Consider the following 57671-nt stretch of genomic DNA (forward strand, 5'->3'; position numbering starts at 1 on the left):
GACCGTTTGGATGATGTGAGGTTTTACCCCGGGGTAAAAGGAGATTTTCAAATCCGTTGCTTGAATAACACATACAGGTCTGAGAGGACCACGACTCGTTGAGGTTGAAGTTGAATCGGAATCAGATTCCAATTTGACAGGTACGATATTTAGTTTTTCAATTGCCAAACAAAAACACCTCCTCTGTAATCGATAACTCTATCTTACAGGGAGGTGCGATTGGTTGAAATGCGTCGTTTGAATTCGGGTTTACTATGAAGGAAATGAATTATTGGCTTTTCTCATTTATAAAACAACTAACGCATGAGAGCCTAATTGTTCATAAGAACGGAAAAATGTGTTTTCATCAATTTTTTCGATGCCTTTTAAAGGATTCATAATCGTTACTTTTCCATTTTCATAACCTGTCATCACAACGGCATGTAAATTTTTATAAATGTTATGTTTGTTCTTCGTTCCATCTATTATCCAATACCCCAATGTTGTTGGTTTCTTCCAATCAATCGTAACTAGCGTTAAAACCGGGACGCCAGATTTTACATAATTGATCAGTTCTTCTTTTGTTGCTTTCGTTATATCCATTGCACGAAAATCTGCATTATTTTCCGCTAAAATTTGGTTTGCCGCTTCCACAAGTGGCGGTGCATAAACATAATACCCGCCATCTTTCTTTTTCGGATTACCGGCATAAGCCTTATTTGGATCTGGTCCGTACATAACCCCATTTTTTGTATACACTTTGGATTTTGGCAAATAGTCATTGACTTTCATTTTATCGATTTTAATGCCGTAGTAATTTAAGATGGCGGTCAGGGAAGTTACTTCACATCCATTTGGGAATTCAGGGTTTTGCAACACGACCGGAACTTTTAACCCTTCTTTCGGAGAAGTATTGAACGTCTGAATTTGCACAACAGGCTTTTTCGGATTAAATACAATTGTTTCCTGGGATTGCTCCATCCATTCGCCGCTGTCCAAAATACGGTAAATGACAATATCATAAGGCTGTTCCGGAATCACTTGTTCAAAATGCACCATTCCTTTTTTATCGGCAATCCCTCGTTCAATCTCTTGCTTTGTTTCAAAATCAAGCAATACAACTCCTAAATTAGCGATACCTTCTTGGCTTGAGTATTCTACCGTTTGAACGGTTAAAACTTGAGATGATTCTTCGGAAAGATTTAATGCGCTATATTGCTGTTTACCGGATGTATTCAATTGTTGACTTTCTACCGCTGAATTACAGCCTGTCAGCAAAATAAAGGACATACCAACGAACAAAAGGGGATGTTTTTTCATTTCATAATGCAACTCCTAATCCTTTTTCAAAAACCGTATTTATGCTTATTTTTACCTACAGAATTTATAATGAAATACTCCTAAAAAGTTTGTTTTAGTGTTTGTTTTATCTATAAAAAAATACTATCCATTTTTTACTTTTCAAAAATTCTCATATTAGGAAGTAACTAATTTTATAAAAATCGGTAAGCAACGCGGCTCATTTTACATTACAAATAATTAACAAACGAAGAAACTATATATAATTATACAATAGAAAACTAAAAAGGATGGATTATATGAAAGAAGAAAACATAATGGGAATGGTCGGAAAATTAAAAATTCTTTCTTCCATTATTGAAAAAAATTCATATATAAGAGACACGTCCAACAAATTAAAACAGCTTCTGGAAGATGCTGAGTCGTCTTATCGAATTTTATTTATCGGCAGCGAAAGTGAAGAAAAAAATTCCCTTATTAATGCACTAATCGGTCGAAAGTTATTGACTGAAAAGAATGATGCGTACGTTCACATTTTTATTCGGTACGGAGAAAAAGAATTTATACGGGCAGTATTTGTGGATGGAACGGTAGCAGACTTCGAAATGAGGCATTTATATTTTTTCACAGAAAAAAATACTTATATTGGGGAAATTTTGAAAACCTACATAAATCACATAGAAATATATTTATCATGTGATTTATTAAAAAATGCAATATTGATGAATGCGATTTCTTTGGAAAATGTTACAAAATCATTCATTCAACGGGCGGATGAAGTTTTTTGGGTATCAAGCAGCGGTAGTATCGGCAATGATGAATTAAAAGTGATGAAGGGAATTTATCATTATGGAATCAAACCATATATGATTATTAATATGATGGAATATAATGAGGACCAACTTTTGCAATCCATTAAAAGGGGAAAAGAAAGGTACGGACAATTTGTGGAAGAGTTTATCGGCGTTTCCTCAAAGCAGGCGCTGCAATCGAAAAATTCCCATCGAATGCAGCTTTATATTGACAGCCATATGCATGATTTAACCAATAAAATCAATCAATTGTGCATTGGAAAAAATAATAGAGAAAAAAATATGGCAGTCCGAATAAAACAATGGTTAGAACTCCTTGAAGGGGAAGTGAAGCAAATTCCGGAGCGGGAACCTTTTAGATCCGCCCAAAACCGATTGAAAGAATATGCTGATTTTGAACATTCCATTGGACGTTCACTGTTGGAGAAAAATGTGAAGATTTTATTAGCGTATGAAAAAGAATATGCCCATGTAAGCCAAATGTTAAAAGATGTAAAAACTCTTTATCAATTATTGAAAGTCATTGAACTTGAACCATATTTACAAGATGAAAATGTGGATTTATTTGTCGCTCTTACATTAAAGTATCTTGAAAAAGTGAGAGAATATAGAACTCTCTACACGGAATATGTCATGGAACAACAACAATTCGAAAAATGGAAGAAAAAATTGCTTCGCAATAAATTGGACCATGTAAAGGCCGAAGAATTATTGCTAAACAAAGCGGAGCTATTGAATCAAATGCAAAGAAATTGTAAAGAAACTTATAATGCCATAAAACGCATTGAATTGGATTTATTGAATGATTTATGTACCATTCAACGCATCATTAATGAATCAACGAAGCAACAACTAGAGAAAATTTTGAAAAAGGCTCTTTATTTAAAATATATACATAACAAAGAGTTAAAAAATATTGAAAACTATGTCCAAAAAATAAGGGAATTTGAATGTATTTTTGAAATGCAGGAGTTTCTCCAAAAAGAACTAAAGGAAATTTTCGAAGAGGCGTCATCCGCTTTTTCTGAAGATGAAAGAATACAGATTTTAGCAATAATTGACCATATTTCACAAGTTCAGTTATTAGGGGAAGGATTTTTATCAACTCTTTCCCTTGAATCGTTGAGACAAAATTTTTCCATTAAGGTTGATTTTAAAGAAAAATATCGTTTTGAAACGTTACATTTAACGGAAACGGATATTATTTCTGATATTCCTCCAATACCTTTACCGATTGATATACAGCATATATTGGATATTGAAAAACCATAAGGGAGCGTCTGAAAAGAAATTTTTGGACGCCTCCTTTGCGGCTGTCGCACACGTTTAGCTGCAGATAAATTGCGACGAGGAGGCGCGTTTAATGTGACCATTTCAGGAGCAAAGAATTTTCAAAGAATTTTACTATTAGAAATGGGGCTGCCCAGAAAGTTTTACACTTTCTGGACAGCCCCTAATGTTTATTTCAAGGCAGAGCCGCTAGTAAAGGTAGCATTAGGATAGTACATATTTTTTACAAGTACGTTTGGTCCTAAGCATTTTACAGCTGGGCAATGGCAATTTAAGGATTTGGCTAAATCGGACTCCAGCCATCGATCAAATACATCTATCAATGAATCTGTTTGAATATTTCCGAGTGGAGGAGTGTCACCAAAATCTGTCACGATCACATCGCCGGTAAAAATATTGACATTTAAGCGGGAACGGCCATCGGGATCGTTTCGAACCGTCACATTTTTGGCCTCTCTTAATCGTTTTAACAATGCCAAATCTTCTTCCTTCTGACTGCAAGGGTAAAAAGGAAGGGTTCCAAAGAGCATCCATGTATTTTCATCCCTAATATCAAGCAAATGATGAATCGCTTCCCGAATTTCATCTAGTGAAAGGCTCGTTAAAGAACTTGCGAAGTCTGATGGGTACATAGGGTGCACCTCATGTCGCTTGCATTTCATCTCATGTACGACTTGATGATGGATTTGTTCGAGATAAGGAATCGTTTTTTTGTTCAACATTGTTTCCGCAGAGACCATTACGCCATGTTCGCTTAATGCTCTGGCATTTTCAATCATTCGTTCAAATAATTTTGCCCGTTGTTCGTAGGTTGGTTTTCGTTCCATCATGGCAAAACCGGTTTCCACAAACTCATCGATCGTTCCCCAGTTATGGGAAATATGAAGAACATCGAGGTATGGCGCAATTTCTAAATATCGTTCTAAATCAAGGGTTAAATTCGAATTGATTTGCGTGCGGATGCCCCGATTGTGGGCATATTGCAAAATAGGCTTTACATACTGTTGGACGGATTTTTTGCTCAACATCGGTTCTCCGCCAGTTATGCTTAAAGACCTTAACGTTGGAATTTCATCCAATCGTTTTAACAATAATTCAAGGGGCAATGCATCCGGATCTTTTGTTTGCAGCGTGTAGCCGACTGCACAATGGGCACACCGCATATTGCATAAATAAGTTGTTGTAAATTCTATATTGGACAATACCAACTTTCCATATTGCTCAACATCTAAATAACTTTCCCATGGATCATAATTTGGCGTAATTTTTTCTAATGTTGTCATAGCTTTCGAATCTCTTCCTTTCCAACTCCCTATTCTCTCATAGATTATCAATTTCGAAAACTAAAAATGCTTTAAATAGAACATTTTTCATAAATGACGACAAGATCTTCTTCTTTCTACAAAAAAATTCCATCAATAATCGGAATTATTGATGGAACTGTTGTTTTCGCTGTAATAGACATCGCCGTATTTATTTTCAACAATCGTATTTACAATTTCGATGATGGAATTGTTTAATGCCTGCACATTATAGCGATACTGATCATTTCGTATAATGCTATTTTCCACATAGACTTTTGACAGGTTTTGTGCATGCAGGTCGGAATGTTTTCCATCGGTCAGCTGCACACTTAAAAGTTCCAGAGAGGACTTTTGTTCAACCCAAATTTGAGCTTGCGAATGTTTAGAAATAAAACTTTCTTGAATATGCACTTCACTATGATTTTGAATAAATAACCCATTCCTTTTTCCTTTGTATAGTTCCGAGTTATTTAAAATGACCGAACTGTCGTTTACTACAATCTGTGCAAGATCGTGTTCGTATATCTGACTATGATAGAAAAATAAATGAGAGTTTTTGATTACCTTGATTCCATAAGATTTTCCATTATAAATTTGGCAATGTTCAAATTGGGCGGTTGAGTGCTCGGTAATTTCAATTTGTACATTCATGCTGTCATGGAATTTGGAGTGTTGTGCCAGTAATTCACACCGGTGCAATAGATAAAGGCTTTTGCCGGAATGGAAGTCCGAATGGCTAATATAGATTTTTACTTTTGATTTGCTCGCTATATGAGGCATATGGTTCCCCTTAAATAGGCAGCTGTCCACTTCCACTTTCGAATGGGTGATAGCAAGGATTCCGTTCCCATTGTTTTCAGAAATTTCACAGCGGTATACTTTCAAGGCGGCTCGGTCTACATTGAAGGCAGAATTGTTGTTTTGATTAATATGGCAAGCCATAAGCATACATTCCGATTTTTTTTCTACACATACTCCTACATGCCTGCCGTTTGTAATGAAGCTATCTTTCATGGAACAAATGGATTTTTCCGTTATGATGACTTGAGTAGATAAATGGTCTTTAATAAGTGTTTCACAGCAATTGACAATGGATTCTTTGCTGGCAATTAAACCACTTTCGTTGCCTGAATGAATTTGGCAATGTTCAACGTGTAATAGAGATTTTTTTGCTACCACATTGTTGTTTGGATGATTGGAAATTTCGCAATAGGATAAAAACCCTTCGCCTTCCTGCAAAATGAAACCACATTCATGTCCATATTGGATGGTGCAATGTTTTCCATTCACTCTGCTGTTGTCAATGAACAGCTGAGTGGAAGCATGAGAAAACAGCTTTGTTGAATGCAAATTTATATCTGAATCATTTTTTGCAATGATGCCAAATTTTTCGCCGCGTTCCATTGAACTTTGAAAATCAAAGTAAGTGGAGTGTTCTACGAAAATTTGTGATTCGGAATGTTGAAAAAAATGACATTTTTTTGTTTGGGTGAAGCTTCGATCGGCAATCCATAGACCTTTTATTGCATAGGAATATTTGCATTCCTCTAAAAAAGCTTTTGAGTTTTTTATAAGAAGATGGGTTTTTTTATTATGATGAAAGTTGCATTGAATAAAAACGCCGCTAGCATTATTTAATAATGCAATGGCAGCTTCTTTCGCTTTTTTATATTCACTGTCAACCCCTTTTACATAGCCGCCATTGACATTCATTAATACATCTATATTTCCCTTTATGGTGCATTGCTCGAAAAGGGCTTCTCCTTCAATGTATAATGGAGCGGTCGCAGTGATCGTCACATTGCGAAAAGTTACCCGTATGTTTTTTGGAATGATGAACATTCCTTCAAGTATTGTTTGCCCGTTCTTATCCCCAATGATTGTGACATCTTTATTGATTTGAATGGATTCTTTATATTTTTTTCCTTGCAGTTGTATCTCTTCACCTTGATTTGCTTGAACTAAAGCATTTTTTAAAGTTTTCCATTTTGAAAATATCATGTTGTAGATTGAACGAATCATCCTACCCCTCCTCAACGCTTTTCGTACATCTATTCTCACTAAAAAAATGGAATTCTATTCCTTTTTTTGATGAAATGGAGTAAAAAATAATGTAGTGGATAGGGGATTTCGCTAAAATGGTATGTAATTGAGCTTATAGTTGGGGAAATTGAGGGGGCATTTTGCATCGTTTTATAATGAAGAAATCGTTGGGGCATAATGCTGGCTTGGAACTGTTGAATATGTTTCATTTTATGAAAAGGCAAAAATTTATATTAAAGTTTTTCCTTAAATATAGAAGGAAAGGAGGGGGAATATTGAAGAAAAAAAGTTTGACACGAATCATACTTTTTGCAGCAGTGGTGATTCTTTTAGCTTTTCTATTCCAACAATTCGTCATTCATTTTTCAGGAGACGGATTTGATAAGCCGGAAGAAGCGCTGCCAAAAGATGGGGATTATGAATGGATTGAAGGGCCAAAAAGCGAAAAAGAACAACGGTATTTCTTTTTATCCAATGGGAATGAATTTGGCACAGTGGTTGTGAAGAAAAACTTTAAAGGCTGGACGAGGGGAGAATTTATTTCTGCCAAATTGCCCGATTCTTTAGAGGAAAATAAAATTGCTTCAGCTTATTCAGATGAAAAGATTCTTTTTGGATTGATGAATCGAAAAGGGAAAGCCGAAGTGGAGGTAAATGGCAAAAAGGTGGTTTTTATAGAACTTTCCTCATTGCCGACAAACACCCTTGAATTATATGGCGTGGTTGGATATTCCATTTGGTATGTAAATTTGGAAGAATTTGAAGAGACAGAGCATTTTCATATAAAAGTGATGGATGAAAAAGGTGAAATCACGAGCGAATTATCTTTTTAATAATTTATACTAAAAAGGGAATAATGATTCATAAAAAGTGTCTTTAAATTTTTAAGTCTTAAGTATAAACTATAATTAAGGGTAACCAAAATATTCATTTTTCACAACATGATTGAAATGTTGAATCTTTTGGAATAAAATTGTATTGGTCATCAAGTTCAATAAAAATCTCTAATGACAAAACATAATTTTAATGTAATTTACTTATGAAGATAAGTAAGTTATGATTGGTCATGGAGAAAAGAACTAGGAAGCCTTTTCAAAATTAATATAGGGGGATTACATATGACAAAGAGCAACTTACACAACAGCCGTGCTTCTTTTGAACTGAACGGTAAAACTTACTACTATTACCGTTTAGAAGCATTAAAAGAAGCAGGCATCGCAGACGTATCACGCCTACCTTATTCCATCAAAGTTTTATTAGAATCCGTTTTACGTCAATATGATAACTATGTAATCAAAGAAGAACACGTAAACAACTTAGCAAAATGGGCAGAAGGAGCAGATCCAGAAGGTGAAGTTCCATTCAAACCTTCTCGTGTCGTTCTACAAGACTTCACAGGTGTTCCTGTAGTTGTAGACTTAGCTTCTTTACGTTCTGCCATGAAAGAACTTGGTGGAGACCCATCAAAAATCAATCCAGAAATTCCGGTTGACCTTGTAATCGACCACTCTGTACAAGTAGACAAATACGGTACTCCAGACGCTCTACAAGCAAACATGGATTTAGAATTTGAACGCAACGCTGAACGTTACAAATTCTTAAAATGGGCTCAAACTGCATTCGATAACTTCCGTGCAGTTCCACCTGCAACAGGTATCGTACACCAAGTAAACTTGGAATACTTAGCTCCAGTTATTCACGTTAAACAAAACGAAGACGGTTCTTTCGAAGCTTATCCAGATTCTGTAGTTGGTACGGACTCCCATACAACAATGATCAACGGTCTTGGCGTACTTGGTTGGGGTGTTGGTGGTATCGAAGCAGAAGCTGGTATGCTTGGACAACCATCTTACTTCACAATTCCAGAGGTTATCGGTGTTAAATTAACTGGTAAACTTCCAAACGGCGCGACTGCAACTGACTTAGCGTTGAAAGTAACTCAAGTATTGCGTAAACGCGGCGTAGTTGGTAAATTCGTTGAATTCTTCGGCCCTGGCGTAGCTACATTGCCACTTGCAGACCGTGCAACAATTTCCAACATGGCTCCAGAATACGGTGCAACTTGCGGTTACTTCGCAATTGACAACGAAACACTTAACTACTTGCGCTTAACTGGCCGTGATGAAGAACATGTACAATTAATCGAAAAATACTTAAAAGAAAACAATATGTTCTTCGATCCAAACTTCGAACCAGTTTACACTGACGTATTAGAAATTAAATTAGACGAAATCGAACCAAACCTTTCTGGTCCAAAACGTCCACAAGACTTAATTCCACTTTCAGAAATGAAAAAACGCTACCGTGAAGCAGTAGTTGCTCCAATGGGCGTTCAAGGTTTCGGTTTAACAGAAGATGAATTCAGCAAAACTTCAACAATCAAATTTGCTGATGGCGAAGAATTAGAAATGCCTACAGGTGCTGTAGCAATCGCTGCTATCACTTCTTGTACAAACACATCTAACCCATACGTACTAATCGCTGCTGGTCTTGTTGCGAAAAAAGCAGTTGAACTTGGCATTAAACCACCAAGATGGGTAAAAACTTCATTAGCACCTGGTTCTAAAGTTGTTACAGGTTATTTAAAAGATTCTGGTCTACAAGATTACTTAGACCAAATCGGATTCAACACTGTAGGTTACGGCTGTACAACATGTATCGGTAACTCCGGTCCATTGCTTCCAGAAATTGAAGAAGCGATCAAATCCAAAGACTTGTTCGTAACTTCTGTACTTTCTGGTAACCGTAACTTCGAAGGCCGTGTTCATCCATTAGTAAAAGCTAACTACTTAGCATCTCCACCACTTGTTGTTGCTTATGCTTTAGCTGGTACAGTGGATATCGACCTACAAAAAGATCCAATCGCTAAAGACAAAAACGGTAACGACGTATTCTTCAATGATATTTGGCCATCATCTGAAGAAGTATACGCTATCTTAAATAAAGTTGTTACACCTGAATTGTTCAAAAAAGAATACGAAACAGTATTCACTGCAAACGAAAAATGGAATGCAATTGAAACATCAACTGAGTCTCTATACACATTTGATGAAAATTCAACTTACATCCAAAACCCGCCATTCTTCCAAGGTCTTTCTAAAGAGCCAGCTCCAATTCAAGAGCTTAAAGGCTTGCGCGTAATTGCGAAGTTTGGGGATTCTATTACAACTGACCACATTTCACCAGCTGGTGCAATTGGTAAAGATACTCCTGCAGGTAAATACCTACAAGAAAAAGGTGTTGCAATCCGTGACTTCAACTCTTACGGTTCTCGCCGTGGTAACCATGAAGTCATGATGCGTGGTACATTTGCAAACATCCGTATCCGCAACCAAATTGCTCCTGGTACTGAAGGTGGATTCACTACTTACTGGCCAACTGGCGAAGTCATGTATATTTACGATGCAGCTATGAAATACCAAGAACAAGGAACTGGTCTTGTAGTTCTTGCTGGTAACGACTACGGTATGGGATCCAGCCGTGACTGGGCTGCAAAAGGTACTTACTTGCTTGGTATTAAAACAGTTATCGCACAAAGCTATGAACGTATCCACCGTTCTAACCTAGTAATGATGGGTGTATTACCACTTCAATTCATGCCTGGCGAAAACGCAGAAACTTTAGGATTAAAAGGAGATGAAACAATCTCTGTTAACTTAACAGACGATGTAAAACCTCGCGATATCTTAACAGTAACTGCAGTTTCTCCAGACGGCAAAGTAACTGAGTTTAAAGCATTAGCTCGTTTCGACTCAGAAGTAGAAGTAGATTACTACCGTCATGGCGGTATCCTACAAATGGTATTAAGAAACAAATTAGCTGGAAAGTAATTTCTAGCAATATGAAAGCAGGTTGACTTGTTCAACCTGCTTTTTTGGTGCGCCCGGCATGTACATGAACTATAGGGTGTAAGTCCCGAACCCCGAAGACAGAAGTAGAGGTTAGCCAAGAGCAAGGGTGTCCGTGGTGACGCGGAATCTGAAGGAAGCTGGAGGCAAAACACCGGTCCGAGGAACACGAACCTCATATAAGGCTAGGTATGATTGAGTGAGTTTGCCAAACAAAACAAAGCTCTTTCTGTCGAAGGTCATATCGAGTAGATGAGGCGGATAGATGGTGTGAAAGTGCATGTACTTACCCGGGGAGGTCTGGCGGATAGGTGAAGTACGCTTCATAACCTACTTAGCGATAAGTAGCTGAACCGTCAGAAGTCAGCAGAGGTCATAGTATTAGTTGGTCTAGAACAACTGAGAAGGACCGAACAATTAAGAGAGAATAGCCCTTGGCATTCAGTGAGTCATGATGAACACAGAAAACGTAGTACCTCACTTGAGGAAGGAAGCGGTGAATCCCGTGGGAGACCTCTTGGAGGGTGGAGTGACCACTGGCATAAGAAGACAAGCTATTCACGGAAGTTATGAAAACTTGCGTCAATTATCTTAATTGAACCGCCGTATACGGAACCGTACGTACGGTGGTGTGAGAGGACGGGAGCTAATCACTCCCTCCTACTCGATCGAAATAGGAAGCTGGGACATAAACATAAAAATTAAACGGCTTAAGTCCCTTAGAATACAGGGCTCAAGCCGCTTAGTAACATTTTTATTTTTTACACTGTCTACTTGACAGGAAGCAGTTCACTTTTTTAGACGCCCCCCTTTGATTCTTATTCGGATTATAAAAGTTCTTTTCTTAATTGTTCTGGAGATTTTGGTGATAGCAGACCGAATGGAATATCGAAAACAGTTTTTGCACCTTTATCTCCATTTTGATTCAATCGGTATGCTGCGCGTGCATAGGCAACAAGAACGCTTGATGTAAATGTTGGATTGCTTTCAAGATTTAAGCTGAATTCGATAATTTGTTTATCTCCTAATCCGCTTACGCCGCTTCGGATGACGAATCCTCCGTGTGGCATGCCGCTATGATTTAGCTTCAGCTCTTCTTCTGAAATGAAGTGTACAGTTGTATCATATTCATCAAAATAGTTTGGCATTGTTTTAATTTCGTGTTCAACTTTCGCAGCATCTGCACCTTCTTCCAATACTACAAAACATTCACGAGCATGTTTTTCGCGAGTGGAAAGCTCAGGATTTTCTCCGCTGCGCACACGATTGACTGCACCTTCAATTGGAATTGTATATTGCACGGCATTTTTAACACCTTCAATGCGGCGGATAGCATCAGAGTGGCCTTGGCTTACCCCTTTGCCCCAGAATGTATATGTATTTCCAACTGGTAATACCGCTTCACCAATCAAACGATTCAAAGAGAATAAACCTGGATCCCAACCAACGGAAATGATGGCTACTTTTCCTGCTTTTTCACTAGCTGCATTCACTTCATCGAAATATTCGGGAATTTTTGCATGCGTATCAAAACTATCAATAGTATTGAAATATTGTGCGAAATATGGTCCTTGTTCTGGCAAATCTGTTGCAGAACCGCCACATAAAATCATCACATCAATTTCATCTTTATAAGATAGGGCATCATCCACATGAAGCACTTTCGCATTTGAATTAATTGTTACTGATTGTGGATTGCGTCGCGTAAAAACTGCAACTAATTCAGTATCTGGGTTTTGTTGAATTGCTGCTTCAACACCACGGCCTAAGTTTCCATATCCAACAATCCCGATTCGTATTTTACTCATAATGACTCCTTCCTCCTAAAGAACAACAAGTATATGTTTTATATTACCTCGTGGATGAATATTATACAATAAATATTCATACAATGATTTGCATAAAATTATATTTTTTTTATACTAAATGACGAATATGATAAAGTTTCGCACCAAGGAAATAATAGAAATAGGTAGTGCTTTTAGTTTTTTCGTTATTCATATTTTGATATACTAGTTGTGTGCAACATATAAGAATTAAATAGGAGGATTCTTGATGAAAAAACTTTCAGCGGTGCTGCTAGCCTTCGCATTAGTATTTTCTAATGTCGGTGCAGTTGTTTTACATGACAGCGGAGATTATACAGTGGAAGCTAAATCGTATAAATCCGGCAAAAAAGGATTTAGCGGAACATCTACACCGAATAATAACCGCGTTACAAACGATGATGCCAACACAAATAACAATACTGTAAATAAATCGACTACAAACCAAAAAGATAATAAAGCTGCAACTTCTACAAATAAAACTTCTACGAATAAAGGCGGATTATGGAAAGGGCTTCTTGTAGGCGGACTTGCCGGCTTATTGTTCGGAAGCTTATTTAGCAATTTGGGGATTCTTGGAAGTATTTTAGGATTTATGATTAATCTTGGTGCTATTCTATTAATTGCCTACCTCATCATGAAAATTTACTTCATGCTAAAACGCAAAAATGAGAAAGAGGTTACGGAACATTGGAGAAGATAACTTTATCAGAACAAGAAATTGTTGATGCTGTTTGCCTATTCCATGCAAAATTTAAAAATGTGAATCCGGAAGATGTGGAAGTCGAGTTGTTGTATGACGACGACCGGGGCTTTACAGCAGAAGCGTATGTAAACGGCGAAATGGAACCGTATAATACAGTGAATTTCATTACAGCCATTCGTCTTTATATTGAAGAACAGTTGCAAAAAGATGCCATGTCGGCTCGAATACTTTTAGATCTACATGATGAAGAAGGAATCATCGCCAATGTCGAATGGGATTAAAGGGGGAGCGTCGCCTGTTGGCACCTCCTTCTTTTTTTGCTTAGCAAAAATATCTACTTTTGTTTTCTGACAATTTATGTTATGTTCAAGAAAAGAGATTTGAGAAAGTGGGATACAAATGACAGTAGATGCTAAAAATGCCTATAACGGAATTGTTTTACTGACAGGCTACTTGCAGCGTTTATATGTGTTTGAAAAGATTCATCATGAGTTGAACATGCCTCATGAACCGGAACGCCTTCAGCAAGTGAAGGAATTATTTGATGATACATTGGCAATGTTGCCGATTTTTGAACAAACGAAAGAGCTGTTTCCAACACAAGTTAATAAGCTGAAATCTGTGACGGAAAAAGTGGAAAATCTGATGTCCACTTATTTTAAAGAAGAGCCGCTTTCTTTTCATGAGAAGCTGGCTTATGTTGGTTCCACCCTCTATTCAGAGCAGCATGTGAATTTAGGCATCCTCCGCCTTGGCAAAGTGTTTCAAGTGGAAGTGAATAAAGATTTTGAGAAGCGCGTGAAATATTACGAAGAGCGAACAAAATTTATTGATACGATCGTGTCACTTATTAAAAATAAGAAGCCAATTGAAGAAAAAGCCATCAACGTCATTAATTTGTGGTATACAAATGTGGAAAAAAATAAAGAAAATATTTTAAAGGATCTTCAATTAATTGGAAAACTTATTGGATTTTAATATAAAAAAACTGATGGAATGCATACATTCACATCAGTTTTTTATTTTCAAGTAATATTTAATGATCCAGCGGCTAGAAATCAGACGGAAAAGTATTTTTATATTCATTTGCTACCACATTCCAAAAATAGTTTGCGTATACTCATTATTTCCAGCAAAGCGTTGTTCTATAGTTGGAAAAAAATGAGATGTTCATTTGCACCTTTTTTTCATTGATGTATACTTGTGAAGAGGTGATTTTATGTTTATCAGCGAAAAACAAGTAGAAATCCGCTATGCGGAAACGGATCAGATGGGGGTTGTCTACCACACAAATTACGTGGTGTGGATGGAGCTTGGAAGAACACAATTAGTCCGCGATTTAGGCTATGATTATGCCAAATTGGAGGAAATGGGTATCGTATCCCCCGTCATTGAATTAAATGTGCAATATAAAAAAGCCATGCGTTATGGACAAGTGGCGACTGTTCGTACTTGGGTGGAGCAGCATGATAAATTGCGCACAATCTATGGCTATGAAATCTTGCATGAAGATGGTTCTGTTGCAGCGACAGGAACAACGGTTAATATACTCGTTACAAAGGAAAATTTTAGACCCGTTCCACTAAGAAAAATCGATCCAGGTTGGGACGCTAAATACCACGAAATTGCTCGAACAAAAAAGGATTAATCATACATGAGGCTGGGACAAATCTAAAAAACATCACTTTCTCCAAAGAGAAAATGATGTTTTTTTTGATATGTTATTAAAATTGATTTCCGTTCCGGGGACGCTTTCCGCGGGCCCGGCTCGAGCCTCCTCGGAGCTCATTACTTCGCTCCTGCGGTGTCTCGAGACACGGGCTGTTCCCGCAGGAGTCGCCCCGTCACTCCAATCAATTTTTAGTTATATCAATTTTTTATCAAAACTCTTTCAACTGCCCCTTTAATTTTTTGTTTATGTCCCAGCCTCTTTCTTTTGATTATTCTATAATGGTTCCGCGATTTTTGTTATAATGACGATTGTGAGTAAAAGGAGGGATGTTTATGGCGCTAACGGTAGAAACGGTGAAATGTTTTATTGTCTTGACGAATACTGCCCGGGAAGCAATAAAAGAGCATTTTGTCGACGAACAAGCCTTTTTTCAAATGCAATCGTCTTTTTTTGTTTATTTAGAAAAGACGTCCGTTGAAGAAACATCCCTTTCCCTTACCATTTATTTTGAGAATGAACGAAATGAAAAATTAGCGAAAAAAATGAAGGAACGCGTCGTTATTTTAGACTGCGTATTTGATAGAAAAAATGGACTCATCGCAAAAAATTTCCGAACGAAGGGGAAGCATACCCCTGTCAAAACCAATCGAAGAAAAGCGATGAGAATTCATTTTGCACCAACGAGAATGAATGGACACTCCTATCCGGAAGTCTTTTTAAGAACCATCGCCGAATTGCCCGTTGCAACAGACAAATATCATTATGTCAACAAACGAATCGCCAGCTGGGAAGGATATTTAAAAGTATTATATAAAAATGCCAACATCGATGATATCGAAGCAACTATACAATCGGTATCCTACAGTTCAGACTTTTCAAACGCTACCCTCAAACTTAGCGGGATTGCTAATAAAGAGTGGAAAATATTAAAAGGAATGAACGTCTATATAAAAGGGATAAAAAATGAAGTTGGGGAAGTAGTGAAGACGAATGCACAACGTCAAAGCGTTGACATTGAATTAACGCCTCAATTGAGTAAACTTGCTAAAGAAAAGGATTTCGATTTCCCCACAGAAACGGTCACTTTCAGCAATGCCTCGACAAAATCCCAGCTCAACCGCTTATTAAAAGGCTTCGAACAATTAAAAGAAGGGCTTGCGGCCAATCCCAACTTGGAAAACTTTTTATTTGAAGACGAGCCAAAGGTAGCAAAACGAAAAAACCACATGCAAATTGAATTTCATAATCCATTAAATGAATTTCAAAAAGAAGCGGTGCTTGGCGCTCTTGAAACTGAAGACTTATATGTCATTCAAGGACCGCCTGGAACAGGGAAAACAACGGTCATTTCTGAAATTTGCTACCAAAACGTGAAAATGGGATTAAAGACGTTAATTGCTTCCCAATCAAACTTAGCGGTGGATAATGCCTTGGGCCGCCTCCTTTCGAATAAAGATATTCGGATTTTGCGCTATGGACGGACAGACAGCATCGAAGAAGAAGGGAAAAAATTTATTGAGGAAAATGTGGCGGAATATTGGAAAATTCAAACCTTTGAAGCTCTTTCCAATGAAATTAGGCAGCACGATGAAAAAGAAATCCTTTTAAAAAATGCCATTCAAGATTGTAAGCAGCAGATTGAAAGTTTGGAGAAAAAAGCAGCTGCATTAGAAAAGGATATTGTGAGGAAACAGCAGGCTGAAAAGGAATTACAAGAAGCCTTTGCAACTATTGCTGACTTAAAAAAGCAGATTATTGCGCTGAATAAGGAAAAAGAAAAAAAGGAACAAAGTATTGCAGCTTGCCAAACAGCGTTACATGAAAAAATCGAGAAACTAACTGAAATTGAAAGTGCGTTATCCAGCAAAGAGGCAGAAAAAATCCGCCAAGAAATCAGCGAAGCAGAACGGCAAATGGAGGAAAGCAAACATTTCATTCGCTTTAGTAAGACGAGGGAGCGACTGCAAAGAGTGCAATGGGAATTGCAACAAGTTTCCAATGAACTTTCATTATTGGAAACGAAAAGGGAGCAATCGGATGAGTTGCTGACTCAATTGCAATCTTTAAAAAAAGTAGATGAACTCAAAGAGTTTATCGAAACCTATGGAATCCGGAGAAAATTTGCCATCAACCAGCTGCTTTTGGACATGGAAAAACTCCATCAGCAAATATTGGAATTGAAACCGGCCATCCAAATTTCTGAACGGATTGAAAAAGCCATTGAATACAACCAGAAAACATTGAGAATTCCCATTGAACCCGTTTCATTGCCGCCGCACCACCATTATTCCCTACATGAAGTGAATGAGTTTTTGAATAAACTTGCCCTTGCTTTCAAACAGCAAAAAATCAATCGGCAAAATGGCATTCCTTCCATTCGAGGGCTATTTTTAAGACGGCTGTTTGTCAATGAACTATTGCATCAATATCAATCTTTAGCGGATGAATCAAGACTTGTTTTCAACAAATTAAAAAAAGCTGTTTATGATCAATATTTAGAAAGCATCGGCATCAATGAAGGCCAAATTCAAACATTAGAACAAAAAAGAAATCACCTAGAGCAAACTCTTTTGCAATATGAAAAAGAACTGGACGAGCTGCAAATCGAAAAAGCTGATTTTATTCCATCCGTTGATGAACTTCAAGCAGTAATCCATTCATTGCAAGAAAAACTCTATCATCTTGAGAAACAACAAGAAAACCTTCAAGTTTTTGAAACACAAAAAGCTCGACTGAAAAAAGAAATCGATGAAAACGAACGGGAACTTTCCCATCAACAAGCATTAGTAGAAACTTTGGAAAAGGAAATTAAATCGCTGCATCGTCAAGGAATTGCGATGGAACGAAAAGCAGAAGAATTTCAGAAAATCTTAAAACGAACCCCAGAATTGGAATTGGAAGAGACGAATAAAAAAATAAAGAACTGCTACCTTGAAATTGAAAAATACGAACGCCAAATCAAGCGGCTGCCAATTACAAAGGAAATCCAAAAAGAATGGTTCTCTTTATTAAACCGAGCAACAGAACAGGATTTAGAAGAAATTCGAAAACTTTACGTCAAACACGCGAATGTCATTGGTACAACCTGCGTTGCCTCTGCCAATAAAGAGTTTATGGACAACTATCCGATTTTTGATGTAGTCATTATTGATGAAGTGTCAAAAGCCACACCTCCTGAACTTTTGCTTCCAATGTTAAAAGGAAAGAAAATCATCCTTGTCGGCGACCATCATCAACTGCCGCCTTTAATTGGCGACGATACCTTTGAAGAAACGCTGGAAGAAATCTTGAAAAATATGGATGGTTTTGAAGAAAAACGAGAGCTGGAAAAACTGTTGGAAGAATCTTTATTTGAACGCCTTTATAAAAACTTGCCAAGCACCAATAAGAAAATGCTTGGCATTCAATACCGCATGCATGAAAAAATTATGCAAACGATTGCACCTTTCTATCAAAATGGAAATGAATCTTTGCAATGCGGCCTCACAAACTCTGATGAAGTAAGAGACCATCGACTGGAAGGCCACTTTGTAAAACGACATGAACATTTGCTATGGTTTGACATCCCAAATGAGCCGTTTTATTTTGAAGAACGGATGCAAGAAGGTTCCAGCTTATTCAATACTTCAGAACTAGAAATCATTAAGGAATTATTGATAGACTTAAACGATGCAACGGCAAAAGGGAAAGAAAATGGGCAATTTGAGAAAGAAGCGTTAAAATCTGTGGGTGTAATCAGCTTCTATAGAGAACAGGTTAACCGGGTGAATCAATTAGTTGAAGAACTGAATTTGCCTCATTTGCATATTCGCACAGGTTCAGTCGATAAGTTCCAAGGAATGGAAATGGATGTCATTTTATTAAGTATGGTACGCAATAACCAACATGGGGAAATCGGCTTTGCCAAAGACTATCGCCGTTTAAACGTCGCTTTATCCCGAGCGCGGGAATTGCTGATGATCGTCGGCAGCTCTGAAATGTTTACAAAACGTCCGAAAAAGAAAGAAACGAGAGAGATGTATCAGCGCTTATATGAGGTTGTGAAAGCCCTGCAAGGAATACGAACAATTACGAAGGAGCCTGCGACATGGAACTCCAACAATTAAAACAACAATTAGAAAAAGAAATGAAGGGAACGATTGTTCATACGGATATTTGGTGTCTTCCTATGCATACGTATGAAATCACCTATCAGCCCATCGAAAAAAAGACGATGGATATTTTAATGAAAATTTTGCTGTTTTCATTTCAAAAATCCACTTTTGAAAACGCGGAAGAACTGAGCGACATTTTATTGGTGGAGCCTTTATTTATAGAAGATTTGATGCGGAAAATGCAAAAAAATGGGTTGCTGGCAAGGGAAAACAAGGTTTATCAATTGACCGAAAAAGGGAAGCAACAATTTGCCCAGGGAGTCTTTGAAGAAGAATTAGATCCTGTGACGGTGGAGTTGTTATATAGCCCAACCCATTCCAACATTTTCCATGGAGATATAGAAGAAGTATTGGATTATGATGATTTTCCAGACCAATTATACCGCTATATGAAAAATGAAGAGGAAACATTGAATCAAGAGTTTTTCATAAATGAAATACAAAAAATGTACTTGGATTCAATGGACGAAAGTGAGCAGGAAATCAAATCCATTTTATCATTGGAAAAGGTGCAAATTAATGATGTTCCATGCATTGAACTGATTATTTGGAACAATGAAAAGAAGGAATTTTTTCCTCGGGTGTGGAATACGTTATTAAATAATTGGGATGAATTTTTAGAAAAAGAAATATTTGAGAAGGAAAAGTTGGAGTGGTTCGAGAAATTTCAGAGTGAAATCAAATAGCTCGAATATTGCATTTCTCTATTGGATATGTTAGGATATTCTTAATTTTATATGGAATTAATACTTTCTTATCAAGAGAAGTGGAGGGACTTGGCCCAATGAAACTTCAGCAACCTCTAACGGATGTTAGAAAGGTGCTAATTCCAGCAAGGTGTAACCTTGGGAGATAAGAGAGTGTGCATGAAATATTTGTACCCTCTCATTCTCATTGCTGGAATGAGAGGGTTTTTTATTTCAGATTATTTAGAAATGGGGGACAAGGGAATGCCAATTAATATTCCTAAAAATTTACCAGCTGGAGAAATATTAAGAAATGAAAAAATTTTCGTCATGGAAGAGGACCGCGCATTATCGCAGGACATTCGGCCATTAAACATTTTAGTGTTGAATTTAATGCCTGAGAAAGAAAAAGCGGAACTTCAATTGCTGCGCTTGCTTGGAAATACGCCGCTGCAAACGAATGTAACCTTTTTAAATACTGCTACATATGAATCAAAAAATGTATCAAAAAGCCATTTAGAGTTGTTTTATAAAACATTTGATAAAATTAAACACCGCCGTTTTGATGGAATGGTCATCACAGGGGCGCCTGTGGAACGCATGGAATTTGAAGAAGTCAACTATTGGAAAGAATTGACTGAAATTTTAGACTGGGCGAAAGTGAATGTCACATCAATCATTTATATCTGTTGGGCTGCACAGGCGGCTTTGTATTACCATTTTGGCATTGGCAAGTTTGAATTGCCGAAAAAATGTTCCGGCATTTATTCCCATACAATTACGGACTTAACGAACGATTTAGTTCGTGGTTTCAACGATGAATTTGTGGCGCCTCATTCACGATATACATCTGTTTCCATCGAGGAAATCGAGCAGCATCCGGATTTAAAATTATTAAGTTATTCTGAAGAAGTTGGGCCTTTTATCATTCAATCAAAAGACAATAAACACATTATGATTACCGGTCACTTGGAATATGATGCCACAACCCTTGCAGAAGAATATGAGCGTGACATAAAGAAAGGTTTGCCGGTCGACATACCAGAAAATTATTTCCCTGACAACGACCCAACAAAACAGCCAAAAAATTATTGGCGCGCCCATGCCCACTTATTATTCTACAACTGGTTAAACTACTACGTTTACCAAGAAACGCCGTACGATTGGCACTATGTGGAAGATGCCATTAATTTCGAAATTTAAACAGAGCTGTAAAAATTCTTCTATTTCGGAAGAATTTTTACAGCTCTTATTTTTAGATGAAAAACATTGCCACAATCGTAGTTACAACGAGTCCGATTACAACAGGAACTAAATTTCGTCTCGCCAATTCAAACGGACTTACGTTACAGATGGCAGCAGCCGGAATTAACGCCCATGGTACAAGCGTTCCCCCGCCGACATAAATCGCTGCAATTTGCCCAAGGGCCGTAAGCGTTGCAGTTCCATCGCCAATGACTGTTCCAAATAGATTGGCAATGGAGCCGACTAATGAAATGCCCGAAAATCCGGACCCATCTAATCCGGTAATAGCGCCGACACCAGCAACGGTTACTGCCGCAACTTCCGCTGTCATTGGCACAACGGCTGCCAAAGCGCCCCCTAAATCGTTGATGATGCCTTGGGATGTTTCAGGCAAATAGTCGCCGATGATTTGTGTGAATCCTGAATCTCCTAAATAGAAGAAAGCGGCGATTGGAATCACTGGTCCAAACACTTTAAAACCAAATTGGAATCCTTGAATTAAGTAACTTGTCGTTTTTTCAAGTCCTGCATTTTTATGGGCAAACATGGATAGGAGCAGCAGAAGTACAAGGGTTGTTCCGCCAATGAGCGCCGTTGCATCCCCGCCGGTTAAATCAAAAATCGCCATCGCGACTACATTTAATAAGAAGGTAATCGGTATTAAAATAGCAAAAAATCGTTTTTGATTTTTCGTTAAGAGATGTGCTTCCACTTCCTCTTCGTCTTCTTGGCCACCATCAAAACCGCCAACCATCTCAATAGTTCCCCGTTTCAAATCCCTTCTGAGCAAGAAAAATGCTGTAAAAGTTGTCACAACGCCCATCACGATGACAAGAGGAACGCTAGCAGAAATGACATCGCTAACAGGGAGTCCTGCTGCATCAGCCGTCAATTTCGGTGCGCCTTGAATGATAAAATCGCCAGATAGCGCAATCCCATGCCCGAATAAGTTCATCGCCATTGCCACGCCAAGAGCAGGAAGTCCAGCTCGTATCGCAACAGGCAATAACACCGCTCCAAGCAGCGCAACAGCAGGGGATGGCCAGAAGAACCAGGAAATCACCATCATTAAAATCCCTATTGTCCAATAGGCAAGCGTCGGATTTTTAATGATTTTCGTAAAAGGGGAGACCATCACTTCGTTAATTTCCGTTTTTAAAAGCACCCGGCTCATGGCGACAATAACGCAAATGATAATGATGGTCGATAGTAGTTCCGTAATAGCGTAGATGAAACTAGAAAAGACTTTGCTAGTGGAAGCCACCAAATCCCCGGTTGCCACAAAAGAAAGTAAAAAAATTCCAACAATACAAACAAGGGTCGTATCCCGCCGCTTCACCATAAAGCCAATGATCAGCACGATGAACACGACGTATATCCAATGTAGTGCCGTCAACTCAATTCCCATTTAGTCACATCCTCAATTCGTTTTTGTCTAGCATATGAGGCAAATGACTAATGGGTGTGTGCTCGATCGCTTATTGAAAGAATTTGAGAACATTACTGTTTTTCATCGCTTCTCGTTTTTGTTTATTGTTTACATGGGTATAAATCTGCGTTGTGCTTAAATTGGTATGCCCCATTAGTTCTTGGATTGTGACAAGGTCAACCCCCTCCCGCACAAGTCTTGTGCCGAAAGAATGGCGCAGTTTATGGGAAGACAATGGTTTGTTTTGTAAGTAGGAAAAATCAGGCAAACTCTTCAACTTCTCAAAAGTTTCTTCCGCAATCATTTGAATTCTTCTTCTTGAAATTCTTTCTCCCCGCTTTGAAAGGAAAAAAGCATTTTGATGTTCTGGTTTTGGGGTAGGGCGGTACATGCGCTCGTACTCTAATAGCAATTGAAATAAGGCATCCGGCAAGGGGATGTATCGCACTTTATTGCCTTTCCCCAACACATTGATGCCCGGTTCATGTTCATCCCGAATCAGGTCGGTTGTATTCAAATTATGGATTTCAATCACCCTTAACCCCGCAAGACCCATCAGCATTAAGATGCATTTGTTTCGGATATGGTATTGGTCATGTTTAATGCATTGAAAGAGCAGCCGAAGCTCTTCATCGTTTAAATAGGTTGGCAAAAGATTCTTTTCCGTTTTCGCCATCTCTACATCCACCGCAGGATTAAATGCCAATTCCTCCGCTTTGACAAGGGATTTAAAAAAGGTTCTTAAGGCCATTAATCGGCGGTTTCTGGTTGTTTTCGCTTTGCCTTTTTGGGTTTTTCTTAAAAACTCTTGAATTTGTTTTGAACTGACCTCATCTAGCGAAATAAACTTCTCATTTTTATGAAACAAAAACAACAGAAACGATTGAACATCCGACAAATAGCAAGTGATGGTATGGGGGGAGTACCCCAAATCCTCCAAATAAGTTTGGAAAATATCTAATTCATCTTCGTAATGGTCGATGATGGGCTGTTTGAATTGTTCCATTATGTAACCTCTTTCTGAGCGGTTTTTATCTTTAAAAAGTCTTACTACATATAATATAAATTATATGCAGTAAAAAGTAAAATACAGGAAAAGAAAATGGGGGGAAGTGAGGTTCTGTATAAGCGATTTTCAGCACATTTTAAAGGGAGTTATACGAAAAATGATTTTTCGATGCGTCTCAGAGGGGCTTTTTTTGATGGAAAATGCCATAAAGCCAGTATTATCGATTTGGAAAAGATCAAAGAGGATATTCAACGGGCAAGAGAGATTTCCGATCTACCGCTTAACAAATGAAGAACTTTCCAATGTGCAGGGCATTTATGATGAAATAATATGCCCTATGACAAAATACATCCCTGAAATGACATTTATTGAATGGGAGCCGGTGCATTAACCACCCCAATTTTTCAAGCTAAGTATAGAAACTTGTTTTGGTGGCGATACTTAGCTTTTTACTTTTTGTCATATCCTTTTCGACTTTGGACATTCTAAAGATACAGTGCATGATTTAGTATGAAGCATTGCAGTCCAATTATGTAAAGAAAGGAGTGAGGAGATGCCGATTCATTTATATATTGAACAGTACTTTCAAGCTCATCCAGAGGCGAGAAAAAGGGGAATTGAAATCAAAAATCCACCTATAGAAAAAAGGCCGAAAGTTTGGAAAGTGGAAGAAAAGCTCGTTTCAGCAGGGACGTTACAGATTCCCATCCGCATTTATATTCCCAATGAAGAAGAAAAACATCCGCTTTTTATTTTTTTCCACGGAGGAACTTTTATTCCCGGCGGTGTGGAAAGCCACGATGTCAGCTGTCGGATGATTTGCTCTTTAACGGGATATAAAGTTATTGCCATCGATTATACAACTGAAAGTGAATCCCAAAGCTTTCAGCAATGCGATGGAGCAGTAAAATGGATTATGAAACATGCCGAATCATTAGGTGTTCTTTCAGATGAAATTGCAATTGGCGGCTCAAGTATTGGCGCCCATTTTGCCATAAATATTGTACTCAATTTTATTTGCCAAGGCATTGTTCCATTTAAAAAGCAGGTTTTGTATTATCCCATCATTGAATGGGATGATCAAGTGAAGACCAGCCCGCATATATCCAGAATGCTTTTTAATGGAAAATATGGCCTTGATTTGACGATGCATTCAATCTATCTCTCCCCATCTATTTCCTATTATGCCCCCCTTTATGAAAATAATAACGATTTAGCTCAGATGCCACCGACGTTGATCTTCACAGCTGAATATGATCCTTTGTGTGATGAAGGGGACCAATTTGCTGAAGAGTTAAGGAAAATAGGCGTGGACGTTAAATATGTACGTTTTGATGGAAATGTCCATGGTTTCATGCAAAACTTTCCCGGCTCGCCGGATTATATGCGCGGTCACGATATAACGGCTGCTTTTTTGGCTTTTGAATGAGGAAAATTTCATACAATAAGGGAAGCGTCTATCCTTCCCTTATTTTTTATTGCATCCAAGAAGTGCAATTTGAGACGCTGCAAAGAATGCATTCAGACAAATTTATGTCATTATCATGCTGATCCCCCAGCAATTACTTTATAATTCAATCTGAGGAAAAAGTTCAAAATTTTTTATTTTCATCTTGCATGAATTATGAGATAACTATTGATAAGGAAGTAAGAGAGGAGTGTTGGTTTGAGCAAGATTGAAACCGTTGTTGATTGGCTTCTTTCATCTAATAAAACCGTTGTGTTGACAGGTGCAGGCATGTCTACAGAAAGCGGTGTGCCAGATTTCCGTTCAGCATCTGGTTGGTGGACGAAAACGGATCCGCAAAAAGTAGCGACGGTGGATGCTTTAAAAACAGATTATCCGCTCTTTCATGAATTTTATTCGATGAGAATTCAATTGCTTGAAAAATGCGCTCCCCATAAAGGACATTACATTCTTGCAGATTGGGAAAAAAAGGGGTTTCTTCATCATCTAGCTACTCAAAATGTGGATGGCTTTCACTTGCAAGCTGGAAACAAAAATGTGGATGAACTCCACGGTTCCATTTATACGTTCCGATGCCATTCATGCGGAAGAAGCGCTGCCAAAGAAGCTTTTCTCGCGATGGAAAGCTGCGCCTATTGCAATGGACGATTAAGGCCTAATGTGGTGCTGTTTGGTGAAATGCTTCCGGAGAAAGCTTGGATGAGCGCTTTATCTAATATTCAAAGAGCAGATGTGGTGATTGTCATTGGAACAAGTTTAGAAGTATATCCTGTGAATCAGCTTCCTATGATGACGAAAGGGAAAAAGGTGTACATTAATAAAGAAATTGCATCTCACGCAACTTACTTTGACTGCATCTTAGAAGGAAAAGCAAAAGAAGTTTTATTGGAGATAAATGAACAGCTGGAGAAAAGGAGATAAGCTTTCATAAAATGCGTGAAAGAGGATTATGTGTTTATGTAAACAATTTATGTTTTTCACTATTTTATTTCTAATTTATACAATCTTCCAATGGGTAAATGTTTTTTAAAGGTCTTTACTTCTCCAATAAATGTCCACCCAAATTTTTCATATAACCCGATATGTTTTATCGCAAATTTTTTCAAAGATTTCATTATCTTTCTCAAATAACTGAATTATTTGCATTCATTCTTTTCCTTACCATTTCTATCTATTTACTAGTATGTTATCATATGGAGGGTCCATTTTTGTTCATCTACTTAAAAAGAAATAAGGGAAAAATGAATGAAGATTCTGGAGTATTTTATAATTGATATTTTTATGAATTGGCATCTAGAATTGATTGTATTACATATAGAGGGGTGTATATAAATGTGGATTGGGGCTGCATTGGCCACAATGTTTTGTTTTGGTACAAATAATATGATTTTTAAATGGAGTACGACAAAAGGATACTCAAAAATACATATTCAGCTGTATTTTTATCTTATAGCTTTTTCCATTTCTTTTAGCTATGGATTATGGGTAGGAATACATGAGATGAATTTGGTGACATTGTTACTTGGCGCTTTAATCGGCATACTAAATACAAATGGCAATATCCAAATGTCGAAAGCCTTTGAGAAGGGTCCTGCCAGTATTACAAGTTCATTAATCAGCCTCAATACAATTATTCCGATTTTAAGTGCTGCTTTGATTTTCCATGAACATATTACAGCTTTGCAATGGACGGGAATTGTGATTATGTTATGTTCGGCTGTGGTGATTCAATATTCTCCATCGAATCAAATGCAAATCGATTATTTGCCTTGGATGCTTAGAATTTGCTTTGCCATCCTTTCACTAGGAATCCTTGGCATTTTAATGAAAGCTTCTACTTATTTGCATATTCAGCCGCTCAATACTTTAATTTGTATGTATGGCGGTGGAGCCGTTTACTTATTGGTAAATTGCCTTCTTCAAAAAGAAAACTGGCAAGCTTCTGAAGCTAAAATCGGCGGTCTTGTTGGTTTGTTAAGTGTGATTGCTTATAGCTGTTATTTCTTTGCATTGCAGAAAGGCATTGCCAGTGTTGTATTTTCCATCGTCTCCTTAAGCTGTTTAGTCGTGGTTTGCGGCAGTTATCTTATTTTTCATGAAAGGCTAAAAACTTATCAAGTGATCGGCGTACTTACGGCATTATTGGGGATTATCTTTACTAAGATATGAGGGCTAATACGGCTCTCGTTTTTTATTTTTATGAACAAATCATCTCCTGATTCAATATATATAATTATGGGAACAAAAATAGAAAAGAGGTACGTCATGGTTACTTATCATTGGGGTGTTGATTCAGCGCAAAAAGTAACGACTGACCTTTACAATTGTGTTTTAAACCATTACGGGAAACCGGAATTTTGGGGAAGATACTTAACGCGAGTTGAAGGGGCATCGGAAGGTTTAGATAAGGAAGAGATTGAACTGCTTCATAATAGCGGAACGAAATTGCTGCCGATTTATAATGAGTTTAAACGAGCTGTAGGTGAGAATGAAGGAAGAATGGCAGCCATGTTTGCCGCTTATCATGCAAAAAAGCTCGGCATTCGCAAAGGAACGCCGATTTTTGCAAATGTCGAAAGATTTTTTGATGTAGATAGCCATTGGATTCGAGGATATGTCCGTTACATGTATAATACGGATTTTAAACCGGGCTTTTATCATGATCCGATGGAAGGGAACTTCGCAAAAGCTTATTGCGATGCGGTCAATCAAGATGGACTTGTTGCAGAGCAGGCGATTTTATGGAGTGCTGAACCAAATCCAGGTGTAACCAAAGCGCAATTGGCACCAAAATTTAATCCCGCTAAAGTCTCATGTGAAAGCAATGTTTGGATATGGCAATATGGAAGAAATTCAAAAACATGCCCTATTGATACGAATTTAGCGGATAGCCGTTTATTTGAAATGTTATATTAAGCGGTATATTTTTGTAAAATAGGTTTATAAAAATAACGGTAGTGAAATGAATAATAATAAGTATTAGTTAGTATGAAAGGAGGCGTTTTAAAATAAACACTTCCTTTTTTGTATGGGACGATTGGATTCGGGCACAATACAAACAAAAAGACTAGGGTTGTGTGGGTTATTGATGAAAAAATGTTTAATTTTCTTTCTTTTACTGTTCCTCATCAAACAACCGATTGTGAATGCGGCTATGTTTGATGATATTTTTTCCCATACAGAAAAAATAAAGATTGACATTATTGATCCATATTCTAAAGAAGTGGTTCATACTTTTTATCCTTATGAACATTGGATTGAATTAAATTTAAACATTTTTAAGGAAGATGTGGAAAAGTGGGTTCGTGAAATTGAACCGAAATATTATCAAGAAATGTCTCTTGATCGAATGGATATTGATGGGGAAATTATAAAAGGCAGTCCAAGAGTTGAAGTCAATACTTCTTTTTTCATTGAAGAAGTCTTAAAACGCTCTTTTACAGGGGGAGCCATTGAAATTCCTCTGAAAATAACCGAAAGCAATTATCGAATGTCGGACGCGCCTCATATTAAAGAAGTGGTTATCGCTACTTATACTACGTATTTTAATCCGCAAAAAGAGGGAAGAAGCAAAAATATCGAGCTTTCAGCAGCAGCCATTCACAATGTTATTGTCGGCAGCGGAGATAAATTCTCCTTTAATGCTGTTGTTGGTCCGAGGGAAATCGCCACTGGATATCAAATGGCTCCTGAAATTGTCAATGGAAAAATGGTCATGGGAATTGGCGGCGGCATCTGCCAAACCTCTTCCACATTATTTAATGCAGTGGACCAGCTGTCAGTGGAAATCGTTGAAAGGCATCATCATTCAATCGATGTTGGTTACGTTCCTAAAGGAAGAGATGCGACCGTTTCCTTTGGCGGATTAGATTTTCAATTCCTCAATACCACTGGCGTCCCCTTTATAATTCAAGCTTATTATCGTCCTGGCTCTATCACTGTGGAAATTAGAACTTCGAAAGAATATGCGGACTTATGGGAAAATGAATTGGCAAAAATCGATGAAATTCCGTAAAAATTTCATTTCATAAATCCTTTATTGCAACCCAAACTAACACTGAACGAAAAAGAAGGAGGAGTGAAGACAATGACAAACCGTAAACCGAATCCAGATGATCGTTCAGATAATGTAGAAAAATTACAAAAAATGGTACAAAATACAATCGAAAATTACCGTGAAGCGGAAACAAGTATGGAATTCGTTGGTCCTGAAGAGAGAGAAAAAATTAAAGCAAAGAATGAACGCCGCAAAAAAGCCATTGAAGGTTTCCGTAAAGAAATTAAAGAAGAATATGCAGCCCGTGAAAACGGAGAAGTATAATCAAGATTTTAAAGAAACTGGTGCTTTGCCAGTTTCTTTTTTTGCAAACGAAATTTCTTTATTTATAATTAATAATGACTTTAATAAAATATTGAAGTGGAAAAAATTAGTTTAGGGAGGGATCTATCAATGAACATGGTGGAAACGCTTGTCAATCAAAGCCGTAACGTACTGGATCTAATGAAACAATTAAAAAAGGTTGCTGGGAAAAAAGGAAGTAAACGCTCTGAATTAATTGAAAAGTTTACAGCCAATCAACATTCCTTCAATGTTTATACATATGCCAGCGAGGAAGCAAGACAATCGAAAGAAGTAGATGTTTTAAAAGTAAAATTAGATGAATTCAGCCGCCAATTTGATGCTGCCCGTTATGAAGTTGACGGAGAAGTGAATGAAGAACAAGTGCATGTGTTATATCAAGAAGTGCTGACTGCATATAACGATATGGTCGTTGCTCTTGGATATGATAATCATGTTGTTGATATCAAAAAATTTTAAATGCAAAGGGGGCATCTGAAAAGTCATTTCAAGACGCCCCCTTTGCGGCTGTCGCACATGCTTTCGCCGCAGATAAATTGCGGCTGTCGCTAGAGTTTTTGCCGCAGATAAATTGCGGACCAGGAGGCGCGTTTTGTGACCACCGCAGGAGCGAAGTTTTTAAGAGAATATTCCTATAAGAAGTAAGGCTGTTCAGAAAGTGTTCGACTTTCTGAACAGCCCCTTTATTTTTGATAGCTATATTTTAGTTCTTCAGTGTTTGGATCAATGGAAACATATAAATCATGCCCATTGAAAAACCATTCATCATCTTTTTCGATATAAAAATGAATGCCATCTATCACTGTTTCTACACCGATGTCATGAGGTTTTTCTCGGTTCAACCCAAGGGAAAAGGCTTCGTGAAATGGGGAAGAGCCGCCATATCGAGCAAAAAAACGAATATAGTCACCTGCTGTTGCATCCATTTCTGCCTTAAACCATGAGAGCGCTTCATCTGAAATGACGATTTTCATTTCCCCGTTCCATTCCTTTCAATAAAATTTAGAGCCACTTTACTTTAGGTTCTGTACCTTCTTTAATGCGTTGTATATTAGAACGATGTCTATAAATAATGAATGTTGCTAAAATTACAACCAGTATAAATAATGCATAATCGCCTGTTGCTATCCAATAAATAATACTATAAATAACAGCAATTACAGAAATAAGCATGGAAGATAAGCTGACGATTTTTGTGATTTTTAACAAAATTAAAAATCCAATGACAAGAAAAATGAAAAATGGCCAAGAATATCCGAGCAATACTCCGCCGGAAGTGGCAACGGCTTTTCCACCTCGGAAACCTGCAAAAATCGGAAACATATGTCCAACGGCTGCGATGGCACCCAAAATAAGCGGATGTACTGTCACATCACTGAAATAAGCAAAAGTCGGAAGAAGTGTGGCAATGGTACCTTTTAAGATATCCAAAATCGTTACCACAATTCCTGCTTTTTTTCCAAGCACCCTGAATGTATTGGTTGCCCCTAAATTTCCGCTGCCATGTTCGCGGATGTCTGTTTTATAAAAAAGTTTTCCAATCCATAAACCAGATGGAATCGAACCGATTAAATACGCACAAAGTATTGCAATCATATTAATCATATCATGATTCCTTTCAATTTGTACTTTATAGCGATAATCATTTTACACTTTTTCTCACATTTGAGAAAGAGTATTTTCTTCTTTTCATCTTCATCAAAAATTTTTGTAAAGAATTGTGATGGTAAAGAAGGAAATTGAATTGATCATCGGGAATGAAAGAAATGTTTTATTTATTATATATGGTGCAGTACGTAAAATAAATAACATTTCCTTCGATTCATTTTAGGAAATACGAAAAAATATTCCTTTTTTATTTGAAAGGATTTGTTAAAATGATAAAGATACGCTTTCGTACAAGATATTGACAGAAGTCCAACTTCTCAGTACGATTAGTGATACAGAACGGATGTTTGTATTTGGAGGGATTTTATTTGGCAATCAATCAAACTGAACTCAAATATGATGCGGATGCCATTCAAGTTTTAGAAGGATTGGAAGCTGTACGGAAACGTCCAGGAATGTATATTGGTTCCACTGACAGCCGGGGACTTCACCACTTAGTTTATGAAATTGTTGATAATGCAGTGGATGAAGCTCTCGCTGGATTTGGTTCACATATCATTGTAAAAATTCATCAAGATAATTCGGTAAGCGTTCGGGATTTTGGTCGTGGAATGCCAACAGGGATGCATAAATTAGGCAAACCGACTCCTGAAATTATTTTTACCGTACTTCATGCAGGAGGGAAATTTGGTCAAGGGGGCTATAAAACGAGCGGTGGACTCCATGGAGTAGGTTCTTCCGTTGTAAATGCCCTTTCAAAATTTCTAGAAGTTACGATTTATCGAGATGGAAAAATCCACCGACAACGTTTTGAAAATGGCGGGAAGCCTGTAACGACCCTTGAAATCATTGGTGATACAAAAGAAACAGGAACGCTCGTTCACTTCTTGCCGGATGATACGATTTTCTCCACAACAAAATTCAATTATGATACATTAGCTGAACGTTTGCAGGAATCGGCCTTTTTACTAAAAGGATTGAAAGTGGAGTTAATTGATGAACGGGAAGAAGGAAAGCACGAAATCTTTCATTATGAAAGTGGCATTCAAGCATTTGTAGAATATTTAAACGAAGAAAAAGATGTCATGCATCCTGTGAAGTATGTGGAAGGGATTCATGATGAAATAGAAGTGGAATTTGCTTTTCAATTTAATGATGGTTATGCTGAAACGATTTTATCCTTCGTCAACAATGTACGCACCCGTGATGGAGGAACCCATGAAACTGGCGCCAAAACGGCATTAACTCGAATTTTTAATGAATATGCCCGCAAAGTCGGGCTGTTAAAAGAAAAAGATAAAAATCTGGAAGGAACGGACATTCGAGAAGGTTTATCTGCTGTTATTTCCGTTCGCATTCCGGAAAATTTGCTGCAATTTGAAGGGCAGACAAAAAGTAAACTCGGAACACCGGAAGCTCGTACAGCGGTGGAAGCGGTTTTATCAGAAAAATTGCTCTATATTTTAGAAGAAAATGCAGAATTATCCGCAACCCTAGTACGGAAAGCGATACGTGCTCAGCAAGCGCGGGAAGCGGCGAGAAAAGCTAGAGAAGAAGCGCGCAGCGGCAAAAAGGGCAAAAAAGAAAAAACAATTCTTTCGGGTAAATTAACCCCTGCCCAATCCCGCAATCCGAAAAAGAATGAATTATTCCTTGTCGAAGGGGATTCAGCTGGAGGATCAGCAAAACAAGGGCGAGACCGCACATTCCAAGCCATCTTACCGCTTCGTGGAAAAGTGATCAACACTGAAAAAGCAAAACTTACAGATATTATGAAAAATGAAGAGATTGCGACGATTATTCATACAATCGGCGCCGGCGTTGGCCCTGACTTTAATTTAGAAGATGCCGCCTACGATAAAATTATTATTATGACCGATGCAGATACAGACGGTGCCCATATCCAAGTTTTGCTACTCACATTTTTCTATCGCTATATGCGGCCATTAATTGAGGCGGGAAAAGTATATTTAGCATTGCCACCTTTGTATAAAGTGTCAAAAGGAAGCGGCAGAAACGAAATTGTAGAATATGCTTGGACTGAGCGAGAACTGCAAGAAAAAATCAAAAAAGTTGGCAAAGGATATATCATCCAACGTTATAAAGGTCTCGGAGAAATGAATGCTGATCAACTGTGGGAAACGACAATGAATCCTGAAACAAGAACGCTTATTCGAGTAACGATTGAAGACGGCGCCCGAGCAGAACGCCGCGTTACAACGCTAATGGGAGATAAAGTAGAACCCCGCCGCAAATGGATTGAAGCGAATGTAGACTTTGGGATGGAAGAAGATGCAAATACATTAGTACCAGATTTCATCCTGCATAAGGAGGAAGAATAATGGCTTTAAATGAACGATTTCATGAATTAACGTTGGAAGATGTTATCGGTGACCGTTTTGGCCGTTACAGTAAATACATTATTCAAGATCGGGCCATTCCTGATGCCAGGGATGGTCTGAAACCCGTGCAGCGGAGAATTCTCTATGCCATGTATCGGGAAGGGAATACCCATGATAAACCCTTCCGAAAATCTGCGAAAACGGTCGGAAATGTAATAGGGAATTACCATCCTCATGGAGATTCCTCTGTTTATGAAGCAATGGTGCGCCTTAGCCAAGATTGGAAAGCCCGCTATCCATTAATTGAAATGCATGGGAATAATGGTTCGATTGATGGGGATCCTCCTGCTGCGATGCGTTATACAGAAGCCCGCCTTTCCCCATTGGCAATTGAAATGCTGAAAGATATCGATAAACAAACGGTCGATTTTGTCCCTAATTTTGATGACCAGGATGTTGAGCCAACCGTACTTCCTGCGAAACTTCCGAACCTGCTTGTAAACGGGGCTACGGGTATTTCAGCAGGCTATGCAACAGATATTCCTCCCCACAACTTATTAGAAGTGTTGGATGGAATACTGATGCGACTAGATAACCCGGATTGCACAGTCGATGATTTAATGACTGTCATCAAAGGACCTGATTTTCCAACTGGAGCTATAATTGAAGGAATCGACGGCATCAAAAAAGCTTATGAAACAGGTAGAGGAAAAATCATGATACGTTCAAAAGCCACAATCGAACCAATTCGTGGAGGCAAAGAACAAATCGTCATTACCGAAATTCCATATGATGTGAATAAGGCTCAGCTCGTTAAAAAAATAGATGAAATGCGCTTTGATAAACGGCTTGAGGGAATTGCAGATGTTCGAGATGAGTCGGACCGGACAGTAGGGCTTCGGATTGTCATTGAATTAAAGAAAGATGTAGATGGAGAAGCGATTTTAAACTATCTCTATAAAAATACGGATTTGCAAATCACCTACAACTTTAATATGATTGCTATTCATAATCGACGCCCTACTATGATGACGCTTCCTCTCATGTTGGATGCATATATAGATCATCAGAAAGATGTCGTGACAAGAAGAACGAAATTTGACCTGCAAAAAGCAAAAGATCGGCTACATATCGTTGAAGGGCTGATCAAAGCATTATCCATACTAGATGATGTTATTCAAGCCATTCGTTCATCAAAGGATAAAAAAGATGCAAAAAACAACTTGCAGGTGAAGTTCAAGTTTACAGAACAGCAGTCAGAAGCGATTGTCAACTTGCAACTATATCGCTTAACTAATACCGATATTACGCAATTGCAAAAAGAACATGAAGAATTGCAAAAAACGACGGAAAGATTATCGAAAATATTAAGCAGTGAAAAAGAATTAATTAAAGTCATTAAAAAAGAGATTCAAGAATTGCGAAAACAATTTGCAGAGCCGCGCCGTTCCACTATACAGGCGGAAATAAAAGAGATTAAAGTGTCCTTTGATGTTTTGATTCCAAGCGAAGATGTTGTTGTAACCGTAACAAAAGACGGATACGTAAAGCGAACAAGTCTTCGTTCTTATGCAGCGTCCAGCCCGGAAGATTTTGCAATGAAAGAATCGGATTATTTACTCTTTGAAAACACATTGAATACACAAGATGGTCTGCTAATATTTACAAATAAAGGCAATTACATTTATCAACCAGTGCATGAACTGCCGGAAATTCGTTGGAAAGATTTAGGGCAACACATATCCAGTATTGTTCCAATTGAAGAAGGAGAAAAGGTCATTGGGGCTGTTGGAGTTGAAAACTTTGATGATGAAAAGCTGTTAATTTTAACAGCTTCTAAATTAGGGCAAGTAAAATTGTCAAAGCTGAATGAATTTCAAGTTTCACGTTATTCAAAACCGATAAAATCAATGAACTTAAAAAACGGCGATGAAATGATTTATGCAAATCTCGTTACTCTTGGAAAAGAAATCATTCTTACTTCTTATTTAAGTTATACCGTTCGATTTAATCTGGATGAAATTCCAGTGACCGGTATAAAAACGGGCGGCGTTAAAGGGATTAATTTGAAAGATGGCGATATGCTTGCAGCAGTCAATATCATTGATGAGAACTCGGGAGAAGATGTCATTGTGGTAACCCATCGCGGGGCCATTAAACGAATGAAAATATCAGAAATTGAACAAACAGGTCGAGCCAAACGTGGATTAGTTATATTGAAAGAATTGAAGAAAAGTCCGCATCGAGTGTTTCATGTATCGATTGTAAAGCAGGAAGATACGGTGTTAATGGCAACAAATAAACAAGTTCAAGAAAGCATTGCCGTTGAGGATTTGGCATTGGCAGACCGATATTCAAACGGATCCCTTAAATTTGATGTAAAGAATGATGGTGATTTATTGTTTGTAAAAATCCTCCATCCTGAAAAAGAAGAACATCAGGGATAGTCAAAAAGCCTTGAAATTTGCCGTCTAGAAAATGTGAATTTCTAGGCGGCCTTTTTTCGTTGAAAAGGGGAAAGAAACAGATTACTATAAAGATGGATAATTTTGGGGGAATTATTATGGGAAAATACATTTTATCTTTGGATAATCGCTCTAAAGGATTCATCCTTGTTATAGTTGCTGCTCTGTTTTGGGGTATTTCGGGAACCGTTTCTCAATATATGTTTCAACAATTGCATATCAATACAGAATGGTTCACAACTTGTCGGCTGCTCCTTGCCGGATCCTTGCTATTAATCATTGCTTTTAAAAATGAAGGTATGCATATTTTTGACATTTGGAAGCAAAAGTCTGATGCATTCAAGTTGGTAATTTTCGGAATTGTTGGAATGATTGGAGTTCAATATACATACCTGACGGCAATTGCTCACGGGAATGCAGCAACAGCTACAGTTTTACAATATCTGGGTCCCGGTTTAGTTACAATGTATTATGTATTGATTGCAAAGCGGTTGCCTACTTTGAAAGAACTGTTGGCTGTCTTTTCTGCTCTAATCGGAACATTTTTGCTTGTAACGTAAGCCCGAATTCAAATGACGCATTGAAAACTTAAAACAGGGATTAAAAAAAGCGCACCTTTCGGTACGCACGACAAATAGCCCTACAATCTTGATGTCTGGCGATATAAAGGTAAATATTGAACAAACTTATCGTAGATGATTTTTGCCAAGACCGTTGGTCCAGCAATACTTCGTTGAATCGCTGGTTGTGGTGCTTTGCCTCGTTTGATTTGTGAATTTTTGCTGAGATCTTTTTTACAATTCCTGCACTCATAAGCGTGTTCGATATGTCGAACACGCTTCACAATAGCCGGTATAAATTTTGCTTCCTCACGAACAATCGTGCTGCCGATCTCTGTCATCTGAGATTGACAACACTCGCATTGTAAGTTTTCAGGGTGATGATGAATTTCTTCAATTTCTAAACCATCCACGAAGAAATCGTTTCGTTTCTTTTTATGTATTTTACGAACAACTGTATAGGTAACAGTGTCCGTGCTTTGTTCTTCTGTGTGCTCAGGTTCGTTAAAAAAAGAGTCATCATCAAATAAAGAACATTGTCCATCTGGAGCTTGGTACTTTGATTTTTCTGATTTTGAGCCATAAAGAAGCTTTGTTAAATAGCGAACTTGTTGTGACAACGATTCAATTTGTTTCAACAGTTCTTCATTTCTCTTATTGGATTGCGCGAGTTGTTCTTCTAATAATTGAATTAATTTTTCATTCGAATCATTGCTCACATCATTCACCACATTTCCGTACAAATTCAATAATGTCTTGATTATATCACTAGTAATCATTGGTTAAAAGACACCTTTTTTAGATTTTTGTATGGCTTTCGGTTGATGAATTGCGAGTCCTTCAAGTAACCAACGAAGTTGTTGTTGCGTGAGCCGACGAACTTCATTTTCATTTCGTGGCCATTGGAGTTTGCCATTATCCAATCGTTTATAAAGCATAGCGAAGCCATCTCCATCAAAGTATAAACATTTATAACGATCTTTCCTTCGACCGCAAAACAAGAAGATTGCCTCGCTGTATGGATCGAGTTCGAATGAATCCTGAATTAGCGTTGCTAGACCGTCGATTCCTTTTCGCATATCTGTATGACCGCAAATGATATAGATATTTTTGCATTTTGTAAAATCATGAATCATTTTGATTCAACTCCCTGATAACGGCTTGAAGTAATTGAGGTTTGACACCAGGGTAGAAGGAGATTTTACACTGATTGGATTGAATGACGCATATTGGTCTGAGTGGACCACGACTTGCTGGGGATGGAGTTGGATCAGATTTGGACTCTAATTTTACAGGCACGATATTGAGTTTTTCCGTTGCCAAAAAAAGAATACCTCCTTTGTAATTGTTACTTTCATCTTACAGGGAGGTGTCATTGATTTATAGGCGTTGTTTGATTTCGGGCTTACCTTGTAACTCATGGGAATATAAATACCTTAACGATTTCTAAAGAGGCGTTCATTTGGGGTATTTTATCGGCCTTTGGATTAGCCTTTTATACGATTTATCCAATTGGCTTATTGAAAAAATGGGGTTCCTTTATTACGGTAGGATGGGGAATGTTAGTAGCTGGTATTGTATTTAGCTTTATCCGAGCGCCTTGGCAATTTGAAGGGCAATGGTATGTGACAACGAATTTTGCCTTTTTATTTGTAGTGATTTGTGGTACAGTGCTTTCGTTTTATTTCTATTTAGATAGTTTAAAATATTTAACAGCTTCAGAAACAAGTTTGCTTGCTTGTGCAGAACCCTTATCTGCAGCTTTAACGTCCGTAATTTTTTTAGGGGTATCATTTGGATGGATAGACTGGCTTGGCTCCCTATTAATATTATTTACGATTGTGATTCTTTCTAGAGAGTAGGGGAGGGGAGGGAAATTTCCTCCCCTTAATAAAAAAGGCGCCTGAAAAACAAGTGAGGCTGCCCTGAAAGTTTAATACTTTCAAGATAGCCTCTAGAAAGAAGGATAAGGACGAATGTATTCAATTTAAATTAGTGGGAAACTTTGTTTACTGAAATACCAGTTTGTGCCCGAACTTCAACTTCGTTATATTTTGCATAGTCTGCTTCTTTAGATAAGATTGTACCAAGCCATCCGCAGATGAATCCAACTGGTACAGATATAATCGCAGGGTTAGTTAAAGATACTAATGGTGTACCAACGAAAATTGCTTTACCTGGTTCTGGATTCCATACGTTTGGTGATAGTGCTACAAGAACTAATGCAGTAATCAAACCGCCTAGGATTGCCCATACAGCTCCGTTGGAATTGAAGCGTTTCCAGTAGATTGTATAAATAATTACTGGCAAGTTTGCAGAACCTGCGATACAGAATGCTAATGATACTAGGAACGCAACGTTAAGTGTTTGAGCTCCTAATGCAAGTAAAATTGAAATAACAGAAATTACTAATGAACCAATACGAGCTGCAACAACTTGTTCTTTTTCAGTAATATTACCTTTCTTAATAATTTGACCGTAAATGTCGTGAGATAGAGCAGAAGCACCTGAAAGTACAAGACCTGCAACTACCGCCAAGATTGTTGCGAATGCAACCGCAGAAACGAATGCGAATAGAATGTCTCCACCCAAAACTTCTGCAAGCAACGGTGCAGCCATGTTACCAGCTGGGTTTGCTGCAACAATCGTTTCTTTACCAACAAATGCAGCTGCTCCGAATCCTAAGAAGATTGTCAATACATAGAAAATACCAACAATCCAAGTAGCCCAGATAACTGATGAACGAGCAGTTTGCGCATCTTTAACTGTGAAGAAGCGCATCAAAATGTGCGGTAGACCAGCAGTACCCAACACTAATGCCAATAATGTGGAAATCGTATTGATTCCGTTCTTATAAAGCAATCCAGGATTTAGATACGCTTCTCCTGCATCAGTTGCAGTTGCCATTTCTGAGAACATTCTGATAATACTGAAATCAAATTTCAATAATACAAGAATCGAAATAATAGCAGTACCAAACATCAATAGAACAGCTTTAATGATTTGTACCCATGAAGTAGCAGTCATTCCACCGAACAATACGTAAATTGTCATCATGACACCTACGATTAGAACAGCTGCCCAATAAGGAATACCGAATAATAACTGAATAAGTGCTCCTGCACCAACCAGCTGTGCAATCATGTAGAATAAAACGATTACAATTGTACTTAAAGCAGCAGCTCCACGAACTTTGGCCATTTCGAAACGAGCTGTGATCATATCGGCCAATGTGAATTTACCAAGGTTACGAAGTGGCTCGGCAACGATATATAATACAACCAAGTAAGCTACTAGATAACCGATAGAGAAGTAGAAGCCATCATAACCGTATAATGCAACAGAACCTGCAATCCCTAAGAATGAAGCCGCAGATAGATAGTCCCCTGAAATAGCAAGCCCGTTTTGCCAACCTTTCAGTCCGCCCCCGGCAGTATAGAATTCGCTCGCAGTGCTAGTTCTTTTGGAAGCCCAATAAGTGATATACAACGTGATTCCTACGATCAATAAGAACATTACTATGGATGGTACACTCATTGACCAGCACCCCTTTCATATTCATCGATAATTTCTTTCGCTTCTTTGTCAAATTTGTTTGCTCTCCCTACATAGAAGTGTGCCAGTCCCCAAACCATGACGAATAGTCCAAAGGAGTAAAACCATACCCATGTAATTTCCCCAACTGCTTTTTGGTGCAAAATTTTTGTGTAGGATGTCAAGATGGGTAGCAACATGTAAAGAACAAAGAAAATTACCGTCATCGTCCAGAGAAACGAGTTTTTCTTTTTCGATAACCGTCTGAACGATTGACTATTGGCGATTTTTTCGTAGTCGATATTTTTGCTGTTTTGTCTCGCCATAAACATACCCCCTTTAAATTTGAACATTTTTTCTGCATTATGTGCGCAAAATTCTTTTTTAAGAATTTTACAATTCCAATTTTATTTAACGGTTCACAAAATTGCAATACTTTTTCTATAAATTATTCAAAATTTTTCGCAAAAAAAATTGATTAAAAGAGAATATTTTCGCATTAAAACAATTATATGAATATTTGTGTACTAGAATGGGGAATTAGCAGCATTTATAAAGTTGATAAAATTAAAGGAAGTATAATATTTTATGTGATTTTAGAGGATCTAGAATATCGGTAGTAGGTCAAATATGAAATGTATTTGCTGGAGAAATATTTTTAAAATGATAAGGATATTACATACTTGATACTGTTTTTATATGAGAAATTACAGTGGAGCATGAAAAATCACAGCAAAATAATTAAGAAAAAATTTTCTGTCTCACTATTAGAAGTAATCTTAGTTCATGAGATATAACTCGGTATAAGATATATTATGTTAACTAAAAAATCAAAATGGGAAAGATTTCAATGGATGCCTTTTTTTAACCTATCTTTTTAGATTACCTTAGCTATATTCTAATTATTATTGTTATTGCAGTATTTTCGGCGATTCACTTTTTCATACTAAGCCATTAAATTTTTTCCAATATTATAAGGTGCTTGTACTATTGAACCTATAATTTACTTACTATTTCGTGCAATCATATTTTTATATAGGTTTTACAACATTTCCTATGGTTACAGGTTCTTCTTCAACACATTTTGAATACTTACTTGTTTTGTTGTTACAAATTATGTAAAATAAACGAATATTCGTTCGGTTTCTTTTGTTTACATCTTTTCTTATTTACTTGGTTGTGCTTTTATATGTTTTTCGTTTTTTTATGGCGCAACGATTTTTAAACAATAATGGTTTATTTAGAACCATATTTTATTAGAACTATGTTCTTTTCCTCTCTAAAGCGTAAAAAGGTAGCAATAAATTAAAGGGCGGCCAAATTGCTGCTGGACGCCCTCTTTTTCAACTAGATTATAATTTAGCAATAGATAAGTTTGTAATGTCTGTGCTTAATAAACGAACTACACCGCTAACAACAGCAATCCAAACTAGCAAATTTTCTTGGAATGCGACAAAAATTCCTTGTGTGTTGCTGAAACCATTGCCTGTTACAGCGATGGAATCTCCGAATTCCAATTCTAAATATTTATGCATTTCGTCATTCACCTCCATCGTTGAAGCTACTATAGTAGATGCACGATTTTTTATTTGTTTTGAGGCAAATGAACTAGATTTTGAAGAAAAAAATGATATTTTTTGCTAAAGAAAATCTATAAAAACTCTATCTCGACAATTGCCTATTTTCTCTCATGTTCTTTTATCAGTAAAAAGCCTAAATTAGTTTAATCATAAAAATCGAAACAACACGCAGGCATGAGGTAATGAAGATTTTGTTAAATTTCATTAGAATTCATGAAAAATCATCATTAATATGATATAACTTTCATAAAATTTACAAGATAACGGCCATACATAAAATAATGGGATCGGTTCGAAAAAATTACTTTTCAGAACAAAACAATAGATTTCTACTACGTTATTTCTCCAAAAAGTATATAATAGCTATATGGAGGTCGAATATGTTAAAAATAAAAAAAATTGAGTTTATTAAAGCCGTATATGATGAATCTTTATCGCATAATATTTTTTCCATTGCTAATATCTATTTTTCAAACTATCCGCCCATTTTAGGAGCTTTAATATATTGGAAAAAAAATAATTCCCGTTCTGAATATACCCGTGAAGGCGAATATAAATTTTTCTACAATTTAGATGATATTACTTATTTTGCTGCAGTGAAATTTCCAAAAGGGACGAAATTAACGAGGGATCAAAAACAGGAACTATCCTATATTTTATTAGATGAACGAGGTTCCATTGGCACTTATACCTTTAAAACCCATCCAAATCGAAGAAAACGATTTAATCCAAAAAAAACCTTGGAACAATTAAATATGCCTGAAAATTTTGATGTGACTTCTATTCCGTTTCATTATGGCCCTATTATTGATGAACAAAGTGTGGAAGAATTAAGAAGGGAAAATCCCCATTTAACAAAAGAATTTATTGTTGACTATTGTTATTGGAGATACCGATTAATCAAAATGCATCCGACTGATTTTGAACCTTATTTAAAATATGTAGATTTTGCCTATGTATGCTATGCTTGTGATCAAATATCCGAAAAATATTTAATTGATCATTTGGATTTAGTGGACGTTTCCGCATTGCAATATAATTATCCTGTGCTTGCTAGACTCTCTCCCTCTTTTAAAAAATATGTGATTGATGAATTAATTCGCAATAAAAAGGAAATTAATCCTCATTTTGCCGACGAAATCGATACCTTCATTGAGGATGATACGTATTTTAGTGAATATGCCACAATTGATTTGTTGGATGAAGAACTGTTCGAAGAGGAAGAAGAAAAAATAGATTTTCACTTTTTTGAATTTGACCGTGGTCCATATAAATGGCCAGGCAGCGAACATCTGGTGAAAGGGATTCCTTCCCTCGCCTCTCAATTATATGATGATATGGGCTATAAAAAACCAACAAACGAAGAAATGGATGAACAATTCAGCAAATATAATGAAAAACAAATCTCTTTAATTAGCGCCATTTTAGAGCCACACTGGCTAAATCGCTACAAAGATCGAATCGATTGGAAAGCTGCTTGCTTATATAATAAACACTTGACGGATGAATTTTTAAATGAACATATTGAATATGTCGATTTTGAATGTTTAGGCAATAATTTAAGCTGTGTTCTATCGGAAGAATTCATAGAAAAGCACATGAACCAATTCAATCACGACAAGCCTGTTCCATTAATTATCCGTTTTTTAACGGTGCAAATGTATTTAAATCATAAAGATAAAATTAAAGTGAATTCCGATTTGCTGTTCCAATATTATAACAGCATCGGTGCACCGGAATATAAACGAATACTTGATTTATTGGATGAATAAGAATTTCGAACGCCATTTTAAAAATGGTGTTTTTTTTTAAAATTAAACCGCCCTACTTGTTGTAGCTAACAAGTAAGGCGGTTTAACCGACTCGAATAATATATAGATGCAAATTCATAACCTCTCTTCTATTTGGGGTTCATGCAGAAAATCATTTCTACCCGTTTGCTTGTTCTTTTGTTTTTTTGGCATGTTCATTGAATTGGTCTAATTGCTCTTGGGATAAATGTTCAATGAAATTAGCAAAATTGATTGGTTCAAGACCAAATTGCTCACATTTTGAAACGTAATATTCATATCCTTCTTGATAAGTTGTCATATAAATCACTCCTTTGTACTATAACAGTTTATTTTTGTTGTTTCTAATATAGTACAGAATTATTTTCCTGTCAATAAAAAGTTGAAAGACTTGTCTAAATTTTTAAACAAGTAATTTCTTTCTTATATGAGGCTTTTTACGACTTTTGCAATTGTGGCGCCATCCGCTTTTCCTGCAAGAAGCGGTTTTGCAATTTTCATTGCCTCTCCCATATTCATTCCTTTTGTAATGCCGGCTTTCACTAAAGCATCCGCGATTTCCACTTCAGACAACTGTTTTGGCAAGAAGCTTTGCAAAATCTCCAGCTTTCGATTTTCCTTCTCGATTAAATCTTCCCGTCCAGCTTGTTTTGCCCCTTCCAATGCTTGATGTGTTTGTTTAACTTCTCGATTAACAACCGCTATCTCTTCTTCATGGGAAAGTTCAGAACCTTTCTCCTTTTCCGCTTGATCCAGGGCGGATTTTAGTAGCGTTAATACCCCTTTCGCCACAGCGTCTTTCTCTTTCATCGCCTGCTTTAACTGTTCAAAAACAGCTTGTTTCATCATATTATTTTTCTCCTTTCATGGCATTTCATGAATATTATAATAAAAATTTTCAATTCCATGTATGAAATGAACCTGCAACCTCATTTTTATTCTGAACTATTATTTAAATTATTGCTATTTTATGTATAAAAAGTTCTACAAACTTCTAGAAAAACTTTACACAAACGGATTATCAGAATTTTCATAGTTGATAAAATATTAAATAAAGTTAATTCTTTCATCTATTTCAACAATCGGTGTGGCAACAGCCATTATGATTTCAGGAATCTGCAGGTGCAGCAAACCTTGGTGTGGCAGCATCAGGCGTCGGCATGTGCATTGCAGCCTATAAAGCCATCATTTAGGAACAGCCATTGCCCATTTTGCTTCAGCCAAAATTGAAATGCGCAATTTCTTTATGAAGCCGCGCATTGCATATCCTATGATTTTAACAGCCGCGATTTAAGGCGGATTGTTCGGAGTACTTCAAATTGTCGGAACACCATAACAGCGCAGGATTTGAACTAGCCGGATTTGTCGGTCCATTAAAATATTTGGATTTAGTTGGCTGGAATTTCAAAAGTATTACAATATCCATTACGATGTTCATCGCATTGCCTGCTATTTTAAATATTGTCTTCTTAAAACTCTTTGAAAAGAAATTTAAATGGATTAAATCTGATGATTATTTAGTTTCATACGAAAATGAACACATCTTGGGATGAGGCTGGGACATAAACAAAAAATTAAAGGGGTAGTTGAAAGGGTTTTGATAAATATTTGATATAACTAAAAATTGATTGAAGTGACGGGGCGACTCCTCCCAAACCAATTTCAAAAATAAGGAAACAGAGCGAATGGAAAAACTCATTGTTTTCTCCATTCGCTCTGTTTTTATGGACTTTTTAGACAAGCCCCTTATTATTATTTCACAGCATCTGATAATAAATTTCCTGTTTCTTCATCATAGAATCTTAGCAAGTCGCCATTGATAATCTTGTCAGAATACTCAAGTTCTTTCTGTGCCCGTTCAATATAAGGCTTGCATCCTTGAATATCTACTTCTTCCCCAGTCGCGCGATCGAAGCATGTTTCTTGAGCATACACATATTTATCTGTTACAAATCGACCATCGCGGAAGATAACGAAGTCTTCATGCTCATCAGAGAACAAATCGGCACCTAATTGCATATCGTTGGAAGTATCAATGCCCAATAGGTGTAAAATTGTTGGTCTTAAGTCCATTTGACCTCCGACTTTATCAATGACTTGCCCATCACCTGAACCAGGAATATGGATAAATAAAGGAACCGATTGCAATAGAGCAGTATCATATGGTGTAATTACGTCTTTGCCTAAATACTGTGCCATTGCTTTGTTATGGTTTTCGGAAATACCATAGTGGTCGCCGTACATAACAATAATGGAATTATCATATAAGCCTTTTTCTTTTAATTGCTCAAAGAAGACTTTCAATGCTTCATCCATGTAACGAACTGTTTGGAAATAACGGTTCAATGTACCTGAATTTGAATTATATTCAGGAATGATTTTATCTTCTTCATCCAATGTGAATGGGAAGTGGTTTGTTAAAGTAATCATCCGTGTATAGAATGGCTGTGGTTGTTCCGCCAATAATTCCACAGATTGCTCAAAGAACGGAATATCTTTTAATCCCCAGTTCACTGAATTTTCATCATTCACATCATAATAAGTCATATCATAGAATTTCTGCATTTTTAAGGATTGGTACATCATGTCGCGGTTCCAGAAAGATTTATTATTCGCGTGCATGACACTCGTGTAATAGCCATTTTTTCCAAGCTTTTCAGACATGGAGTTAAATGTATTTCCGCTGTGGGTAAAGAATACCGCACCACGATCTAATCCAAAAAGCGAGTTTTCTAATATAAATTCCGCATCACTCGTTTTTCCTAAACCCGTTTGATGATAGAAATTGCTAAAGTAATACGTATCTTTATCATGAATCAAAGAGTTTAGGAATGGCGTTACTTCATAACCATTCATATCATTTTGCAAGACAAAATTTTGCAATGACTCAAGCTGGATGACAATTAAGTTTCTGCCTTTATATTTACCAAACATTTTTTCATTAACAGCAGCTTGGTTCGCTTGAACATAGTTGTTTACTTCTACCAATTCGCTACCATCGGCTAAAGCGCGCTGAGCGGAAGATTTGGATTGAATGTAAATGTCATATAAATGATAATTGTATGTTCCGATGTTTTTTACAAGCAATTCCCTGTCGAAACTGCGAGTTAATAGCTGTGGGCGCTCTGTTTCAGCAAGTCCCAAGTTTAAGAATAAAACAGCTAAAGATAAAACAAAATAGGCTCGACGAACTTCTTTGCGTACAGTATATAAATTTCCTAATTTTGGAATATATTTAATAGCAAATAGTATAATAAAAACATCAATAAAGTACAATAAATCTTCGAAACCAATAATTTCCGCAACAGATGTTCCTAAGTCGCCAAAGTTGCTTGTTTGAAATAGTACAGGAAGCGTAATAAAATCGTTAAAGAATCTGTAAAAGGCAACGTTTGCAAATAACACGATGCTTAAAACAATGCTCATTCCAACGATCCAACGATTACGCGCTTTTTCTGTTTTGAAAAATAAAGATATACCGTAAGCAAATAATAAAAAGCTAAGTGGATTTATAAATAAAATGAACTCTTGCATCCCATTTTCTAAATCAAATTCAAAGCTGGTTCGATAAACAACAGCAGTTTTAATCCAAGTCGCTAAAATGGCAATGATTAAAATTGAGTATTTTGGCCATTTCCATGACTTCATGTTATATCCCCCTTTTCATGGTTTAAAGAACCCATCAAAAAAATTACATATTCTACATATGTTCCAATTAAGCAAATAATATCTTAATCCTTTTTATCCTATTAAGCAATGAAAAGCAACACCTAAAATCAAAGAGTATGTGTTATAAAAATTATATATAACCTTACCTTAGCCATTCTCCCAAAATAATTACGTTTTTCTTACAAAAAGGTTCCCAAAAAGAAAGCAGTGGAGTTTCCACTGCCGGAAATAAGACCTTACAAGTCTAAATCTTTTTGCCACTCTAGTCAATCAAGAAATTCTTCTATTTTTTACAATTCTTAATAGTTCGCGTTCCGTTTTCGCTCTTCTTCATTTTGAATCTCATGGCGAAGAATTAATAAGGCTGATTGATATTCTTTTACATCTAAAATTTGCGCCTTATATAATTCGCGAATTTCATCTTCCATCATCATCAAATCGCCTAAACGATCCCCTGTATAAATAAAAGAACCATATTGTTTCAACAAATTGCGAATATCAAGAACGGTTTTCATTTCTCACCCTCCGATTGTCCACACAATTGATGATTGTTTTTTCTGTATATATATAATCCACAGGAATATCGTGGGATTCCTTTGGCAATTCATCTACAACTTGCAAATGAAAAGCAAGGGCTATTTTTTGTCCGTGGTAATGGGCTAAATAGCGATCATAATAGCCGCCTCCATAACCAATTCGATAGCCTTTATTGTCAAATGCTATGCCTGGCACAATCATGACATCAATCTCATTTGAAGGCACAAAAGCCGTTTGTTCCGGTATCGGTTCTTTTAAATCCATATAAACCGTTTCCAGTTGTTGAAAACTAGTGATTTCGTAAAAATCCATTGCCCGGCTTTTCGGATTGCATTTTGGCACAACAACCCGCTTTTTCATTCTCCACAATGCTTCAATGATTTCGTCGGTTTTGACTTCCGGCGGTCTTGAGATTGTGACGGCGATCGTCCGGCATTGCTCGAGGAAGGGTTCTTTCAATAAACGTTCTTTAATCATCGTTGAGAACCGACAATATTCTTCATTGGACAATTCATTTAAAGAAGATCTTATATGATGTCGCCAATTTTTTTTATTCAATGAACATCAACCCTTTACATATACATAAAAAGCCAAAACCGGAAATGGTTTTGGCAAAAAAAATTACTTCGTTTCACGGTGAAGAGTGACTTTCTTCTCGCGAGAGCAATATTTTTTAAGTTCAAGACGTTCTGGATTGTTGCGTTTATTTTTTGTAGTAATATAATTGCGTTCTCCGCATTCAGTGCAAGCTAAAGTAATGTTTACACGCATGATTAACCCTCCCACTCTCTATCATGAATTGTAATATGAGCAATGATTTATACGACTAAGTCATTATATCATAAATTGAAAAAAAATCTAGCATCATTTATTAATTCTTAACCTTATGTTAAAATAATTGAAAAAATGCTTCGTTCGGAGGAACCATTGTGGAACTATCAACAATTCTGATCATCATAGGCATTATTTCTATTATTGTATCCTTTTTCATAAAAGATACATCAAAAAAAATGGAAAAAGAGATGGAAGATTTGTCCATACAATTTTATCAAGAAATGAATGCCATCAAACGAAGATTAAAAGTCGTCGAAGAAGAGCTGCTGCTTGAACCTTCCTTCAAAGTGAAGCCGGCAAAAAAACCGGTGGACCAGAAAAACATTCAAAAACAGATGCCAAATAAACCGGTTAATCAAATATTGGTGCAGCAAGTGATTGAATTGAACCGCCAAGGGCATTCCATCGATGAAATTTGCAAACTATCCACCTTATCAAAGGAACAAGTACTTCAAATTCTTAGTCGTGGAGGTCAATCATGAAACGATCGACTTTTCGTGGTTTCGGAATTGCTTGCATCTTAAGCGGATGCCTCATGATTGGGTGGGATTATTTCTTTCCGGCCGAATCCACATCAGACGAAATTGTCAAATATGAAGAAAAGATTACTCAACTTGAATCCCAATTAAAGGAAAAGGAGCAGCAGCTAAAAGAAATGGAAAATCAAACTTCTACAAATGACTCAAAGGAAGAAGGCACAACGACTCAATCGGCTGCTGAAGAAACGGCGTCTCCCAATGAACAAGGCGATGTAACAGAAGGAATTTTATATATTTATTCCGGCCTAACGCCATATGAAATATCAAAAAAATTGAAGGATATGGGCATTATTCAAAATGCTGTGGAAATGGAATTGTTTCTAGCACAGCCAGAATACGCCCGTTCCATTCAAAAAGGCCAATATAAGGTAAATTCTTCCATGTCCGTTGAAGAAATTGCTAATTTAATAACAGGAAAACGAAACTCATAAATGTATTCCCTAAGCAGAAAAACATTCCATCTGTTTAGGGTTTATTTTTATAATAATTGAATCAAACAAGGTTTTCTTCAATAAAAGTTACATTGATTGTAAATGAGGATTATAATATTTATTTCTTTTGATCCACGACAACATATCCATAAATTAATACAAGCATTCAAAAGAAGAAGTAGTCGAATATTAAGAGAAAATTACCCGTCATTAAAAAGTAGGCTTCCTTCGCTTTGGACTAGAAGTTATTTTTGTTGTAGGGATTTTTTGATCCAGCTTCGGATGGAACGGGGTTATCGGCTTTATCAGTGCATTAATCATTACATCTCTCCTATTAGCTGTTATACTTAGCTTTAATAACCGCATTTCCGAAAGGGAGGAAATCTGATGAATATTTATGATATTGATGTGACGACAGCAACAGGAGAAACCTACTCATTAAGCCGATACAAAGGCCAGGTCATGTTAATTGTCAACACCGCTTCAAATTGCGGTTTTACCCCGCAATTTGAAGAATTGGAAAAGCTATATCAAAAATATAAAGATCGGGGATTTGTCGTTTTAGGGTTTCCTTCTAATCAATTCAAACAAGAATTGCCATCTGCAAAAGAAGCAGAAGCCGCTTGCCGCCTCCATTACGGCGTTACTTTCCCCATCCACGAAATGGTTGCGGTGAATGGGGAAGAAGCCCATCCATTATTTCAATTTTTGACCAGCCAAAAGAAAGGCGTTTTAAGTTCCAAAGTGAAATGGAATTTTACAAAGTTTTTAGTGAATCGGAATGGAGAAGTTGTTGCCCGCTTTGCACCCATTGATAAACCTTCCAAATTCGAAAAAGAAATCGAGAAATATTTATAAAAAAGGGCGCCACAAGAATGCGCCCTTTTCCATTTATATAGCTGCTAAAAAAGTTTCCATGATTTTTGTTCCTGTTGGGGTGCCAATGGACTCCGGATGGAATTGCACCCCGTAGACAGGCAACTTTTTATGTTGAATGGCCATAATTTCCCCATCATCTTTTGCCGTTGCGATTACTTCAAATTCATTGCTTAAAGTGCTTGGTTCAATCACTAATGAGTGATAGCGCATCACTTCAACTTCCCCGTCAACTTTTTGGAACAGCCCTTTCTGTTCATAATTTAATAGAGATGTTTTCCCATGCATAATGCGTCTCGCTTGCACAATTTCACCCCCAAAGGCCGCACCGATGATTTGGTGCCCTAAACATACACCTAAGATTGGAACTTTATTGTAAAGCTCTTGCACAAGTTGCACGCTTTGAGGAATTTCATCAGGATTGCCAGGACCCGGAGATAATATAATGGCTTCCAGCTGCAACGAACGAATTTCCTCAATGGTGATGTCATCATATCGGACGACTTTGACCTCTTTTCCCAAAGCGGCAATTTGCTGATATAAGTTGTATGTGAATGAATCATAATGATCGATTAATAAAATCATCGCTCTACCTCCAACAACGCCTTCATTTTATTGATCGTTTCCTCATATTCAGACTCAGGAATGGAATCATATACAATACCTGCTCCAGCTTGAACGTAGGCTTTGCCGTCTTTCACAATCATCGTGCGGATGGCAATGGCCAAGTCCAGATTGCCGTTTATGGAAATATATCCAATCGCCCCTGCATAAACTCCGCGCTTCTGTTGCTCCAGCTCGTTGATAATTTGCATGGCGCGGATTTTTGGAGCACCGGAAACCGTTCCTGCTGGCAAACAGCTCGTCACCACATCCACCACATGAACATCTTCCCTTAATTCACCAATCACTTCTGAAACGATATGCATAACATACTTATACCGTTCAATTTTCATATATTTTGAAACTTGCACTGTGCCTATTTTAGAAACACGGCCGAGATCGTTTCTTCCTAAATCCACAAGCATCCGGTGTTCTGCAAGTTCTTTCTCATCATCTAAAAGGATTTGTTCAAGTCTTTCATCTTCTTCCTTCGTCTTTCCTCGAGGTTTCGTTCCTGCGATTGGATTGGTTTTAATGATGCCATCCGTAATTTTCACTAAGCTTTCTGGAGAAGTTCCAAGAATTGTATAATCATCAAACTCCAAATAATACATATAAGGCGATGGATTGGAAGTGCGCAATCTCCGATATAGAGAAAAAGGATTCCCTTTAAAATCGGAAGTAAAACGTTGAGATAATACAACTTGGAAAATATCGCCGCATTCTATATATTGCTTCGCCTTTTTCACCATCTTCACAAAGGTGTCTTGAGCAATCGTTGGCTGAAATTGAATATCGCTTTTTTCCACATCAATGAAAGTAGACCCATTTTTCAATTGTTCTTCAATTTGATCAATACATTCTCCCATTTCTTTTTCCGATTTGCCTTCAGAAAATAAATCAATCGCCACAATCGTTACTTTTTGCAATAAATGGTCGATGACAATAAAGCGGTCATAAAAGAGAAGATGCACATCCGGCATATTTAATTCATCCGGCAACACTTCGCCAATTTTTTCATTATAAAAAGCCGTATCATAGCTAAAGTAGCCGATTGCCCCACCAAAGAAGGAAAAAGGAAATGGTTCCTTTGTAATCGGAAGCAATTCTCTTAATTTTTGAAAAACCGATTCTTCTACCCTTTCCTCACTTCCTTCTTTTTTAAACAAATAGCTTTTGTTATCGCCGATTAATTCCGCAATCGGATCAAAGGCGATAAATGAATATCTTCCGCTTTCTTCATGTTTGGCGGCTGATTCAAACAACACTTTATTTCTGCCCTTTATGCTGAGAAAAGCGGAAATCGGGGTAACCATATCCCCTTGCAAAGTTTTCATTACATAATTCACTGTCTCTACTGTCATCTCGACTTTCTCCTCTCAACTCATCTGTTCTTCAATAAAAAAGGCTTCCCGAAATTAAAGGACGGGAAGCCGTGGTACCACCTTTATTGACATAAGAAACCTTATGTCCACTCAAAGTTGGTAACGTCAACAACACGCCAGCACCTACTCTAGTTCAGCGCTGGAGCTAGAAAGCCCATTCGCATTATGGACTGCACTAGCTTGCACCAACCGCTAGCTCTCTTCAGCAAATCCATAATACTACTCTTTTTCATCATCGCTTCCATATGAAGTTGAAATTATTTTATTATAAAATTTTTGATTATTCAATAAAAATTCCTCTAATTTCTTAGAAATGCCCCACGTTTTAACCGAAGCGGCCCGAAATATAGTCTTCCGTCCGCTGATCGCGGGGAGTAGAAAAGATTCGAGCTGTATTGTCAAATTCCACGACTTCTCCATTTAGGAAAAAGGCCGTTTTATCTGAAATGCGGGCGGCTTGCTGCATATTGTGGGTGACAATAAGAATCGTATAATTTTCCTTTAATTGTTGTATTAACTCCTCCACTTTTATTGTGGATATTGGATCAAGGGCAGAAGTCGGTTCATCCATTAGAATTACATCCGGCTCAATGGCTAAACACCGCGCAATGCAAAGCCGCTGCTGCTGCCCGCCTGATAGTCCATAGGCGTTTTGATGAAGGCGATCCTTCACCTCGTCCCAAAGAGCAGCCCCTCGCAACGATTGTTCAACGATTTCATCCAGTATCTTTTTATTTTTTACGCCATGGATTCTTGGTCCATAGGCGATATTATCATAAATCGATTTTGGAAAGGGATTCGGTTTTTGAAACACCATTCCTACTTTTGTGCGGAGTTCTTCCACAGGGTAATCTTTATCAAAAATATTCCGTCCCCGATAGAAAATTTCACCTTTTGTTTTCACCTTTGGAATAGTCTCCACCATGCGGTTTAACGCTTTAATAAAGGTTGATTTCCCGCAGCCCGATGGACCGATAATGGCCGTTACTTCATTTTCAATCACATCGAAATGAATATCCTTTAATGCATGATGTTCACCATACCAAAGATGAAAGTGGTTTGTTGAAATTACGGAAGTTTTTTCTTTTACTTGGATATAACGATTCACAACGTTTTTCATCTCAACAACAGCCGTTTTTCTTTCATTTTTCAATATCGTTTGCACCATTTCCCCACCACCTTAGTAACGTTTTTGAAATTTATTTCGAATAAACACGGCAATAGAGTTCATCAATATAAGAACAATCATCAACACGAGTATGCCTGATGCCGCAACATTTTGGAATTCTTCTTGAGGACGTTTTGCCCAATCGTAAATTTGAAGGGGCAAAGCCGTAAACTCACTCAGCAGCCCATTCGGCAAGAAATGCACAATCACTGGAATCCCAATTACAACAAGCGGCGCCGTTTCCCCAATGGCACGGGAAAATGCCAGAATGCTTCCCGTCAAAATTCCCGGTACGCTAGCTGGCAATACTACGTGCATGATCGTTTGCCATTTTGTTGCCCCCATTGCATAGGAAGCTTCCCGCATCTCTTTTGGAACTGCTCGAATGGCCTCTTGAGCTGCTACTATGATGACAGGCAAAATTAAAAGGCTCATCGTCAACCCGGCAGCTAAAATGCTTTTTCCGAATCCGAACAGACGCACAAAAATCGTTAGGCCAAGTAAACCAAAAACGATGGACGGTACTCCTGCCAAGTTGGAAATATTGGCGCGAATAAAATTATTCCAACGATTGTTTCTTGCATATTCTTCCAAATATATGGCTGTTGCCACACCGATAATTAACGATGTTGGGATTACGACAAGCATCATATAAACGGAACCCACTAAAGCCGCTTTCACCCCGGCTTTTTCAGGAAAACGGGAGGAAAAGTTATTTAAAAAATCCCAATCAAAATATCCTAATCCTTGAAAAATCATTCTTGCTATTAACACGACAAGGATGAATAAAGCAAAAACAGCAGCGAGAAAAAAGATTCCTTTCCCCATTTGATTCCTTCTCAAGCGAGTTTTTATACGCTTCATTACGAGTGCATCATCGATATATTTCGTCATGTTAATATTCCTCCCTGAAGCGTTTTGAAATGGTATGTGCAACAACATTCATTAGTAAAGTGAATACAAACAGCGTAAATCCTACTGCAAACATAGAATAGTAAATAGTTGTGCCAAAGCCTGCATCTCCGGAAGAAACTTGCACAATATAAGCCGTCATCGTTTGGATGGAGCCGGTAATATTCATATCAAAGGTTGGCGTTGCACCACCGGCAAGGGAAACAATCATTGTTTCGCCGATTGCCCTAGAAATGGCCAACACAATTGATGCAACGATGCCCGATAACGCTGCCGGGATAACGACTTTTAAAGAAACTTCCAGCTTTGTTGCTCCAAGGGCAAGAGCACCTTCACGAATGCTGTTTGGCACAGCATTCATGGCATCTTCAGATAAAGAGATGATGCTTGGAAGAATCATGATCCCCACTACAATCCCCGGACTAAGGGCGTTGAATAATTTCAACGATGGAATGAATATTTGCAAAATGGGTGTAACAAACGTCAAAGCAAAGAAACCATAGACAATGGTCGGCACTCCGGAAAGCACCTCCAAGATGGGTTTCATGATTCTCCGTGTGCGCTCTGTAGCATATTCGCTTAAGTAAATAGCCGCTGCTAAACCGAGAGGAACGGCGACGCATATGGCAATGAACGTTACTTTTAAAGTGCCCATCAAAAGCGGCAATACGCCGAAAGTTGGATTGCCGCTTGAAAATGGATACCATTCAGTTCCAAACAGATACTCGAAGATGGAAACTCTTTGAAAAAATTCAAATGTTTCAATGATGAGTGTGCTTACAATGCCCAGTGTGGCCATGACCGAAATAAGTGATGCTATCATTAATAAGATGGGCATGCTTTTATCCCGTACGTTTCTTTTCCGAGATTCCCCAATCCATTGTTGAATCGATTGGCCTTTTCTAATCCTTTGAGGCATTGGATGCTCCTCCCTTTGTTGCGTTTTAAAAAATGCGGGTCGATTAGTTGATTTGATCCAATATCTTTAATGCTTCATCATATTTCTCATCCGGCAGGCGCACATAGCCTACAGCTTCCGCCATATCCCCTGCATTTTCTAACGTAAATTTCATAAAGTCATAAAATACTTCATTTTCTTTAATTTTCCCATTATTGACAAATACGAATAACGGGCGGGAAAGAGGGGTATATTCCCCATTTTCAATCGTTTGATTTGTTGGTTCTACCCCATTGACGCTGACAGCTTTTAATTTATCCTTATTTTCTAAGTAATAAGCGTAACCGAAGAAGCCAATTGCATATCGATCGGATGCTACTCCTTGTACGATGACATTATCATCTTCAGATAATTGGGCAGAGCGAACTAAATCCTCCCCTTCCAATATCACTTCGTCAAAATAGTCAAAGGTGCCGGAGTCTGTTCCTGGTGCATAGTAAATGATTTTTTCATCTGGCCAAGAAGGGTCAATATCCGACCATTTTTTCTCCGTTCCATCCTCCACCCAAATTTTTTTCAATTGGTCCATCGTCAAATCGAGAGCCCAATCGTTTTCAGGATGAATAACAACCGTGATCCCATCATAAGCGATTTCGAATTTTGTATACTCTATGCCCGCGTTTTTTAAAGCTGTTATTTCTTCCTCCTTGGCATCCCTTGAAGCGTTCGTGAAATCCGTTTCGCCGGCGATGAATTTTTCAAAGCCGCCGCCAGTTCCTGAAACGCCAACAGAAATTTGTACATTTGGTTGAACATGAGCATACTCTTCCACCATTGCTTCCATTATGGGCGCCACCGTAGACGAACCATCTCCAGCAACTGTACCTGTCAATTGAGCATCTTCCGTTTGCTGTTGTGATGCTTTGCCGCTTGTTGCTCCTTCATTCGTTTCTTCTCCACATGCTCCAAGAAATAATGCAGAACCCAGTAAAACTGTTATTGATACATACTTCCATGTTTTCATTCGCTATTTCCTCCATCATTTATCATATTCCTTACATTTCTCACTTTAGCGTTCTTTTATTGATAGGATTTAAATGCTATGTTAAGAGATTGTAAAGTTCAAAATTTTTAATATCCTATCCTCTTGAAAGAAATAAAAAAAAACCGCAGCAAAAATGCTGCGGCCATTATTCATTGACCATTTGTTCTTCCGTATCTTCATCAATTTTTTCATCTGTTGTGGAAGGTAAAATTTCTTTATTGACTGTTTGATCGGAAATTTTGCTATTGGCATATTTATTTTTTAATTCAAAGTAGACATCCAAAACTTCACGGGCAATTTGGTTATTGTAGGAAGTATAACTATTGCTTGTTGTCACCCATGGAATAACGACGGCATAGGCAACTTCTGGGTTTTCATATGGCGCAAATCCTACATGGGTTAACGTAATAGTATGCGTTCTCCATTTTTCGCGGATCGGACCGTAGTATACAACTTCCGCAGTACCAGTTTTCCCTGCTGCTGTATATGGCGTATTGCCAAACACAGAGCGGGCTGTACCTTGGTTGCCGATATAAACTCGGCGCAAGCCTTTTTTGACATGATTAATTTCTTCGTCCGTATTGGATATTCGGTTTAAAATTTTTGGCTGAACTTCTTCAATCAGCGGACCTAATGTTTTTCCATCTTTTGATGGCTCACGCACTTCTTTTAACAGTCTTGGCTGCACGCGATAACCGCCGTTTGCAATCGTCGAAATATATTGAACGAGCTGCAACGGTGTGTACGTATCAAATTGTCCGATTGCCAAGTCTAAAATTTTACCTGGTGTATCCATTTCACCTTTGAATCCAGAAAACTCATTCGGCAAGTCAATTCCCGTGTTGACGCCTAATCCGAATTCTGCATATCCATTTCTCATTCTCAGCAAAGTATCATCTTTAATTTGCAATCCCATATTATAGCGGTATTCCAATCCAGCAAGTTTTAATGCTACTTGGAACATATAAGAGTTGGATGAACGCTCCAGGGCAGTTAAATCATTCATTGGGATGCGTCCACCACGGTTGAAGATGGAACTTTTCGGATCTGTACTTGCCAGTTTAATTGGCTGGTCCACTAACACCGTTCCAGGCTTAATAACGCCTTCTCTATAACCCGTCAATAAAGTGGCAGCTTTTATTGTAGACCCTACTTCATAAGCCGTCGTAAAGGTTCCATAAGAATAATCCACAATGATTTGTTTTCCAGTTTCAGGATCCCTCTCGATTTTTTTGCCCACCATCGCAAGAATTTCCCCAGTATGTGGATTCATCATAATATAGAAGGCGCGATCTAGGAGTGAAGAACCGCCAGCCGATTTCGCTTGAAGCAATTTTTCTTCTACAATTTTTTCTGCCGCTGCCTGCAATTCAATATCGATAGTTGTCACTAAATCTTTGCCCGGTTCCCCTTTAAAGGTAGTGATGGTGTCCACCACTTCGCCTTTTCGATTTGTCACGTTTTTCACAACCGATTTTCTTCCTTGCAGCAACTCCTCATATTGCGATTCAAAGTAACTTTCCCCAACCCGGTCGTTTCGGGAATAATCGCGGGCTAAGTAATAATTTAATTGAGATTTCGGTATACCTTTGCTTGGAACGGTTGTTCTGCCTAAAATCGCGAGCGAACTTAATTTCACCCTTTTCCAATCGGTTGTCGTATTGACGCCCGGCAAATCAAACAGCCGTTCAGAAACGCGGGCAAATTCTTCAGCCGTCACATTTTCACTTTTAATAATTTGTGGAGATAAATTATAACCCGATGC

The 57671-nt window shown here is 37.6% G+C and carries 53 protein-coding genes, 2 pseudogenes, 1 riboswitch and 1 other annotated feature (1 of these 57 only partly in view); of the genes and pseudogenes, 29 read left to right on the forward strand and 26 right to left on the reverse strand.

Going from position 1 to position 57671, the window contains the following annotated elements; genetic code table 11:
* Positions 1 to 285: 285 nt before the first annotated feature.
* Complete coding sequence (locus tag DKZ56_RS10200; protein ID WP_208649888.1) at positions 286 to 1299, reverse strand: C39 family peptidase; 1014 nt, start codon at positions 1297 to 1299, stop codon at positions 286 to 288.
* A gap of 278 nt (positions 1300 to 1577) precedes the next feature.
* Here DKZ56_RS10200 and DKZ56_RS10205 point away from each other — a divergent pair, with 278 nt between their 5' ends.
* The gene (locus tag DKZ56_RS10205; protein WP_208649889.1) at positions 1578 to 3362 is read left to right on the forward strand and encodes a P-loop NTPase family protein; all 1785 of its coding nucleotides are present in this window, start codon (positions 1578 to 1580) and stop codon (positions 3360 to 3362) included.
* Between the two features lie 188 nt (positions 3363 to 3550).
* On the opposite strand, the gene yfkAB is transcribed toward DKZ56_RS10205, so the two are convergent.
* A complete protein-coding gene (gene yfkAB / locus DKZ56_RS10210) occupies positions 3551 to 4663 on the reverse strand; it encodes a radical SAM/CxCxxxxC motif protein YfkAB (RefSeq protein WP_208649890.1) in 1113 nt (370 codons plus the stop codon).
* Positions 4664 to 4795: 132 nt separating this feature from the next.
* Complete coding sequence (locus DKZ56_RS10215; RefSeq protein WP_208649891.1) at positions 4796 to 6706, reverse strand: right-handed parallel beta-helix repeat-containing protein; 1911 nt, start codon at positions 6704 to 6706, stop codon at positions 4796 to 4798.
* Positions 6707 to 7002: 296 nt separating this feature from the next.
* Between DKZ56_RS10215 and DKZ56_RS10220 the strand changes: the two genes are divergently transcribed.
* From DKZ56_RS10220 to DKZ56_RS10230, 3 genes are all read left to right on the forward strand, one after another.
* A complete protein-coding gene (locus tag DKZ56_RS10220) occupies positions 7003 to 7560 on the forward strand; it encodes a hypothetical protein (protein ID WP_208649892.1) in 558 nt (185 codons plus the stop codon).
* A 285-nt stretch (positions 7561 to 7845) separates the two neighbouring features.
* A complete protein-coding gene (gene acnA / locus DKZ56_RS10225; RefSeq protein WP_208649893.1) occupies positions 7846 to 10557 on the forward strand; it encodes an aconitate hydratase AcnA in 2712 nt (903 codons plus the stop codon).
* 469 nt (positions 10558 to 11026) lie between these two features.
* The gene (locus tag DKZ56_RS10230) at positions 11027 to 11170 is read left to right on the forward strand and encodes a hypothetical protein (RefSeq protein WP_172597780.1); all 144 of its coding nucleotides are present in this window, start codon (positions 11027 to 11029) and stop codon (positions 11168 to 11170) included.
* A gap of 232 nt (positions 11171 to 11402) precedes the next feature.
* Here DKZ56_RS10230 and DKZ56_RS10235 read toward each other — a convergent pair whose 3' ends face one another.
* Positions 11403 to 12383 (reverse strand): diaminopimelate dehydrogenase, encoded by a 981-nt coding sequence (locus DKZ56_RS10235; RefSeq protein WP_208649894.1) that lies wholly within the window; start codon positions 12381 to 12383, stop codon positions 11403 to 11405.
* 247 nt (positions 12384 to 12630) lie between these two features.
* Here DKZ56_RS10235 and DKZ56_RS10240 point away from each other — a divergent pair, with 247 nt between their 5' ends.
* The 7 genes from DKZ56_RS10240 to metA all read left to right on the forward strand — a co-directional run bounded on the left by DKZ56_RS10240 (position 12631) and on the right by metA (position 20822).
* A complete protein-coding gene (locus DKZ56_RS10240; RefSeq protein WP_208649895.1) occupies positions 12631 to 13104 on the forward strand; it encodes a hypothetical protein in 474 nt (157 codons plus the stop codon).
* Positions 13092 to 13388 carry a YxcD family protein gene (locus tag DKZ56_RS10245; RefSeq protein WP_208649896.1) on the forward strand — a complete coding sequence of 99 codons (297 nt, stop codon included), beginning with the start codon at positions 13092 to 13094 and terminating at the stop codon, positions 13386 to 13388. The genes DKZ56_RS10240 and DKZ56_RS10245 overlap by 13 nt, the downstream gene beginning before the upstream one ends.
* 118 nt (positions 13389 to 13506) lie before the next feature.
* Complete coding sequence (locus DKZ56_RS10250; protein WP_208649897.1) at positions 13507 to 14085, forward strand: transcriptional regulator; 579 nt, start codon at positions 13507 to 13509, stop codon at positions 14083 to 14085.
* Between the two features lie 241 nt (positions 14086 to 14326).
* Positions 14327 to 14755, forward strand: a complete 429-nt coding sequence (locus tag DKZ56_RS10255) for an acyl-CoA thioesterase (protein ID WP_208649898.1) — start codon at positions 14327 to 14329, stop codon at positions 14753 to 14755.
* A gap of 356 nt (positions 14756 to 15111) precedes the next feature.
* Positions 15112 to 18885, forward strand: coding sequence for a DEAD/DEAH box helicase (locus DKZ56_RS10260; protein WP_208649899.1), 3774 nt, complete (start codon positions 15112 to 15114; stop codon positions 18883 to 18885).
* Positions 18867 to 19619, forward strand: a complete 753-nt coding sequence (locus DKZ56_RS10265; protein WP_208649900.1) for a hypothetical protein — start codon at positions 18867 to 18869, stop codon at positions 19617 to 19619. The genes DKZ56_RS10260 and DKZ56_RS10265 overlap by 19 nt, the downstream gene beginning before the upstream one ends.
* A 65-nt stretch (positions 19620 to 19684) precedes the next feature.
* Positions 19685 to 19792, forward strand: a riboswitch (SAM riboswitch).
* Between the two features lie 91 nt (positions 19793 to 19883).
* Complete coding sequence (gene metA / locus DKZ56_RS10270) at positions 19884 to 20822, forward strand: homoserine O-acetyltransferase MetA (RefSeq protein ID WP_208649901.1); 939 nt, start codon at positions 19884 to 19886, stop codon at positions 20820 to 20822.
* A gap of 52 nt (positions 20823 to 20874) precedes the next feature.
* Here the strand turns inward: metA and DKZ56_RS10275 are convergent, their stop codons facing one another.
* Both DKZ56_RS10275 and DKZ56_RS10280 read right to left on the reverse strand, forming a co-directional pair.
* Positions 20875 to 22272, reverse strand: coding sequence for a hypothetical protein (locus DKZ56_RS10275; protein WP_208649902.1), 1398 nt, complete (start codon positions 22270 to 22272; stop codon positions 20875 to 20877).
* A 70-nt stretch (positions 22273 to 22342) separates the two neighbouring features.
* The gene (locus DKZ56_RS10280; protein WP_208649903.1) at positions 22343 to 23299 is read right to left on the reverse strand and encodes a tyrosine-type recombinase/integrase; all 957 of its coding nucleotides are present in this window, start codon (positions 23297 to 23299) and stop codon (positions 22343 to 22345) included.
* A 196-nt stretch (positions 23300 to 23495) separates the two neighbouring features.
* Between DKZ56_RS10280 and DKZ56_RS10285 the strand changes: the two genes are divergently transcribed.
* The 8 genes from DKZ56_RS10285 (at position 23496) to DKZ56_RS10320 (ending at position 29589) form a co-directional block, all read left to right on the forward strand.
* Positions 23496 to 23693 (forward strand): hypothetical protein, encoded by a 198-nt coding sequence (locus DKZ56_RS10285; protein ID WP_208649904.1) that lies wholly within the window; start codon positions 23496 to 23498, stop codon positions 23691 to 23693.
* 162 nt (positions 23694 to 23855) lie between these two features.
* Positions 23856 to 24731 (forward strand): alpha/beta hydrolase, encoded by an 876-nt coding sequence (locus tag DKZ56_RS10290; protein WP_208649905.1) that lies wholly within the window; start codon positions 23856 to 23858, stop codon positions 24729 to 24731.
* A 237-nt stretch (positions 24732 to 24968) separates the two neighbouring features.
* On the forward strand, positions 24969 to 25691 hold the full coding sequence (locus DKZ56_RS10295) for an SIR2 family NAD-dependent protein deacylase (protein WP_208649906.1): 723 nt from the start codon (positions 24969 to 24971) through the stop codon (positions 25689 to 25691).
* A 411-nt stretch (positions 25692 to 26102) separates the two neighbouring features.
* Positions 26103 to 26939: a DMT family transporter gene (locus DKZ56_RS10300; RefSeq protein WP_208649907.1), complete on the forward strand. Its 837-nt coding sequence runs from the start codon at positions 26103 to 26105 to the stop codon at positions 26937 to 26939.
* Between the two features lie 96 nt (positions 26940 to 27035).
* Positions 27036 to 27686: a glycoside hydrolase domain-containing protein gene (locus tag DKZ56_RS10305; RefSeq protein WP_208649908.1), complete on the forward strand. Its 651-nt coding sequence runs from the start codon at positions 27036 to 27038 to the stop codon at positions 27684 to 27686.
* Positions 27687 to 27858: 172 nt separating this feature from the next.
* On the forward strand, positions 27859 to 28785 hold the full coding sequence (locus DKZ56_RS10310; RefSeq protein WP_245989415.1) for a VanW family protein: 927 nt from the start codon (positions 27859 to 27861) through the stop codon (positions 28783 to 28785).
* Between the two features lie 72 nt (positions 28786 to 28857).
* Entirely contained in the window at positions 28858 to 29091 is a 234-nt protein-coding gene (gene tlp, locus DKZ56_RS10315) for a small acid-soluble spore protein Tlp (RefSeq protein ID WP_208649910.1), read from the forward strand.
* Positions 29092 to 29220: 129 nt separating this feature from the next.
* Positions 29221 to 29589, forward strand: a complete 369-nt coding sequence (locus tag DKZ56_RS10320) for a hypothetical protein (protein WP_208649911.1) — start codon at positions 29221 to 29223, stop codon at positions 29587 to 29589.
* A gap of 224 nt (positions 29590 to 29813) precedes the next feature.
* Here DKZ56_RS10320 and DKZ56_RS10325 read toward each other — a convergent pair whose 3' ends face one another.
* A complete protein-coding gene (locus DKZ56_RS10325; protein ID WP_208649912.1) occupies positions 29814 to 30104 on the reverse strand; it encodes a HesB/YadR/YfhF family protein in 291 nt (96 codons plus the stop codon).
* 28 nt (positions 30105 to 30132) lie between these two features.
* Complete coding sequence (gene plsY, locus DKZ56_RS10330; RefSeq protein ID WP_208649913.1) at positions 30133 to 30735, reverse strand: glycerol-3-phosphate 1-O-acyltransferase PlsY; 603 nt, start codon at positions 30733 to 30735, stop codon at positions 30133 to 30135.
* Positions 30736 to 31106: 371 nt separating this feature from the next.
* On the opposite strand from plsY, the gene parE reads away from it, so the two are divergent.
* From parE to DKZ56_RS10345, 3 genes are all read left to right on the forward strand, one after another.
* Positions 31107 to 33080, forward strand: coding sequence for a DNA topoisomerase IV subunit B (gene parE / locus DKZ56_RS10335; protein ID WP_208649914.1), 1974 nt, complete (start codon positions 31107 to 31109; stop codon positions 33078 to 33080).
* The gene (parC, locus tag DKZ56_RS10340) at positions 33080 to 35527 is read left to right on the forward strand and encodes a DNA topoisomerase IV subunit A (RefSeq protein WP_208649915.1); all 2448 of its coding nucleotides are present in this window, start codon (positions 33080 to 33082) and stop codon (positions 35525 to 35527) included. Before parE ends, parC begins: the two co-directional genes overlap by 1 nt.
* A gap of 116 nt (positions 35528 to 35643) precedes the next feature.
* Positions 35644 to 36105, forward strand: a complete 462-nt coding sequence (locus DKZ56_RS10345) for a DMT family transporter (RefSeq protein WP_245989416.1) — start codon at positions 35644 to 35646, stop codon at positions 36103 to 36105.
* 95 nt (positions 36106 to 36200) lie between these two features.
* Here the strand turns inward: DKZ56_RS10345 and DKZ56_RS10350 are convergent.
* Both DKZ56_RS10350 and tnpB read right to left on the reverse strand, forming a co-directional pair.
* Positions 36201 to 36884, reverse strand: a pseudogene (locus DKZ56_RS10350) (transposase domain-containing protein); the annotation flags it as partial.
* Between the two features lie 3 nt (positions 36885 to 36887).
* Positions 36888 to 37241 (reverse strand): IS66 family insertion sequence element accessory protein TnpB, encoded by a 354-nt coding sequence (tnpB, locus tag DKZ56_RS10355; protein WP_208649916.1) that lies wholly within the window; start codon positions 37239 to 37241, stop codon positions 36888 to 36890.
* A gap of 333 nt (positions 37242 to 37574) precedes the next feature.
* Here tnpB and DKZ56_RS10360 point away from each other — a divergent pair, with 333 nt between their 5' ends.
* Positions 37575 to 37967: an EamA family transporter gene (locus tag DKZ56_RS10360; RefSeq protein ID WP_425471053.1), complete on the forward strand. Its 393-nt coding sequence runs from the start codon at positions 37575 to 37577 to the stop codon at positions 37965 to 37967.
* A gap of 130 nt (positions 37968 to 38097) precedes the next feature.
* Here DKZ56_RS10360 and DKZ56_RS10365 read toward each other — a convergent pair whose 3' ends face one another.
* The 3 genes from DKZ56_RS10365 to DKZ56_RS10375 all read right to left on the reverse strand — a co-directional run bounded on the left by DKZ56_RS10365 (position 38098) and on the right by DKZ56_RS10375 (position 41174).
* Entirely contained in the window at positions 38098 to 39642 is a 1545-nt protein-coding gene (locus DKZ56_RS10365) for a solute symporter family protein (RefSeq protein WP_208649917.1), read from the reverse strand.
* A complete protein-coding gene (locus tag DKZ56_RS10370; protein WP_208649918.1) occupies positions 39639 to 39965 on the reverse strand; it encodes a DUF485 domain-containing protein in 327 nt (108 codons plus the stop codon). Before DKZ56_RS10370 ends, DKZ56_RS10365 begins: the two co-directional genes overlap by 4 nt.
* Positions 39966 to 40991: 1026 nt before the next feature.
* On the reverse strand, positions 40992 to 41174 hold the full coding sequence (locus tag DKZ56_RS10375) for a hypothetical protein (protein WP_208649919.1): 183 nt from the start codon (positions 41172 to 41174) through the stop codon (positions 40992 to 40994).
* Positions 41175 to 41599: 425 nt separating this feature from the next.
* Between DKZ56_RS10375 and DKZ56_RS10380 the strand changes: the two genes are divergently transcribed.
* Positions 41600 to 42991, forward strand: coding sequence for a nucleoside-diphosphate sugar epimerase (locus DKZ56_RS10380; RefSeq protein WP_208649920.1), 1392 nt, complete (start codon positions 41600 to 41602; stop codon positions 42989 to 42991).
* 157 nt (positions 42992 to 43148) lie between these two features.
* Here DKZ56_RS10380 and DKZ56_RS10385 read toward each other — a convergent pair whose 3' ends face one another.
* Both DKZ56_RS10385 and DKZ56_RS10390 read right to left on the reverse strand, forming a co-directional pair.
* Positions 43149 to 43310 carry an RFX family transcription factor gene (locus DKZ56_RS10385; protein WP_208649921.1) on the reverse strand — a complete coding sequence of 54 codons (162 nt, stop codon included), beginning with the start codon at positions 43308 to 43310 and terminating at the stop codon, positions 43149 to 43151.
* 122 nt (positions 43311 to 43432) lie between these two features.
* On the reverse strand, positions 43433 to 43858 hold the full coding sequence (locus DKZ56_RS10390; RefSeq protein ID WP_208649922.1) for a GatB/YqeY domain-containing protein: 426 nt from the start codon (positions 43856 to 43858) through the stop codon (positions 43433 to 43435).
* 470 nt (positions 43859 to 44328) lie between these two features.
* On the opposite strand from DKZ56_RS10390, the gene DKZ56_RS15565 reads away from it, so the two are divergent.
* Complete coding sequence (locus DKZ56_RS15565) at positions 44329 to 44562, forward strand: PTS sugar transporter subunit IIC (protein ID WP_245989421.1); 234 nt, start codon at positions 44329 to 44331, stop codon at positions 44560 to 44562.
* Between the two features lie 199 nt (positions 44563 to 44761).
* On the opposite strand, the gene DKZ56_RS10400 is transcribed toward DKZ56_RS15565, so the two are convergent.
* From DKZ56_RS10400 to rpmG, 4 genes are all read right to left on the reverse strand, one after another.
* Positions 44762 to 46657, reverse strand: coding sequence for an LTA synthase family protein (locus DKZ56_RS10400; protein WP_208649923.1), 1896 nt, complete (start codon positions 46655 to 46657; stop codon positions 44762 to 44764).
* 320 nt (positions 46658 to 46977) lie between these two features.
* On the reverse strand, positions 46978 to 47193 hold the full coding sequence (locus DKZ56_RS10405; RefSeq protein ID WP_208649924.1) for a YqgQ family protein: 216 nt from the start codon (positions 47191 to 47193) through the stop codon (positions 46978 to 46980).
* Positions 47177 to 47773 carry a 5-formyltetrahydrofolate cyclo-ligase gene (locus DKZ56_RS10410; RefSeq protein ID WP_208649925.1) on the reverse strand — a complete coding sequence of 199 codons (597 nt, stop codon included), beginning with the start codon at positions 47771 to 47773 and terminating at the stop codon, positions 47177 to 47179. The genes DKZ56_RS10405 and DKZ56_RS10410 overlap by 17 nt, the downstream gene beginning before the upstream one ends.
* Positions 47774 to 47836: 63 nt before the next feature.
* On the reverse strand, positions 47837 to 47986 hold the full coding sequence (gene rpmG / locus DKZ56_RS10415; protein WP_208649926.1) for a 50S ribosomal protein L33: 150 nt from the start codon (positions 47984 to 47986) through the stop codon (positions 47837 to 47839).
* A 158-nt stretch (positions 47987 to 48144) separates the two neighbouring features.
* On the opposite strand from rpmG, the gene DKZ56_RS10420 reads away from it, so the two are divergent.
* The 4 genes and pseudogenes from DKZ56_RS10420 to DKZ56_RS10435 all read left to right on the forward strand — a co-directional run bounded on the left by DKZ56_RS10420 (position 48145) and on the right by DKZ56_RS10435 (position 49877).
* Complete coding sequence (locus DKZ56_RS10420; RefSeq protein WP_208649927.1) at positions 48145 to 48531, forward strand: hypothetical protein; 387 nt, start codon at positions 48145 to 48147, stop codon at positions 48529 to 48531.
* A complete protein-coding gene (locus DKZ56_RS10425) occupies positions 48528 to 49019 on the forward strand; it encodes a hypothetical protein (protein ID WP_208649928.1) in 492 nt (163 codons plus the stop codon). Before DKZ56_RS10420 ends, DKZ56_RS10425 begins: the two co-directional genes overlap by 4 nt.
* Before the next feature lie 114 nt (positions 49020 to 49133).
* Positions 49134 to 49370, forward strand: a pseudogene (locus tag DKZ56_RS15980) (IS200/IS605 family transposase); the annotation flags it as partial.
* 36 nt (positions 49371 to 49406) lie between these two features.
* Positions 49407 to 49877 (forward strand): glutathione peroxidase, encoded by a 471-nt coding sequence (locus tag DKZ56_RS10435; protein WP_208649929.1) that lies wholly within the window; start codon positions 49407 to 49409, stop codon positions 49875 to 49877.
* 33 nt (positions 49878 to 49910) lie between these two features.
* On the opposite strand, the gene DKZ56_RS10440 is transcribed toward DKZ56_RS10435, so the two are convergent.
* The 7 genes from DKZ56_RS10440 to DKZ56_RS10470 all read right to left on the reverse strand — a co-directional run.
* Positions 49911 to 50480 (reverse strand): anthranilate synthase component II, encoded by a 570-nt coding sequence (locus DKZ56_RS10440; RefSeq protein WP_208649930.1) that lies wholly within the window; start codon positions 50478 to 50480, stop codon positions 49911 to 49913.
* Positions 50477 to 51862, reverse strand: a complete 1386-nt coding sequence (trpE, locus tag DKZ56_RS10445; protein WP_208649931.1) for an anthranilate synthase component I — start codon at positions 51860 to 51862, stop codon at positions 50477 to 50479. Before trpE ends, DKZ56_RS10440 begins: the two co-directional genes overlap by 4 nt.
* Positions 51863 to 51916: 54 nt before the next feature.
* Positions 51917 to 52128 (reverse strand) — a binding site (T-box leader).
* Positions 52129 to 52208: 80 nt separating this feature from the next.
* Entirely contained in the window at positions 52209 to 53051 is an 843-nt protein-coding gene (gene pstB, locus DKZ56_RS10450) for a phosphate ABC transporter ATP-binding protein PstB (RefSeq protein WP_208649932.1), read from the reverse strand.
* 12 nt (positions 53052 to 53063) lie between these two features.
* Positions 53064 to 53945, reverse strand: a complete 882-nt coding sequence (gene pstA / locus DKZ56_RS10455) for a phosphate ABC transporter permease PstA (RefSeq protein WP_208649933.1) — start codon at positions 53943 to 53945, stop codon at positions 53064 to 53066.
* 1 nt (position 53946) lies between these two features.
* Positions 53947 to 54882 carry a phosphate ABC transporter permease subunit PstC gene (gene pstC, locus DKZ56_RS10460; protein ID WP_208649934.1) on the reverse strand — a complete coding sequence of 312 codons (936 nt, stop codon included), beginning with the start codon at positions 54880 to 54882 and terminating at the stop codon, positions 53947 to 53949.
* Between the two features lie 43 nt (positions 54883 to 54925).
* A complete protein-coding gene (locus tag DKZ56_RS10465; protein WP_208649935.1) occupies positions 54926 to 55885 on the reverse strand; it encodes a PstS family phosphate ABC transporter substrate-binding protein in 960 nt (319 codons plus the stop codon).
* Between the two features lie 166 nt (positions 55886 to 56051).
* On the reverse strand, positions 56052 to 57671 hold the 3' portion of the coding sequence (locus DKZ56_RS10470) for a peptidoglycan D,D-transpeptidase FtsI family protein (protein WP_208649936.1). The gene runs 576 nt beyond the window's last position; 1620 of the gene's 2196 nt are visible here — the last part of the coding sequence; the start codon falls outside the window, past its right edge — the gene reads right to left on this strand; the stop codon is at positions 56052 to 56054.

Source organism: Ureibacillus thermophilus (assembly GCF_004331915.1).
GTDB classification, from domain to species: Bacteria; Bacillota; Bacilli; order Bacillales_A; family Planococcaceae; genus Ureibacillus; species Ureibacillus thermophilus.

What these genes read in the sequence shown, in the direction of transcription:
- DKZ56_RS10200 (WP_208649888.1), bottom strand. Translation starts at nt 1,299, where the DNA reads ATGAAAAAACATCCCCTTTTGTTCGTTGGTATGTCCTTTATTTTGCTG.
- DKZ56_RS10205 (WP_208649889.1), top strand. Translation starts at nt 1,578, where the DNA reads ATGAAAGAAGAAAACATAATGGGAATGGTCGGAAAATTAAAAATTCTT.
- yfkAB (WP_208649890.1), bottom strand. Translation starts at nt 4,663, where the DNA reads ATGACAACATTAGAAAAAATTACGCCAAATTATGATCCATGGGAAAGT.
- DKZ56_RS10215 (WP_208649891.1), bottom strand. Translation starts at nt 6,706, where the DNA reads ATGATTCGTTCAATCTACAACATGATATTTTCAAAATGGAAAACTTTA.
- acnA (WP_208649893.1), top strand. Translation starts at nt 7,846, where the DNA reads ATGACAAAGAGCAACTTACACAACAGCCGTGCTTCTTTTGAACTGAAC.
- DKZ56_RS10230 (WP_172597780.1), top strand. Translation starts at nt 11,027, where the DNA reads ATGATGAACACAGAAAACGTAGTACCTCACTTGAGGAAGGAAGCGGTG.
- DKZ56_RS10235 (WP_208649894.1), bottom strand. Translation starts at nt 12,383, where the DNA reads ATGAGTAAAATACGAATCGGGATTGTTGGATATGGAAACTTAGGCCGT.
- DKZ56_RS10240 (WP_208649895.1), top strand. Translation starts at nt 12,631, where the DNA reads ATGAAAAAACTTTCAGCGGTGCTGCTAGCCTTCGCATTAGTATTTTCT.
- DKZ56_RS10250 (WP_208649897.1), top strand. Translation starts at nt 13,507, where the DNA reads ATGACAGTAGATGCTAAAAATGCCTATAACGGAATTGTTTTACTGACA.
- DKZ56_RS10255 (WP_208649898.1), top strand. Translation starts at nt 14,327, where the DNA reads ATGTTTATCAGCGAAAAACAAGTAGAAATCCGCTATGCGGAAACGGAT.
- DKZ56_RS10260 (WP_208649899.1), top strand. Translation starts at nt 15,112, where the DNA reads ATGGCGCTAACGGTAGAAACGGTGAAATGTTTTATTGTCTTGACGAAT.
- DKZ56_RS10265 (WP_208649900.1), top strand. Translation starts at nt 18,867, where the DNA reads ATGGAACTCCAACAATTAAAACAACAATTAGAAAAAGAAATGAAGGGA.
- metA (WP_208649901.1), top strand. Translation starts at nt 19,884, where the DNA reads ATGCCAATTAATATTCCTAAAAATTTACCAGCTGGAGAAATATTAAGA.
- DKZ56_RS10275 (WP_208649902.1), bottom strand. Translation starts at nt 22,272, where the DNA reads ATGGGAATTGAGTTGACGGCACTACATTGGATATACGTCGTGTTCATC.
- DKZ56_RS10280 (WP_208649903.1), bottom strand. Translation starts at nt 23,299, where the DNA reads ATGGAACAATTCAAACAGCCCATCATCGACCATTACGAAGATGAATTA.
- DKZ56_RS10285 (WP_208649904.1), top strand. Translation starts at nt 23,496, where the DNA reads ATGGAAAATGCCATAAAGCCAGTATTATCGATTTGGAAAAGATCAAAG.
- DKZ56_RS10290 (WP_208649905.1), top strand. Translation starts at nt 23,856, where the DNA reads ATGCCGATTCATTTATATATTGAACAGTACTTTCAAGCTCATCCAGAG.
- DKZ56_RS10300 (WP_208649907.1), top strand. Translation starts at nt 26,103, where the DNA reads ATGTGGATTGGGGCTGCATTGGCCACAATGTTTTGTTTTGGTACAAAT.
- DKZ56_RS10305 (WP_208649908.1), top strand. Translation starts at nt 27,036, where the DNA reads ATGGTTACTTATCATTGGGGTGTTGATTCAGCGCAAAAAGTAACGACT.
- DKZ56_RS10310 (WP_245989415.1), top strand. Translation starts at nt 27,859, where the DNA reads ATGAAAAAATGTTTAATTTTCTTTCTTTTACTGTTCCTCATCAAACAA.
- tlp (WP_208649910.1), top strand. Translation starts at nt 28,858, where the DNA reads ATGACAAACCGTAAACCGAATCCAGATGATCGTTCAGATAATGTAGAA.
- DKZ56_RS10320 (WP_208649911.1), top strand. Translation starts at nt 29,221, where the DNA reads ATGAACATGGTGGAAACGCTTGTCAATCAAAGCCGTAACGTACTGGAT.
- DKZ56_RS10325 (WP_208649912.1), bottom strand. Translation starts at nt 30,104, where the DNA reads ATGAAAATCGTCATTTCAGATGAAGCGCTCTCATGGTTTAAGGCAGAA.
- plsY (WP_208649913.1), bottom strand. Translation starts at nt 30,735, where the DNA reads ATGATTAATATGATTGCAATACTTTGTGCGTATTTAATCGGTTCGATT.
- parC (WP_208649915.1), top strand. Translation starts at nt 33,080, where the DNA reads ATGGCTTTAAATGAACGATTTCATGAATTAACGTTGGAAGATGTTATC.
- DKZ56_RS10345 (WP_245989416.1), top strand. Translation starts at nt 35,644, where the DNA reads ATGGGAAAATACATTTTATCTTTGGATAATCGCTCTAAAGGATTCATC.
- tnpB (WP_208649916.1), bottom strand. Translation starts at nt 37,241, where the DNA reads ATGATTCATGATTTTACAAAATGCAAAAATATCTATATCATTTGCGGT.
- DKZ56_RS10365 (WP_208649917.1), bottom strand. Translation starts at nt 39,642, where the DNA reads ATGAGTGTACCATCCATAGTAATGTTCTTATTGATCGTAGGAATCACG.
- DKZ56_RS10370 (WP_208649918.1), bottom strand. Translation starts at nt 39,965, where the DNA reads ATGGCGAGACAAAACAGCAAAAATATCGACTACGAAAAAATCGCCAAT.
- DKZ56_RS10375 (WP_208649919.1), bottom strand. Translation starts at nt 41,174, where the DNA reads ATGCATAAATATTTAGAATTGGAATTCGGAGATTCCATCGCTGTAACA.
- DKZ56_RS10380 (WP_208649920.1), top strand. Translation starts at nt 41,600, where the DNA reads ATGTTAAAAATAAAAAAAATTGAGTTTATTAAAGCCGTATATGATGAA.
- DKZ56_RS10385 (WP_208649921.1), bottom strand. Translation starts at nt 43,310, where the DNA reads ATGACAACTTATCAAGAAGGATATGAATATTACGTTTCAAAATGTGAG.
- DKZ56_RS10390 (WP_208649922.1), bottom strand. Translation starts at nt 43,858, where the DNA reads ATGATGAAACAAGCTGTTTTTGAACAGTTAAAGCAGGCGATGAAAGAG.
- DKZ56_RS10400 (WP_208649923.1), bottom strand. Translation starts at nt 46,657, where the DNA reads ATGAAGTCATGGAAATGGCCAAAATACTCAATTTTAATCATTGCCATT.
- DKZ56_RS10405 (WP_208649924.1), bottom strand. Translation starts at nt 47,193, where the DNA reads ATGAAAACCGTTCTTGATATTCGCAATTTGTTGAAACAATATGGTTCT.
- rpmG (WP_208649926.1), bottom strand. Translation starts at nt 47,986, where the DNA reads ATGCGTGTAAACATTACTTTAGCTTGCACTGAATGCGGAGAACGCAAT.
- DKZ56_RS10425 (WP_208649928.1), top strand. Translation starts at nt 48,528, where the DNA reads ATGAAACGATCGACTTTTCGTGGTTTCGGAATTGCTTGCATCTTAAGC.
- DKZ56_RS10435 (WP_208649929.1), top strand. Translation starts at nt 49,407, where the DNA reads ATGAATATTTATGATATTGATGTGACGACAGCAACAGGAGAAACCTAC.
- DKZ56_RS10440 (WP_208649930.1), bottom strand. Translation starts at nt 50,480, where the DNA reads ATGATTTTATTAATCGATCATTATGATTCATTCACATACAACTTATAT.
- trpE (WP_208649931.1), bottom strand. Translation starts at nt 51,862, where the DNA reads ATGACAGTAGAGACAGTGAATTATGTAATGAAAACTTTGCAAGGGGAT.
- pstB (WP_208649932.1), bottom strand. Translation starts at nt 53,051, where the DNA reads ATGGTGCAAACGATATTGAAAAATGAAAGAAAAACGGCTGTTGTTGAG.
- pstA (WP_208649933.1), bottom strand. Translation starts at nt 53,945, where the DNA reads ATGACGAAATATATCGATGATGCACTCGTAATGAAGCGTATAAAAACT.
- pstC (WP_208649934.1), bottom strand. Translation starts at nt 54,882, where the DNA reads ATGCCTCAAAGGATTAGAAAAGGCCAATCGATTCAACAATGGATTGGG.
- DKZ56_RS10465 (WP_208649935.1), bottom strand. Translation starts at nt 55,885, where the DNA reads ATGAAAACATGGAAGTATGTATCAATAACAGTTTTACTGGGTTCTGCA.